Source organism: Autumnicola aciditolerans, assembly GCF_041679265.1.
Classification (GTDB): domain Bacteria; phylum Bacteroidota; class Bacteroidia; order Flavobacteriales; family Flavobacteriaceae; genus Autumnicola.
This window is the reverse complement of the sequence record NZ_JBGFSM010000018.1, coordinates 1-57,671: the sequence shown is the minus strand read 5'-3', so window position 1 is coordinate 57,671 and position 57,671 is coordinate 1. Positions and strand designations below refer to the sequence as shown.

The following is a 57,671-nucleotide window of genomic DNA, read 5'->3' as shown; positions in this document are numbered from 1 at the left end:
TCCTCATCACTTTGTTGCTTAATTGCTTTGCTTTTACCACTCCCTGAAGATCTCCTTTTACCAGGGTGATTTCAGCGCTTTCTATAGCCACATCGGTACCGGTGCCCATGGCTATCCCAATTTCGGCCTGGGCAAGTGCAGGCGCATCGTTTATCCCATCGCCGGCCATCGCTACTTTTTTGCCTTTCTCCTGCAGGCGTTTTACTTCTTCCAGCTTGTCCTGTGGCAGCATTCCTGCTTTAAAACTGCTAAGCTGCATTTCGCCGGCCACTTCCGCAGCCGTATTTTCATTATCGCCGGTAAGCATAACCACTTCAACCCCTTTTTCCATTAATGCTGAAATGGCCTCCCGGCTGGTTTTCTTTATAGCATCGGTAATAGCGATATACCCGGCTACTTCAGAATTTACCGAAAGATAAGAAACTGTTTTTCCCGATCTTTGCTCTTTCAGGACCTGCGCTTCAAGTTCCGTGGAAACAGGAACCTTCAGCTCCTGCATAAGAGCGGCGTTTCCTATTCCTATTTTTTCAGCATTTATTGCTGCAGTAACTCCTTTTCCTGTAACTGCATTAAAATTTGAGACATCATCAAATTTCACATTTTTGCCGCGGGCATAATCTACAGTAGCTTCGGCCAGTGGATGTTCACTCAAAGCATTCACCGATGCTATTTTTTGCAGCACCTCATCTTCAGTAAAATTTCCTGTCGCCACAACTTTTTCTACGGAAGGTTTGCCTTCGGTGATGGTTCCCGTTTTATCAATTATCAGCGTATCGATATCGTCCATTTGTTCCAGGGCACGGGCATTTTTGATTAAAACACCATTTTGAGCGCCCTTTCCCACTCCAACCATTACAGACATTGGCGTGGCAAGACCGAGCGCACAGGGACACGCGATAATCAATACCGCAATCGCATTTATAAAAGCATAAACATAAGACGGCTCCGGCCCATAGATTGCCCAGATGATAAACGTTATTACAGAAACAATTACCACAACCGGCACAAAATATCCCGAAATCCTGTCGGCTAATTTCTGGATTGGTGCCTGGGAACGGCTGGCATCGTTCACCATTTTAATAATTTGGGCCAGTAGGGTTTCATTTCCCACTTTTTCAGCCTTCATGGTAAAACTCTGGTTGCCGTTTATGGTTCCTGAAGTGACCTTCTCGCCTTCAGATTTCTCGACAGGGACCGGTTCCCCGGTGATCATGGATTCATCTATGCTGGTCTGGCCTTTTTCTATTACCCCGTCCACGGCGATTTTATCCCCGGGTTTTACGCGCAAAATATCACCTTCCTGGATATTATCTGCAGCAATCACTTCTTCTTCCCCGTTAACCACTCGAATGGCGGTGTTTGGTGCGAGCTTCAGCAATTCCTTAATGGCCGAATTTGTCCTGCTGTGGGCACGGGCTTCCATTACCTGCCCCAGCAATACCAGGGTTAGGATTACCGTGGCTGCTTCAAAATAAACATGCACGGTGCCCGCTTCGGTTTTAAACTGCTGCGGAAAAAAATCCGGAACCAGCATTCCAAATACACTGAAAAGCCAGGCCACCCCGGCACCTATTCCAATTAAAGTAAACATATTGAGGTTCCAGGAAACAACAGATTTCCATGCGCGTTCAAAGAACATCCAGGTGGCATAAAAAACCACCGGCAGCGAAAGACCAAACTGCAGCCAGTTCCAGTATTTCAGGCTCATCCACTCGTAAAGCGGATTATCAGCCAGCATTTCGGACATTGCAATCAGGAATATCGGGAGCGTAAAAGCCACCGCTATTTTAAATTTTTTCAGCAGTTTTTTATAAGTTTTATCTTCTGCTGAAGAATCCACTTCTTTTGGCACCAGGTCCATCCCGCAAATAGGGCAGCTCCCCGGCCCGTCCTCTTCTATTTCCGGGTGCATGGGGCAGGTATAGCCTCCCCCCCCGCCCCCTCCAAAGGAGGGGGAGTTAAGGCTCATTTCTTCCACCAGGTCCATCCCGCATACGGGGCAATCGCCGGGCTGGTCATAAGTTCTATCACCCTCGCAGTGCATAGGGCAGTAAAAAACACCTGTTCCTTCGCCTTTTTTCTCCTGCTTTTTCGCGGGCTGATGATGCTGATGTTCTTCCCCGGGCAAATGAATCTGATAATTCCCGGCCGCTTCTTTTAGCGCCTGCTGAAATTTGTCAATTTTGATATGCTTTTGCATTGTTATCTCTGCTTCAGCTTTTTCAAGATCCACACTAGCTTTGGTTACGCCTTCTACATTCTTTAAGGCTTCTTCAACATGGGCGCGACAGCCCTTGCAGGTCATTCCCGTAACAGCATATTTGTGTTTCATCCCCGACTCATGTTTTTTCCCTGTCTTTTCTTCAGAATTGGAAACTTCAGAAGAATGCTGATGTTTTTCTGCCGCTTCAGAAGGAAGATGAATCTGGTAATTCCCGCCCGCTTCTTTTAACGCCTGCTGAAATTTTTCAATTTTGATATGCTCGCGCATTTCTATTTCGGCTTCAGCTTTTTCAAGATCAACAGTAGCTTTAGTTACACCTTCCACATTGTTCAAAGCTTCTTCAACATGGGCGCGACAGCCGTTGCAGGTCATTCCCGTAACAGCATATTTGTGTTTCATCGCGGATTCGTGATTATTTCCCGTCTTTTCAGAATTGAATACTTCAGAAGAATGCTGATGTTTTTCTGCCGCTTCAGAAGGAAGATGAATCTGATAATTCCCCCCGGCTTCTTTTAACGCCTGCTGAAATTTGTCAATTTTGATATGCTTTTGCATTTCTATCTCCGCTTCAGCTTTTTCAAGATTAACAGTAGCTTTGGTCACGCCTTCTACATTCTTTAAGGCTTCTTCAACATGGGCGCGACAGCCGTTGCAGGTCATTCCACTTATTTGATAAACATGTTTCATTTCTACAGAATAAACAATTTTAATATTAGTCCTCTTATTAGCCATACATAACAGATGAAGGCGATAATTTTGAGCGTTTTTTCCAACGTCATACTTTTTGGCGCCATTTCCTTATGTCTCATTACATCTTTCCGCTTAAAAAAGCCCAGATAGATAAGAATTCCGGAGATGATCAAAAAGGCGAGATTGAGATAGAAGGTGTAATCCAGCTTAAAGTGATTGGTATCTGCGATATTGGTTTGAGAAGCTTCCGGCAAAATGCTAAGCCAGTCAAAAGAATAATGCAATAGTAAAGAAGCTCCTATTAACGCGGTGAACAACAGGAATAAAATAAAAAGTGACATTTTCCAGCCATAGTATTTGGCATTTATCCGCAGTACGGGAAAAACCACCAGGTCGCTGAAGATAAAGGCCATGATTCCCGCAAAACTGACCCCTTTTCCATACAAAAGCGCCGCCAGCGGAATATTTCCCATAGAACCTATAAAGGTGAGAAAGGCAGCAACCGGGCCTACTATAATATGTTCCATAATAGTCCAGAAGCTGAAATTTGTAGTTTCGGGACCGCTGTTTATAAAGAGGGTTTCAAAAAAAGCATCGGGCACAAAAGCGGCCACTATCCCGGCAATGGTAAAACCAAGGGTCACATCCTTCCACACCATTTTCCATTCCATCCCGTATTGCTTGGAAACTTTCGCCCAACTGGTCTCTGACTTTATTTTTTTCTTCCAGGATTTATCTTCACCTTTTTCCTCATCATCATCTTTAAGGCCTTCCCTGGCCTTTTTTATCATTTTTGAAGGATTAATTATTTTAATAAGCAACCAGCTGATAAGGATAAGTAAAAGTCCGCCAAAGTACTCGCCTACTACAAACTGCCAGCCGAGAAAAATGGAAATGATAATCCCCAGTTCAATCACCAGGTTTGTAGAGGCCAGCAAAAATGCGATGGAAGACACAAAACTCGCCCCTTTTTTAAATAAACTTTTAGTGGAAGCCAGGGCCGCGAAACTGCAGGAGCTGCTTATAAAGCCGAAAAATGTTCCCAAAAGGACTCCTTTAGACTCCTTTCCCCCCATGGTTTCCTGCATTTTTTTCTCGGTGATAAAAACCTGAATACAACTGCTAATAAGATATCCCAAAATAAAAGCCCAAAGCGCCATCCAAAAAAAACCGGCGCTTGTATAGGCTGCATCTGCCCATCTGGTTAAAAAATCCTGCATATTATCAAAAAATTAAAAACCCGGGAAAACCCGGGCTTTTGTTATAGAATTAAAATGTATTTGCCTAGGCTAAAAATTCGGTGCAGGCTTTTTCACATTCCCTGCAGGCTTTCGCACAATCCTGGCAATGTTTGGAATCATGTTTTTCACATTCATCTGCACATTCCCCGCACACCTTTTTACAATATTCCACGAGCCCGGTAACATTTGCCCCATCTATGGCAAGAATTTGAGCCAGGGCAGCGCAGGCTTCAGAACAAACTTTATCTGTACGGATACATGAAACCATTTTTTTTAAATCATCTTCATCAAGGCAGGCGTCTGCACAATAATTACAATGATTTATACAATTTCCCAGCGCATGAATAAGCTTCTCATTTCTCATAATTAATTGTTTTTTTGGTTGAACTTAAAGGTAAAAAGTATCAACAGAAATAACTTTTAAAATTATGGTAAAGACTATTGTTTTTAAGGAAAGTTTATAAAGAATCCAGGGAAATCCGCTTTTTCATCTGTTTCAGCCTGTATTCAGAAGGACTTAATCCCGTATGCTTGCGGAAAGAACTGGAGAGATAAGCGGCACTGGAATACCCGGTTTCATCTGCAATTTCAGCAATATTAAGCTCCCCGTATTCCAGCAATTCCTTTACGCGCTCTATACGAATGCTATTTTGAAAACTGGAAATACTTCTGCCTTCACTTTTACTAAAAAGATTGGTGAGATGGCTGTAATCATAATGAAGCCGGTCACTGAGAATTGCAGAAAGATTGGTATTTGCAAAATCCTTATTGTAAACCTGTTCTATAATTATACTTTTTATCGCATTAACTATTTTTTCATTCTTATCCTGAAGAAGCTCAAAACCGACCTCTTTAAATTCCTGCCGAATTTTATCCACCTCATCCTCTGTGAGATTCTTTTTTAACACAGCCTCTCCCAGTCCAATTTTCAGGAAAGGGATTTCATGCCGTAGCAGGATTTCTTTTACGGTTGCTATGCACCGGGCGCAAACAACATTTTTAATGTAAATGGTTTGATTCTTCAAAGTAAAAGATTGGATTTTAAACTATTGAACAGCCTGGCCGGGAAATTCCCGGCCGGCTGCTTCCTATTCCTAATTTAAGGTTTCTTCAGTTCTGCCACAGTTAAGCATTTTTTCTCCAAAATAGGGATTTCTAATCTCTTTGGTATTGGAATACCAGTACGCTCCTTTACCTTCAAAAGCCATAGGGCAGTACTGCTTATAAATTTCTCCTGAAGTAATTGCGCCCTTTAAAAGCGGCTGTATTGCAGAAGCCAGGTTAGAAAATGCTTCCCGCTGCACATTTATGTCTTCACTCGCCACAATTTTATTGGTCACATTTACCAGCTCTGCCCTGTCTGTATCTTTTTTAATTTCATTAAGCAGTTTTTGAGCAGATTTTTGTGCTTCCTTGGGGTTGGCTGCCACCAGGGCATCCTTTATTCCCGTGTAAGCTTCATAAATACGGCCGGTCACTTTTTCATTAAATTGTGGCACTGCCACAGAATCCTGAACTTCCGTCATACCCGCTTCAGCTTTAGCTTCCTGGTGATGTTCGTTTTGCATTGGCATTCCCTCTTCGGCAGTTTCTTTATTGTCTTTACAGGATGCCAGGCTCATACTTGCTGCTATTGCGGCAAAGAATACCGCATTTCTCATTACTCGTTTCATATTCTTTTCTTTTTAGTTATTTAAATTAATCAATCTTTTTCTATTAATAATACATATTATCTGGAGGATTAAACCTTCACTTCAATTATTAGCCCCAAAGGTCTTTTTAATTTCCCCGCAACTCAGCATAGCCTCCCCAAAATAAGGATTTTTAATATCCTTTATTTCACTAATCCAGTAGGCCCCTTTGTTGTTATTGGCCATTGGGCACCGCTGCAAATACAGCGTCCCTTTAAGGTTGTCCATATTAGAAACAAACGCCAGCACATTTTCTGAAAGTGCCACAAAATGATCCCGCTGATTCTCCAATTTTGTATTTTCTGAAATTCCCTCCAGCATGGTTTCTATCCTTTTTAAATGCGTAACCTCCATATTTCCAATGCCATCTGTCCTTAATTCCTGTACCTGCTGAAGCATTTTATAAGCCTCTGCCTTCGCCTCTTCAACATTAGAGGTTACCAGGTCGTTCTTTAAATCCAGGTAAGCATCTAAAACAGTGGTAAAATCTTCCTGAAAGGTTTCCGGCAGGCGCATTTCCATCTTCATAGGTTTTTCCTTTTCCATCACCGCACCGTTCATCATAGAAGGCTTGCCCTGCAGTTGTGCGGCGGCATCTACGGTAAAAGTTCCGTTTACCACAATCTGTTCGCCAGAATCCAAACCTTCCAGCACTTCATAACTATCGCCTCTTTGAGCTCCCAGCTTTATCTCCCGCATTTCAAAAACAGGTTTTTTAGGATTGGTTTTTACATATACCAGAGAACGCTCCCCCGTCCATAATACTGCCGATCCCGGAATAGTTATATTTTCTGAAGTTGTCCCCTCTTCCATCTCCAGCTTTCCTTTTACAAACATTCCCGGTTTTAAACGCTCATTCTCATTTTCCAGTTCTGCCCTTATCCTGATGGTTCGTGTGGAAGCATTTAACAGCGGATTTACAAATGAAATTTCTGACTCAAACTGCCTGTCTGGAAATGCATTGGTGGTAATGCTAATTTCCTGGCCTTCTTCCAACCCGGAAATTTGATTTTCATAAACATCAAAAACTGCCCACACATTATCTAAATCGGCAATTTTATAAAGCGGCTGCCCCTGGTCTACGTAATCTCCTTCCTGTACCATTTTTTCAGTCACCGTTCCACTCACGGTAGCATAAACCGGGAAATTCTCCTTTACACGGCCGGATTCTTCAATAGCATTAATCTGCTTATCAGACAGTTTCCAAAGCTTCAGTTTATTCCTTACCGCGTTGTAAAGCGAAGGCTGGTTTTCCTTTAATCTTGCGGCGGTTAAAAGCTCCTGCTGGGCAGAAACCAGTTCCGGCGAGTAAATGGTGGCAAGTAACTGCCCGCGCTTTACCTGCTCGCCGGTGGTATTGATATTCAGGTTTTCTATACGCCCGGCGAAATAGGAAGTTTGTACCGCATTTGCCTCTTCATTTATTTCGATTTTCCCAGATAGCGTAAGGCCACCGGCTGCCGCATTTGCTTTCCCCACGCTGGTGGTTTGGATATTTGCAAGCGCCATGGCATTTTTGGTAAGGCTGAATTGCTCCGGAGACAGTCCCGAATCACCAGATGCTGCCGGTATAAGATCCATCCCGCAGATGGGGCAATCCCCCGGCTCTTCCCGCATAATTTGTGGATGCATGGAACAGGTCCACATTTGCGAATCGGTTTCATGATTATGATCCTCAACAGAGACTTCAGTATTGGCAGTTTCCCCGGTTCCTCTTCCGAAGAAAAGATAACCCAGCGCAAGCCCACATAGAAGGATTACAATGTAAATAACAAACTTCTTCATATTATTAAATTTTTATCAGCTTTTTTACAATTACCATCTTCAGCAAATAGAAAAAAGAGCAGAAAAACAGACTCAAAGAATAAACGCAGAAACAGCAATACCATGCAGTCTATTTCTTTTTCTATATTCTTTATTCTTTTTTCATTCTTCCTTTATCTGCTTAAATAATTTACCATTGCCGCCTGCAGGTAATAATTTTTCACGGCCTCTATAAAACCTAGCTGAAATTTTAGCTGCATCTCCTGTATTTCCAGCACATCATTAAAATCCATGGTTCCGGTTTCATAATTTTTGACCAGGATCTCCTCGGCATCATTGGCCTGTTCTATGTTCTTCAAATAAGTGGCAGCGGTAATTTTTGCTGAATTGCGCATATTCACCGCCTCCTTCAGCATTGTTTCCAGTTTAAGCCGCTTATTTTCCTTTTGCGCCATGATTTCCTGCTGCCTTAGTTCATTTTGCCGGGTCACCGATTTGTATTTACTGCTGAAAATTGGAATAGACACCGAAATAATAGGCATCAGGATATCTTTGCCATTATCACTAAAATCCATATCCACGCGTTCGGCAACACTCACGTAATCTACACCCAGGCCAATTTTGGGCAAAGCTTCCTTTTTATTTACTTTTTCAGCCTCGGTAACCGAGCCGTACATTTCTTGAAATTTTAACAATTCCGGGTGTACTTCTGAAATCTTTTCTTCGGAAAAATCCTCCTCCGGTAAAGCCAGGGAATCGGGAATTAAAAGCGGCTGACTATCTTTCCTGTTCAGTAGTTTTTCAAACTGAACATTTTCACTTTCATAATCCTGCTCCAGGGTTTGCGCCTGTTGAGCAAGATCGTTTTGTCGCATTTGGAGCCGGAGCACGTCTACCGCCGAAGCACTTCCCACCTCCAGGGAAGTTAACGCCAGTTCATGATAAGTATCCAGCAGTTCCACATTCTCCTCCAGCACCTGCTGCCTTGCCTGCAAAGCGTAAAGCCGGTAGAAAGATTGTGCCACCGATAAAGCCAGTTTTCGCCTTGCAATGGCAACTTCAGCATATTCTGCATCGGCCATAGCACCCGCATAATTTTTCCTGGCGGTAATGGTGCCAAACCAGGGCAACATCTGCCTTACCGAAAATCGTGCTTTCTGAGGGCCGGTCCTGGTTTCAGGTTCACTTACAAAATACCCCGCGCTGAGTTCTGTATCTGGCAAAGCATCTACTTCTTCAGCTTTCTCTGCCGTTAGCTCATAACGATATTCCAGCGCCCGGAGTTCAGGATTATTCTGCTCCGCCTCCTGGATATAGTTTTGCAGCTGTTGCGCAGTTGCGGAGTGAAGAGTGAAAAGTGAAAAGAGGAAAGCAAAGAGTGAAGAGTGAAAAGTGAAAAGTGAAAAGTGAAGAATCGAATTCTTTACAGACCTTTTTCTCTTGAAATTAATATCCAGACTTATTGTTTCTCTTTTTACCATAACTAATTATTTTTAGGTTTGGCTGTTTTAATTGTACTTACCAACATAGCAACCAGTTCCCGGCATCTGGAATACAAATTTTCAAAACTTTGATTATTTAGGTAATCTGAATCTTTCATTAATTCCATCCAGTAAAGCGTCTCATTTGCTTCCTTCAATGCAATACTCAATTTATGGACAAAATCTTTTTTGCTTTCCGCAAATTCAGCTTCGCGAATTAGAGCTCCTATAGCCGTTCCACTCCGTAAGAATTGTTTACTTATCACAAATTCTTTCTTATCTGAAATCAATATTTTATACCTGCTAATAACAAGCAGAGAAAATGCATAGCTCTTATCTTTTAAAATACTTTTACCCATGAATTTTACTTAAAATTTAAACCTTTAAATATTTCTTTCCACTTTGCACTCTTCACTTTTCACTTTTCACTTTTCACTTTTCACTTTTCACTTTTCACTTTGATTTCCTTTCTCCAGCTAAACAATACCGGAACCACGAATAAAGTAATGAGCGCAATCAACATTCCTCCGAAACCGGGAATAGCCATTGGGATCATAATATCACTACCCCTTCCCGTAGAAGTAAGTACCGGCAGTAAGGCCAGAATAGTGGTTGCCGTGGTCATTAAACAGGGGCGAATCCTTTTTTCCCCGGCCTCTATAACTGAAGCTCGTATTTGAGCTTTGGTCTCGGTAACATTTTTCTCAAAAGTCTGGGTGAGGTATGTGGCCATTACCACGCCATCATCTGTCGCAATTCCAAATAGGGCAATAAAACCAACCCAAACCGCCACACTAAGATTAATGGGATGCATCTGGAAAAGTTCCCGCAGGTTTTCTCCGAAGAAATTAAAATTCAGGAACCAGTCCTGCCCGTAAAACCAGATTAGTAAAAATCCGCCGGAAAAAGCCACCGCAATTCCTGTAAAAACCATTAACGAGGTGGAAACAGATTTAAACTGAAAATACAGAATGAGAAAAATGATAATCAGGGATAAAGGTACAACTACAGACAAGGTTTTTTCTGCCCGCAATTGATTTTCATAAGTTCCGGTAAAACGATAGGTAATTCCTTCGGGCACTGTTAATTCGCCGGCATCTATTTTCTGCTGGATAACCTCCTGGGCATTTTCCACCACGTTTACCTCGGCATAGCCATCGAGTTTATCAAAAAGAACGTATCCAATAAGGAAGGTATCTTCGCTTTTAATAACCTGCGGGCCCTGCTCATAACGTATTTCCACCAGCTCGCTTAGCGGCACGGGCTTACCACCTTCCACCGGCACATAAATATCTTTAATATCTTCAGGATTGGCACGTAATTCCCTTGGATAGCGAACTCTTATCCCATAACGCTCCCGGCCTTCCACGGTTTGAGACAGCTGCATTCCGCCTACAGCCACTTCCAGGATCTGCTGCACATCTTCAATGCTTACACCATACCTCCCCAGCCTGTCCCGCTGGATATCGATAAGTAAATAAGGTTTTCCCACAATTCTGTCTGCAAAAACGGCTTCATCTTTAACCCCTTCTGCCTCTTTTAAAATTGTTTCCAGTTTTAAGCCAAAATTTTCAATGGTTTTAAGGTCAGGGCCCTTTACTTTTATCCCCATGGGAGCACGCATCCCGGTTTGCAGCATCACCAGGCGCGTTTCTATTGGCTGCAGTTTTGGAGCAGAGGTAATTCCCGGTAATTTTGTTACCCGTACAATTTCGTTCCAGATATCATCTGGCGACTCAATTCCCGGCCTCCAGTTTCTAAAATACTCCCCGTCTTCATCTTCTATAAGTTCCCCGGCCGTCACCTCGAGCATAGTGGAGATGTTATCATCTTCTTCGGCTTTTTCAAAAATTTCCTGATCCACATTGTTATTTGGATTCAGTAAAAACGTGCTGTCCTTCAGCATAAATAAACCGTCTTCATTTACTTTATAGCGTTGCCGTTCCCCATTCGCGTTGCGCATATATTCAGATTTATACTGAATAATATTCTCATACATGGAAAGCGGGGCGGGATCCAAAGCAGATTCGGTGCGGCCGGCTTTTCCCACCACCGTTTTAATTTCAGGAATATTGGCCACCGCCATATCCAGTTGCTGCAAAATGCGTTTATTTTCTTCAACCCCCGCGTGTGGCAGTGAAGTAGGCATCAGCAGGAAGGAACCTTCATTTAAGGAAGGCATAAATTCTTTCCCGGTATTTTTCATAATCAAAAACCCGAGAATTACTATTAGTGTGGGAATGGATAAAAAGAGGATTTTATTCCGAAGCGCCCAGCGTAAGATCCTGGTGTAATAATTTCTGAAGAGCATAAAACCGCCCAATATTCCGAAGGTGATAAGACTAACAAAAATCAGGTTCATAAAAATACTGCGGTCAAAGCCCAGCGGGCGCCAGTATTCGGCTAAAAGAAAAACAATAGCTACTGCGGAAATTACCACGTTTATAAGATTTGACCTTTTCGGGCTTATCTTTTTCTTCAGCAGTAAAATTCCGGTGATGCCGAAGGCCACGAGTACCAGCCCTATAAAATATCCAAATATCATAGCGGTTATTCCCAAAACAATCAGCGCAATATTCGCAATAAAACCAATGCTTGTTTTTGCGGTCCTTTTTCTGAAGAAAGCAGCCGCAAAAGGCGGGATGAGGAATAAAGCCACGATTAAAGACGCAGTCAGGGCCATGGTTTTTGTAAAAGCCAGCGGGCGGAATAATTTACCTTCAGCACCAATCATGGTAAAAACAGGGATAAAACTGATGATGGTGGTGAGTACCGCCGTAAGTATGGCCCCGGAAACTTCAGAAGTGGCATTATAAACCACTGTGTTTATGGGCAGTTTATTTCCGTTTTCATCTAAATTTAGCTCATCAAGGTGCCGCAGGATATTTTCAGAAAGGATCACTCCAACATCTACCATGGTTCCAATAGCAATGGCAATTCCCGAAAGCGCCACGATATTGGCGGGAATCCCGAATACCTTCATCGCGATAAAAACCATGAGCACCGCCACCGGCAGCAAACCCGAAATCAATACAGAAGCACGAAGATTATAAACCATTACGATAATTACCAGGATGGTAATAAGAATTTCCATGGTGAGCGCTTCATTTAAAGTGCCCAAAGTTTCCTGTATAAGTTCTGTACGGTCATAAAACGGAACAATGGTCACCTGGGAAGTACGTCCATCTTCCAGTGTTTTAGAGGGAAGTCCGCCGCTAATTTCATCAATTTGCTCTTTCACATTATTGATCACCTCCAGCGGATTCGCGCCATAGCGCGCCACGACCACTCCTCCAACAACCTCGGCTCCTTCCTTATCCAGGATTCCGCGGCGCTGTGCCGGGCCCACACTTACATTAGCAATATCTCCTATGCGCAGCGAAGTAAACTCTTCAGAAGTAATGACCGTATTTTCTATATCTTCAACAGACTCTACGTAGCCGAGACCGCGTACCAGGTACTCCGCACGGTTTATTTCTAAAGTCTGCGCGCCAATATCGCGGTTGCTTTCCTTTACCGCTTTCACCACTTCAGGCAGTCCAATATTGTACTGCCGCATCAGTTCAGGATTTACATCTATTTGATATTCCTGAACATAACCGCCTATGGAAGCTACTTCAGAAACCCCGCTGGCGGAAGAAAGCGCATATTTCACATAATAATCCTGAATGCTCCGCAGTTCCTGTAAATCCCAGCCGCCGGTAACATTTCCATCCTTATCCCTGCCTTCCAGCGTGTACCAGAAAATTTGCCCCAGACCGGTGGCATCTGGCCCTAAGGTGGGATTTACCCCTTCCGGTAATAAGTTGGCGGGAAGGGAATTCAGTTTTTCGAGGATACGGCTACGGCTCCAGTAGAAGTCCACATCTTCTTCAAAAATGATGTAGATACTGGAGAAACCAAACATAGAAGAACTCCTTATGGTTTTTACCCCTGGAATACCCAGTAAAGAAGTGGTTAGCGGATAGGTGATCTGGTCCTCAATATCCTGCGGGGAACGGCCTGCCCATTTGGTAAAAACAATCTGCTGGTTTTCCCCAATATCGGGAATGGCATCTACGGCCACAGGATTGGAGGGCAAAAACCCAAGATCCCATTTAAACGGAGCATTTACCAAGCCCCAGCCCACAAAAAGCACTAAGAGCAGTACGGCTACAAGTTTATTTTCAATTAAAAATTTTATGCCTTTATTAAGCATCTTTGAAATGTTTAAGTAATAGACTCAGATTGATAATCCACAGCGAAATTTGCAAAGAGGCGGCTGCGATTATTTGGGAAATCCGGAAAATTAAGCAGGGACAATTTTGGATGTTTGCATTACGCACCTATGAAAATGCACCTTTTCAGACTACCCAATTTCAGACTACCCAATGGGTTCTAAAACTTAAAATTCAAATAAGGAAAGTCTCGTGGAGAACAGGAAGGTCCTTCACCAGCAAGGGAGGAATATAATCTTTAAATGGTACCACATTTTGTGGCAGGCTTTCGAATAAATTAAGATATGAATAACTGAAAGCCGTGAGGAAAAGCTGCTGTTCAAAATCGAAAGAATGAAAAGAATTCTTCAGTTCATCCTGGCCGTGCACCGCAATTTTCTCATTGCTGCAACAGGAAGTTTTATTAAGCCCCTCTTTGGAAGAAGGCATTTCCATGCCGCAGGTTTTAGCTTTAGACAAAACAGCCTGATCAACTAAAATGCTTCCGCAGAAGTGTTTATCCACAGTAAACGATAAGGTGGAAAACAACACCAGCAGAGCCAGCAGAAAAGATGATATTTGAGTGATTATTTTTTTCACGCTAATGCAAAGATAAAAAATATAAATCATCTGATTTTCAATATTTCTGAAAGGAATTATGATTTTATCGATTCTTAGCTTTTTAGTTTGGTTAAACTTTTACCTCCATTTCGAGATCCATTGAACCCAGCGGATAATAATCAGAATTTATTTACAATTTTTTCGTTTAAAATTCACCCCCTGTTTGTAAATTTATGAATTTCAACTACTTAAAAACAAAAATCATGGAACATGATAAAATTATTGCAGTGGTGGGCGCAACCGGCGCACAGGGAGGATCTTTAGTTCGTGCAATCCTGAATGATCCTGAAGGAGGCTTTAAAGCGAGGGCTATTACCCGCGATGCCGCCTCAGATAAAGCTATCCACCTACAAAGTTTAGGAGCTGAAGTTGTAGAGGCCAATGTAGACGATAAAGAAAGTCTCATTAAGGCTTTTAAAGGAGCATACGGCGTGTACTGCGTCACTTTTTTCTGGGAACATTTTTCTCCGGAAACCGAAATGAAACATGCAAAAAACATGGCAGAAGCTGCGAAAACCGCAGGAGTGAAGCATGTAATCTGGTCTACTCTGGAAGATACGAGAAAATGGGTGCCGCTTGATGACGACAGGATGCCTACCCTGATGGAGAAATATAAAGTGCCCCATTTTGACGGAAAAGGAGAAGCCAATGATTACTTTATTAAGAGCGGGATTCCTTATACCCTATTGCACACCTCGTTTTACTGGGATAATTTTATAAATTTTGGCATGGGGCCTCAGCCGGGAAAAGATAATGAATGGAGCATTACGCTACCCATGGGCGATAAAAAACTTCCAGGGATTGCAGCGGAAGATATTGGGAAGTGCGCGTACCAGTTTTTTAAAGGAGGGGAAAAATATACAAATGCAAGCATTGGCATTGCCGGAGATCACTTAACCGGGGACGAAATTGCAGCAACTTTTACTAAAGTGCTTCAGAAAAAGGTGAATTGTAATAAAGTTTCCCCTGAAATGTTTCGGAGTTTTGATTTTCCGGGCGCAGATGACCTGGGCAATATGTTCCAGTTTAAGGCAGATTTTGAAGATTACTTTTGTGGTGCCCGTAACCTGGAATTCAGCAGGAAATTAAATCCTGAAATGCTTTCTTTTGAAGACTGGCTTATCAAAAACCGGGAAAGTTTTGAAAAGAGTACCGCAGCTTCTGTACAGGAATAATCATTGGGTGCGTCCTGATGCATTTCTAAGGCGATAATAATAAAAAGCGGGAAGTAAAATAAGGATAAAAACGGGATGTATTAAAAAGCGTCGTACATAAAAGAGGGCTAGATAATGCTCGTATTCAATATTCAGCAGAAGAAAAACAAAAGCTGAACCGCCAATGAGCAGAAGAATGCCATAGAGCAGGGAGGCAAATTTCACGATATTTTTATCCCGATAGGCGAGATATAAAATGGCCAGGGAAATTGCAGTATTCAGCAAAAACCGCAGTAAAAGGTTGAAGAGCAATGGCCAGAAATTATATTCTGGAACCTCGTGGTGCAGGTAATCTCTCTGGTAGAATTCGATAAGCGGATCGTAAAAAAGGTCCTTTTCGAACATACGAATCAAAATCAGCAATACTACCAATAACCCTAGCCCAAGCAATCTAAGGTACTTCATGATTTTCTCACTTTAGAATAATTACGCACCCAAATAAGCCATAAAATAAAAACAGTTCCATAAATTATAAGCGGAAACATGATGCTGTGCAAAAATGAGGTGTACTGTGGCAGTTCGTAAAGTCCGATGGCCAAAAGGGCAATTCTCAACACATTCATGGCATAAATTATTACGCTCCCAGCAAAAATATACAATAAGCTCGGGCGGGGTTTACCAAAAAATGACAATATAAAAGCAGTAAACAAAATGATGATACTTATAGAATTACAGCCCTCTACGATCCTGGCCAGATAATAATCGTTTACAAAAAGTTTCATGGAAAGCTCGGTTTTGTGGGGCAATACGGCGCCATCATAACCAAAAGCATCAATAATTGTCTCACTTTGCACTCCTACCAGGTGAGTAATAAAATCAGGAAAATATTTTTCTGACCGGAAAAATTTGAGGTAGGCATTGTAGAACATGGAAAACACGAAATAGCTGCCCAGGAACATACCCATAAACCTAAGCACCGATCCGTATTTCCTGAATAATTTAAGCAAAAAATCTTTCTGTTTTTAACAAATTTATACAAATAGAAAAGCTTGCCGACTATAAAAAATCAAATACTTTTGCAGAAAATATCAACCTTATGCCATTTCAGAAATTAAAACCACAGGTAGAAGCGATTTTAGAGAATAAAAAACTTTCTGTAGAGCACCGCCTTACGCAGGTATGCGAGCTTTTGCAGGAAAATATTCCTTATTACGATTGGGTTGGTTTTTACTTTAAAAACGGCGATAAGGAAGAGCTGAAACTGCATTCTTTTGCAGGCGAACCCACAGACCACACCATTATTCCTTTCGGCAAAGGCATTTGCGGGCAGGTTGCGGTTTCCAATAAGAATTTTGTGGTGCCAGATGTAAAGGCACAAAACAATTATATTGCCTGCAGCATTCATGTAAAGGCTGAAATTGTGGTGCCCTTATTCCTGAATGGTGAAAATATTGGCCAGATTGATATAGATTCCCATACCGAAGACCCATTTTCTCATGAAGATGAAGTCTTTTTGGAATGGGTAAATAAAAAGGTAGCTGACATTTTAGAGGGACGAAGTTAGACTTACGAGGTTAGAGGTTAGAGGTTAGAGGTTAGAGGTTAGAGGTTAGAGGTTAGAGGTTAGAAAGTAAAAAATAGAAAGTGAATCTGGAATAGCTATGAATTAACTCATTATCAATTTTTTGAGATGCTCAGCAGAATTTTCTCCTTTTAAATAAATAATCACCACTTCCCTTTAGCCCGTAAAGTACATTTTCCGGCTGGTCGCTATATATCTTTTCATGAGAAACTTTTCCCATAGAAAGGAAATTTACCAGTTGCAATACCACATTTCTATTAAAATTCCCGCCCAGCGCAAAATTCCCTCCATCATTATTAACAAATATGTAGAGTGGACGAAAACGGGAAGTTAACTTTTCTTCTTCAGCTTCCTCATTTTCAATTTTCGTGTTTTTATCAGAAAAACCAGTATAACAAATGCCGGGCGCAGGATAATGAACGGCAGTATCTGCCATAATACGTTTTTCCAGCAAATCCAGTTTTTGGCCAGGATCCTCTTCAGCATTAAGATCTTCGAGCCAGGCCTTATTCTCTTGGGAAGTTAAGATAAGAGGTTTCTCCTGGGCAAAGGAGAAGTTGCCAAAAACAGAGAAAAAAAGAAAACGAGGGTGTTGAATTTTCTCTTCATATCTATATGATTAAAAAAGAACCAGGAATCAAAAATTAGATACTTATTCCCTTTTCTGTACTTCATACTTCAAACCTCGAACCTCGTACTTCGAAGTTACATTCCCGTTCTTATTGCCTCTACAGGATCTAATTTTGAAGCGGAAATTGCCGGGATTATTCCGGAAATAAGGCCAATTATAGCAGAAACCACTGTACCTATAAAGATATTAAGCGGAGATAGCACGAATTCAAAATCGCCTGTGAATTGGGAAGCGATAAGGGAGACGATCCATACAAAGAACAAACCAATTAAACCTCCAATAACCGAAAGGATGATTGCTTCAAACAAGAATTGGGACAAGATGAATTTGTTCTTAGCTCCCAGGGATTTTTGAATCCCAATTAAACTTGTTCTTTCTTTTACACTTACAAACATAATATTGGCAATTCCAAAGCCCCCGACCAGCAGGGAGAATCCGCTAATAATAAGGCCAATTAAATTCAACTGTCCGGTAATAGTGTCTATAAAATCGGCAAATCCCTGCACCCGGTTCACAAAGAAGGTATTTACCTCTTCCGGTTTTAATCCACGGTAGCTACGAAGCTGCTGCTCTACCATCGCCACAAATTCATCATTATCTGTTCCTGCTTCCGGTTTTAAAATAATCTGGCCAAAAATATTTTCGTTGTTATCCCCAAAAATGCGTCTGGTAAAATTCACCGGCACCATTACCTGGCCATCCCGGGAATTCCCCATTAAGCCGGAGCCTTGTTTTTCTAAAACCCCAATTACCGTGAGCCGGTGCCCGTACATACGCACCTGTTTCCCCAGGGGATTGGAATTTCCGAAGAGATTTTGGGCTATCTCATAGCCAAGCACCAATACGGCCGCCCCACTGGCAGATTCGGCTTCAGAATAAAACCTGCCTTCAGCAATTTCAAATTGCTCAATATCATAAAACCCGTTAGTTACCGCCACCACACCAACACCGGTACTGGTGATATCCTGGTATTTTATAGAAGCCTGCGGCACCCCCTGGGCGAAAGTACCGGCCGCAACATCAGGCAGACTTCTCATTAAATACTGGTATTCATCATAAGATACATGCGGAAATTGTTGCCGCTTCCACTGCGGAATATCACTGGGGCCAAAAGAATATTTCATGATAATCAGGGTGCTGTTGTCCAGGGCGTTAAGACTTCCTTTCACTTCACGTTGCAGGGAATCTACGGCAGCAAGTACAGCTATAATTGAAAAAATACCAATAGTAACACCTAACAACGACAAAAATGTACGAAGCTTGTTATTGCGTAAAGCGTTCCATGCAAAAATGAAACTTTCCTTAAGGATACGTAAATAAATCAGCATAGTGAAGATAGCCGGTTTTACAGGATTTAAAGATAAGACGCAGGCGGCAATTATTCGTTACAAAATTAATTGATAAATAAGAACACCAGCCTTTAATTTTTTTAGGTGATTTACTTACTTTTGCCACCTCAACAAACACAACGCAATGAGCAACTTAAAACAAGCTAAATCTGCTTTAATTTCCGTTTTCAGCAAAGAAGGTTTAGCGCCTATCGCTAAAAAGCTTGATGAACTGGGAATTAGCATTTATTCTACCGGAGGAACAGAAAAGTTTATCAAAGACCTGGGAATAAATGTGATCCCGGTAGAAGACGTTACTTCCTACCCCTCTATTTTGGGCGGAAGGGTAAAAACGCTTCATCCTAAAGTTTTTGGTGGCATACTTAACCGGCAGGATAATGAAAGTGATGTGAGCGAGCTGGAAAAATTTGAAATTCCTCAAATAGACATTGTGATTGTGGATCTATACCCTTTTGAAAAAACCGTGGCTTCGGGCGCTTCAGAAGAAGATATTATAGAAAAAATAGACATTGGCGGGATATCTCTAATTCGTGCCGCGGCCAAGAATTTTAAAGATGTGGTATGTGTTTCTTCCGTAGAAAATTATAAGGAATTAGAAAACCTGCTGAAAGAGAAAAACGGCGAAACCAGCCTTGCCGACAGAAAACGATTTGCCGCCAAAGCTTTTAATGTTTCTTCCCATTACGACACCGCAATTTTTAATTATTTTAACCAGGAAACTGGTATTCCTGCTTATAAAGAAAGCATTGGCACCGGAAAGCAATTGCGTTACGGCGAAAATCCGCATCAAAAAGGGATGTTCTATGGAGATTTTGACGCGATCTTTGACAAATTACACGGCAAGGAACTGTCATATAACAACCTTTTAGATGTAGATGCTGCAGTGAACCTGATGGGAGAATTTAAAAACGACGCGCCTACTTTTGCTATCCTGAAGCATAATAATGCCTGCGGAATTGCCCAGAGGGAAACCATTCACCAGGCTTATGTTGATGCTTTGGCCGGAGACCCGGTTTCAGCTTTTGGTGGCATCCTTATCAGCAATGTGGAAATTGATAAGCCTACTGCTGAAGAAATCCACAAATTATTCTGCGAAGTGGTAATTGCCCCTTCTTTTTCTGCCGAAGCGGAAGAAATCCTTAAAGGAAAGAAAAACAGGATTTTACTTGTTCAGAAGGAGACAGAATTGCCAAAAACCCAGGTGAGGACCTGTCTCAACGGAGTTTTGGTTCAGGACAAGGATCTAAAGACCGATGCCGTTGAAGATTTAAAGTACGTTACAGATAATAAACCTACAGAAGAAGAGTTATTGGACATGATGTTTGCATCCAAAATTTGCAAACACACCAAATCAAACACCATAGTGCTAGCCAAAAACAAGCAGCTTTGCGCCAGCGGAACCGGGCAGACTTCCCGGGTAGATGCTTTAAGGCAAAGTATAGAAAAAGCTCATGCCTTTAATTTTGACCTTAAAGGTGCGGTTATGGCCAGCGATGCTTTTTTCCCATTCCCGGACTGTGTGGAAATTGCCGGAAATGCGGGAATATCGGCAGTGGTACAGCCGGGCGGTTCTATAAAAGACCAGGAAAGCATAGACTATTGCAGTAGAAATAATATTGCCATGGTGCTTACGGGAACGCGCCATTTTAAACATTAATTTTAGTACATTTACCAAACCTCAACACAGATTATTATATGGGATTTTTCGACTTTCTCATTGAAGAAATAGCAATAGATTTAGGAACCGCAAATACACTTATTATTCATAATGATAAGGTGGTAGTGGACAGCCCTTCCATAGTGGCAAGGGACAGGACTTCCGGAAAAATTACGGCGGTAGGGAAAGAAGCTGCGATGATGCAGGGAAAAACTCATGAGAACATTAAAACCATTCGCCCTCTTAAAGATGGGGTGATCGCAGATTTTGATGCCAGTGAGAAAATGCTCACCATGTTCATTAAAGAAATTCCCGCGCTTAAAAAGAAGATGTTCACTCCTGCCCTTAGAATGGTAATCTGTATTCCATCAGGGATTACCGAAGTGGAAATGCGTGCGGTAAAAGAAAGCGCCGAGCGTGTAAATGGAAAAGAGGTATATCTTATTCACGAGCCTATGGCCGCTGCTATTGGTATTGGTGTTGATATCATGCAGCCTAAAGGAAATATGATCGTGGATATAGGTGGTGGTACTACAGAAATTGCGGTGATTGCCCTTGGAGGTATTGTTTGCGATAAATCTATAAAAGTCGCCGGAGACGTTTTTACCAACGATATTGTTTATTATATGCGCACGCAGCACAACCTCTATGTTGGAGAGCGTACTGCGGAAAAAATTAAGATCCAGATAGGAGCTGCCACTGAAGACCTGGAAGTTCCACCGGAAGAAATGAGCGTACAGGGTCGGGATCTTTTAACCGGAAAACCCAAACAGGTTAATATTTCCTACAGAGAGGTGGCCAAAGCACTGGATAAATCCATTCTCCGTATTGAAGACGCGGTAATGGAAACCCTTTCACAAACCCCTCCGGAACTGGCTGCCGATATATATAATACCGGGATTTACCTTGCCGGGGGTGGTTCCATGCTTAGAGGGCTGGACAAACGTTTGTCACAAAAAACAGATTTACCGGTGTATATCGCAGAAGATCCACTAAGAGCTGTGGTAAGAGGCACTGGAATTACACTGAAGACATTAAACCGATACAAAGGGATATTGATAAAGTAGGGAAATAGCGTGGTATGCAGCAAATATTTAATTTTCTTATTAGGAATAAGAATAACATCCTATTCTTGTTACTGCTGGCGCTGTCTATATTTTTTACCATCCAAACCCACTCTTTTCACAAGAGCAGGTTTATAAGTTCAGCCAATTTTGTAACTGGCGGAATATATAACTGGGCCAATAATTTCCAGACTTATCTTCACCTGGATGAATATAATAACCGGTTGCTGGAAGAGAACAACCAACTCCGGAATATGCTCACCAACCTTAATGTGAAGGACACAGCAGTGGTTAAAAACCACCTGGACTCTACATCCTTCAGCGGTGACTACTATTTTAGATCGGCTACTGTAATTAACAACAATTACTCCAAGATAGACAATTACCTAACTATTAACAAAGGGGAAGTTGATGGCATAGCGCCCGAATTTGGTGTGGTAACCAGCAAGGGGATTATTGGAATTGTAGACCGGGTAAATGATCATTTTTCCCGGGTGATCTCCATTTTAAACAGCCGTTCTAAAATTAATGCCCAGTTGAGCAAAACCAATCATTTTGGAAGCCTTGTCTGGAACGGCAAAGACCCAAATGTAGTGCAGCTTGTAGACGTGCCCAGGCAGGCGCCGCTGGAAAAAGGAGACACCATAATTACCGGAGGCAGATCTTTAATTTTTCCAAAAGGATTGCCCATTGGGAGTGTAAAAGATTTTAGCCTGGACCCTACCCAAAGTTATTACACCATAAATATTGACCTCTTTAATGACATGACCAATATTGGCTACGTGTACATTATTGAGAACGTAAACCGGGAAGAGATTGAATCCCTTGAAGACATTGATGAGTAGCAGTATTTTCTCAAATATCGCCCGTTTTATAGGATTGATTTTCCTTCAGGTACTGGTATTGAACAACATCAATTTCCTGGGGTACATTAACCCTTACCTGTATTTTCTCTTTATTTTGCTTTATCCGTTCAACTCTAACAGGAGCCTGTTTTTACTACTGGCGTTCCTGCTTGGCATAAGTATTGATCTTTTTGAAGACAGCGGCGGGATTCATGCCACGGCCTGCCTGGTCACTGCTTTTATAAGGCCACAGTTTTTAAGATTTTCCTTCGGGATAAGTTACGATCATCAAACCTTAAGGCTTTCAGCTACTCCATTTGGGGCACGGCTGAGTTATATATTTTTAATGGTAATGGTGCATCATTTTATACTTTTTTCTTTGGAAATGTTTAGCTTTAGTCATATACTTTTAATTCTGAAAAAAACAATCTTTTCAGGCATTTTCACCATAATTTTGGTTTTTCTGAGCCTTTCACTATTCAGTAAAAAATACAGATGAGAAGAGTACTCCTTTATATCTTAATTCTTACCACCGGAATTGCATTTCTGGGACGTCTTTTTTACCTGCAGGTCATCGATACTTCCTTTGCAGTAAGATCCCAAAACAACGCGATTAAAGTAGTATATGATTATCCGCAGCGAGGATACATTTACGACCGCAATGGCAATCTCATGGTTTCCAACCAGCCTTCTTATGATGTGATGGTGATCCCCAGGAACCTAAAGCCGTTTGACACCCTGGAATTCTGTAAAATCCTTAGTCTTACTCCCAAAGAACTTGGAAAAAAACTGGACAAGGCAAAGATTTATTCTCCAATGTTACCTTCAGTGGTAATTCCGCAGCTTACAAAAAGCGAGTACGCCATACTTCAGGAGAAAATGAGAAAGTATGAAGGATTTTATATTCAGAAGAGATCTCTAAGAGACTATCAGGTAGACCACAGCGCGAATGTGCTGGGATATATTGCTGAAGTGAACCAGCATATCGTGAATTCTAATCCCTACTATATTTCCGGAGACCTTATTGGCCGTGCCGGGGTAGAAAGTTATTATGAGGATACCCTGCGGGGTGTAAAGGGGGTTAAATATATTCAAAAAGACAGGTTTAACCGGGATATTGGACCCTACAAAGACGGCATTTATGACACGCTTCCCGAGAAAGGCAAAGATATAAGCATCACCATAGATGCGGCCCTCCAGGCATATGGCACAAAACTTATGCAGGGGAAAAGAGGCGGAATTGTGGCCATTGAGCCCGAAAGCGGAGAAATTCTTTCTCTTATTACCGCCCCAACTTATGATCCTGCGAAACTTGTGGGCAGGCAAAGATCTGCAAATTTCACCGAATTATACTACGACACCATTGCAAAGCCACTTTATGACCGCGGGCTTCTGGCCGAATATCCTCCCGGTTCTCCTTTTAAGACGCTTAATGCACTTATTGGCCTTCAGGAAGGAGTAGTAGATACCAATGATGCCTTTAGCTGCCACCAGGGCTACAGTTATGGCCGAGGGAGAAAACTGGGATGCCACTCGCATGCAAGTCCGCTAGACATGATCCCAGGCATAGCGCAGTCCTGTAATTCATATTTTGCTCAGGTATACCGTAAGATTATTGAAAAATATCCTACGCCCCAGGAAGGCATAGACGCCTGGAATGCACATCTCAAAAGTTTTGGACTAGGAGATTATTTAGGATCAGACTTAAGTACGGGAAGACCTGGTAAAATCCCCAATTCCGGATATTACAACCAGATCTACGACTATCCCACCTATAAATGGTATGCTACGGCAACTCTTTCTAATGCCATTGGACAGGGAGAGGTTTTAATGACCCCGGTGCAGCTGGCTAATATGGCTGCTACCATTGGTAACCGCGGCTGGTATTATACGCCTCATATTCTCAAAAAAGTAGAAGGAAAAGACATTGATATCGAAAAGTTTACCACAAAGAATTTTACTACTATAGATGCCAAAAATTTTGACCCTGTTGTAGAAGGAATGCACCAGGTGTACAAAAACGGTACAGCCTCCAGCTTGCAAATCCCGGGAATTGAGATTGCAGGGAAAACAGGTACGGCAGAAAATTTCACTAAAGTTCATGGTAAAAGGGCACAGCTTACAGACCATTCCATATTTGTGGCCTTTGCCCCTGTAGATCATCCAAAAATTGCTATTGCCGTGTTTGTGGAGAACGGTTATTGGGGTAGCCGGTATGCAGGTAGAATTGCAAGCCTTATGATTGAGAAATATCTTAAAGGCAATATTACCAGAACAGATTTAGAGGAGTGGGTTTTAAACCATAGCCTTGAAGAAGAGTACAAAAAACCGCTGCAGGATGAACCTTTTTTAATAAATGATGGCAAGAAGTACGGCTGGCTTTGATTGGCTAACAATTTTTATATACGTAATACTGGTTTTTTTTGGTTGGGCAAATATTTACTCGGCATCACTGGGTGATAATACAACTTCCTACTTTGACCTCAGCCAGGTTTATGGAAAACAGGGATTATGGATCATTCTCAGCTTTTTGATCATTATAATTGTACTTTCCATTGAAGCAAAATTTTACCAGCGTTTTTCTAGTGTTATTTATATTATTTCACTGCTTTCCCTTGCGGGGCTTTATGTCTTCGGAAAAACCATTTCCGGGGCTACCTCCTGGTATTCCTTTGGAGGACTTAGCATACAGCCTTCGGAATTTGCAAAAATGGCCACAGCACTTGCCCTTGCCAAGTATTTAAGTGACATACAAACCAATATTAGCCAGCTTAGCCATCAGTTTAAGTCTTTTATTATTATTGCCCTGCCCGCACTTCTTATTGTACCCCAGCCAGATCCTGGAAGCGCCCTGGTTTACGCGGCATTCTTTTTTCCGCTTTACAGGGAAGGGCTTTCCGCACTTTACCTCATAATTGGCTTTTCCGGCATAGCAGTATTTATCTTAACCTTACTTTTGGGGCCCGTGTGGGTAAGCGTGGGCGCTGTAGTGCTTGGCCTGGTGCTCATATTTATGAAAAAAAGAAGACGCCCAAACAGATTTATTATTATCAGTCTTATGGCCATTGCCATTGGCTTATCCTTTTCTGTAAATTATATATTTGAAAATATTTTTGAACAGCGCCACCGGGACAGATTTAATATTGTTCTGGGAAAGGAAGTGGATTCCCGCGGAATTGGCTATAACACCAATCAAAGCGAAATAGCCATTGGCAGTGGCGGCTGGTTTGGAAAAGGCTGGACAGAAGGAACTCAGACCAAAGGCCATTTTGTACCGGAACAGCATACAGATTACATTTTTAGCACAGTTGGTGAGGAATGGGGCTTTATAGGAAGCGCAGCGGTGGTCATTCTTTTTGTAATGCTGCTTTTAAGGCTTATTGTACTGGCAGAAAGGCAAAAGACACAATTTAACCGCATCTATGGCTACAGCGTTATTGGGATTATGTTTATCCACTTCCTGGTAAATATAGGAATGGTTATAGGCGTTTTTCCTACCGTTGGTATTCCCCTTCCGTTCTTTAGTTATGGTGGCTCAGGATTATGGGGATTTACCGTATTGCTCTTTATCTTTATTAAACTGGATTCTGAAAGAATGTCTTTCTAATGTTTACCTGATCCTTTAATTTATAAAGTAGAGGTTATAATATTCATCTTCCTTCCACACACGTTAACAGCAGGCTGAATAATGCTCCAAATAAAGTTGTTGCGATAAAAATTTTCCTGGAATTATAAATTTTACTTATAAAATTCCAGTTGTATAAGTAAATATATGCAGGAAAAAGAAAAATAGTATCTCCTAAATATTCTTCTACCTGAAAAGCGGAATTTAGATGAATAGTAAAATACCGGGTGAGGACCAGTAGAATAATTCCGAAAATAAATAAAGAATTTGCCCGTGCAACTCCCTTTTTTAACCGATTCCTGCAGTTATCCCTCCCCCTACCGCTCATCCATATATAGGCAGTAAAGCAAAATCCCAGGCTTACGGCAAGTGTTGAGAAAAAGAATAATTCGATAAAATTCAATTTCAAATAGTTATTCCAAATTCCCGCTTCCAATGCACTTTTATATATAGAAATTTTAGAGAAAATCCGGAATAAATAATTTAGAACAACTGAATATCCCATCCCAATAATTACTCCTGAATAAAATTGAAATGAGGTAATTTGCTTTACTGAAAATTCAGGTTTTATTTTTTTAAAGGTCCGGCCTAATTCCACTGAAAAATATCCTGTCTTCAATTTTATAATATCTTAACCACACTGCTCCACAATTAAAAGCAGCGCTGCCACAAGTAGTATTATTACAGGATAAACTATCTTCCTTTTCATACTTCAATTTAAAAAAATAGCGCCCTGAGAAATTCAGGACGCTGATTATATTAAAAGACACAACTTTATTAATCTTTAATATTAGCATATTTAGACTTGGACTTATTAATGTTATTCATCTTCATGTCTGCAAGCACATTAATAGCTTCTTCCATATACACATCGCTGCTTAGGCTCTTGTGCCATCTGTCTCTCTTCTCTTTTAAAGTAGAATCTGTTGAAAATTCTTTTTCTTCATAAGGCAGAGAAATAAAAGAAAGATGAGTATCGTAATCTTTTAAAGAATCAAATCTTTTCGCCCGCTCGGTTTGCTCTTCCACGTTAGCAGAATACTCATCATAATTTAAAGAATAGTCATTATCCTCACTCTGATTTTTGATCCATTGCGCATTTTCCTCTATTAATTTAAGCTGGGGATTCTCACGCATACGTTCCTTACTATTGGCTATGGCTTCATCAAAATCTACATATCCGTCCCAAACATTATATTTGGCGGGGTCTATCTTATCCCATGGCAACGGATTTTCCTGGTCTTTCTCACCTATATCCACAAAGCTGTACCTGTCTGGCACCACTACGTCACTCTTTACTCCTTCCAGCTGTGTGGAACCTCCACTAACCCTGTAAAACTTTTGGGTAGTAAGTTTAAGTGCTCCAAGATCTCCATACTCATTGTTTCTAAGCCAGCGGTTAAGGTCTATTACATTTTGAACCGTACCCTTACCATAAGTTTGCTTGCTGCCAATAATAATCGCTCTTTTATAATCCTGCATGGCGGCCGCCAGAATTTCTGATGCAGAAGCAGAAAGTTCATTTACCAATATTACCAGCGGACCATCCCAAAGCACTTCAGGATCTTCGTCTTTCAAAACTTCTTTCCTTTGTCCGTTAGATTTTACCTGTACCACAGGACCCTCCTCAATAAACAATCCTGCAATGTCTACAACGGTTTTAAGGGAACCTCCGCCGTTATTTCTAAGGTCCAGAACAAGCCCCTGCATATTTTGTTCTTTAAGACGTATAATATCTTCTTTTATATCTGAAGCCGCATTCCGGTTTTCATAATCTTCCATATCAAAATAGAATTTTGGCAGGTTGATAATTCCATATTTCTTTCCGTCTTTTTCTACCATAGAGGTTTTAGCATAGGTTTCTTCAATTTCAACCACATCGCGGGTGATGGTAACCTCTTCAATGTTTCCCATTAGCTTTTTACGAACGGTAAGCGTCACCTGCGTACCTTTTGGGCCTTTTATGAGGTCTACCGCATCATTAAGGCGCATTCCCACGATACTTACTGCATTCTCTTCATCTTCCTGCTTAACTTTCAAGATCTCATCCCCTTCATCCAGTTCTTCACTTCTCCATGCAGGACCGCCGGAGATCACTTCAGTAATCGTGATATTATCACTCTTCTTTTGAAGCCTCGCTCCTATTCCTTCCAGTTTTCCAGACATGGCAATATCGAATCGGTCTTTGTCCTGTGGTGCAAAATAAAAAGTATGTGGATCAAATTCTTCAACTATGGAATTAATGTACACAGAGAAATAATCGTCTCTTTCAAGATCATCAGTAAAATCATAATATTCATTCAATGTTCCCATGGTAATATCACGGGCCTCTTCTTCAAGCTCGGTATCCAATTTAGTTTCATAATCCGGATCGTTCTCTTTTTTGGCTCTTTCCTCGTCTTTTAAATCCCGGTAAGTAACAAGGGTGGAAAATTTAAGCTGCTTTCTCCACCGCTCCTTCATTTCTTCTTTGGAAGATACGTAATCCAGATCATCATAATCTGTATTAATATGTTCCTTTTCGCTAAAATCGAAAGGTTCGGCAAGTATCTCTTTATACAATGCCCTGGTCTCTTCCATTCTCTTATTTAATGTAGTGTAGGCAAGGTCAAAAAAATCTATTTCTTTATTCTTGATCTGGTCGTCTATCTGATCTTTAAAGGCACTGAATTTTTCCACATCTGCAGCATATAAAAAGCGCTTGGAAGGGTCCAGTGATTCGAGAAAATCTTTATAAACATTAGCTGAAAATTCGTCATTAATGTCCTTGGCATCATAATGTCCCTGGTTAAGGACATAGGTAATAAGATCTATTAAGAGTTTATCTTTATTTGGATCTTCAAATTTTTTGGTCGTAAAACTACATGCTGAAGCAGCCATCACCATCAGCATTATTAGTATTTTAAAATTTCTTTTCATAAACTGCATAAGTTTCATCATTATTCTTCTCCCAAATACATTAAAAATTGTGCCAAGCTTGGAAAGGCCAGCTATTTTTTGTTAAAGCACTAAGATAAGCTTTCCTTTGGAAATTACTATTTTAGCACACGTAAAAATATTTGCTATGCCCAAAGAAAAACCACTTATCCTAATCACTAATGATGATGGCATCACAGCACCCGGTATTAGGGCGTTATTGGAGGTAATGAAGGAACTTGGAGATGTTGTTATTGTGGCTCCGGACAGCCCTCAAAGTGGTATGGGGCATGCCATTACCATAAGCGACACCCTCTTTTGTGAACCGGTAACCATTAAGAAGAATTATAAACACAAGGAATACAGCTGCTCCGGCACCCCTGCTGATTGCGTTAAAATTGCCACACAGGAAATTTTACATCGCAAGCCCGATCTTTGTGTTAGCGGCATAAACCATGGCTCCAACTCTTCTATAAACGTAATTTACTCCGGCACCATGAGCGCGGCAGTAGAAGCGGGAATAGAAGGAATACCCGCAATAGGTTTTTCCCTGCTGGATTATTCCCTTACCGCAAATTTTGAGCCTTCGAAAAAATACGTCAAGAAAATAACCCAGGATGTTTTAAAACACGGACTTCCAAAAGGAGTGGTGCTTAACGTAAACCTACCAAAGTTGCCGGCCTCTAAAATTAAAGGCATAAAAATATGCCGACAGGCACAAGCACACTGGGAGGAAGAGTTTGACAAAAGAACCAATCCACAGGGCAGGGACTACTTTTGGCTTACAGGAAAATTTGTAAATAAAGACGAGGGGGAAGATACAGATGAGTGGGCCCTGAAAAATGGCTACGTTTCGGTGGTGCCGGTACAGTTCGATCTTACCGCTCATCAGTTTATAAGAGAACTAAACAGCTGGAACCTTAATGAATAAACAGGACGTATTTACAGGTTTTTTAGTGGGAATTGCAGCCAATATTTCCGGCCTCTTCCTGTACGTTACTCTATTTTCAGAATTAAATATAGACGATACGCTACAGGACGCAATGAGTAATAACTACCTCGGAAAAATTATTGCACTGGGAGCCATCCTTAATTTCCTGCCTTTCTTCCTTTTTCTGAAGAAAAAACAAAATGCGCATGCCCGGGGAGTTTTAATGGCGAGTATTTTAGCCGCCATTGCAATTGGCATCTCTAAAATTTTAAATTAAAAACCAAAACTTCTACCATTTGAAGTATTACATTATCGCAGGCGAAGCTTCAGGAGACCTTCACGCCTCCAACCTGATGAAGGCATTGAAGAAGACCGATGAAAATGCCCAATTTCGATACTGGGGTGGCGATCTCATGCAGCAACAGGGAGGCAAGCTGGTAAAGCACTACCGCGACCTTGCCTTTATGGGCTTTATTGAAGTGCTTTTTAACCTGCGCACCATCTTAAGGAATATCTCATTTTGTAAAAAAGACATTCTATCGTACAGGCCAGATGTGCTCATCTTTATAGATTATCCCGGCTTTAACCTGCGCATCGCAAAATGGGCGAAAAAAGAAGGTCTTCCCACACATTTCTATATTTCCCCTCAAATTTGGGCCTGGAAAGAAAACAGGATCACCGCTATTAAGCGTGATATAGATAAAATGTATGTTATTCTTCCTTTTGAAAAAGGATTTTATGAGGAAAAACATCAATTCCCGGTACATTTCGTAGGGCATCCGCTTATTGATGCCATTGCTGAAAAAAGGCAAATCCCTACCGAAGATTTTAAAGAAGCATTCCATCTTGATGAAAGGCCCATAATTGCGCTTTTACCGGGGAGCCGGAAACAGGAAATTTCAAAAATGCTGGAAGTAATGTTAAGTGTTGTGGAGGATTATAAAGATTACCAATTTGTAATTGCCGGGGCTCCAAGCCAGGAAAGGGAATTTTACCAGCAATTCATTAAAAAAAGCAATGTACACCTGGTCATGAACCGCACATACGACTTGCTAAGCCATGCCACTGCCGCTTTGGTGACTTCCGGCACCGCAACTTTGGAAACCGCACTTTTTAAGATTCCGGAAGTAGTATGTTACAAAGGCAGTTTTATCTCCTACCATATCGCCAAACGCATCATCAACCTGGATTATATTTCCCTGGTAAACCTTATTATGGAACGGGAGGTGGTAACTGAACTTATCCAAAACGATTTTAATAAGAAGAAGCTTATTATTGAACTGGATAAAATTCTTGATGAAAAACAGCGGGAAAAAATGTTTCGGGATTATTATCTTTTGGAACAAAAATTAGGCGGCACCGGTGCCAGCCAGAAAACGGCCGAACTTATATATAACAGCATCCATGAACAGAAAAACTGAAGCCCGTTTTTTCCTATTTCAGGATTTTAACCTGAATTCTCCTATTGAGCGAAACTTGCTTAAAATATGCGGTTTAATTCTTTTTGCCATGCTCCTTACTTCCTGCGGCAGCTCCAGGTCCCGGGTTTCGAACCATAGGAAAATGGTCTCTTCAGAAAAAAAGTTTAAAACAAATCCCGCGCTTAAACCTGAAGATAAAAGGGTATATAAGGTGATTTCCAACGCCAAAGAATTTGAAGGCACGAGATACAAATATGGCGGCACTACAAAAAGAGGAATGGATTGCTCCGGGCTCATTTATGTAGCTTACCTCGAAGAGGATATTCCCCTGCCCCGTACTTCCCGCGCCATGTCTTTGCAGGGTAAAAGGCTATACCTGGAGGAAGTAACCGCGGGCGATTTGCTGTTTTTCCAGACCAGTAAGAATAAAAAAGTGATCAACCATGTTGGGCTGGTAATAGAGGTCCTGCCGGGTGAAATTCTTTTTATTCACTCCACTACCTCCCGGGGTGTGATAATTTCTTCCTTATCAGAAACTTACTGGCACAATAATTTTGTGATGGCGCGGCGGGTGATTTGATTTTTTCCTATCTTCAGCTGTAAATGCTACGGCCATAAAATTTCTTAATTTCATTTTAATCAAGCTGTGCCTTTTCTTCACAGTGGGAATCGTTGCCGGTTTTTACCTGTCGCTGCAAAAGGAGACTTTGATAATTATTGCTGTTTCGGGATTTCTGCTTTTCCTCTTTTCTTATTTGAGGGCCAGAAAAAACCTGTTCCAGGATGCCTTCTTCGGAATTGTTGCCTGTATTTTCTTTTCTATCGTGGGAATTGGAACCGTTTTTATTCATTCTCCTGAAAATCAACCTACTCATTATCTTAATATTGCTGAAGCCGGAAATTCCCCGGAATTTCTTGAGATAAAAATAGAAGAAGAATTAAAACCCGCACTTTATACTGAAAAATATATCGCCCAGGTAACCGCCGCCTATAATGCTTCTTTTCAAAATTTCTCCAAAAGCATTCATGGAAAGCTGCTCCTGAACATTCAGAAAGATTCGGCTACAAGATGGAAAATAGGCCAGCATCTTATCGTCCCAAACCGCCTTTCTTCATTTGAGCAACCGCTTAATCCATACCTGTTCAACTACGGGAATTACATGGAGCAACTTGGTGTCTCCAGGCAGTTAAATCTTTCCGCGGAAGAAATTTTACCACTCAAAACACAAGAACGCGGCTTAAAAAGCTTTGCTGCAGGGTTACGGGAAAAATGCATTCAAAACCTCCAACAACATTCTTTTTCCCCTGAAGAACTGGCCGTAATCCAGGCACTAATTCTTGGAAACCGGCGCGATATTTCAGCCGAAACCTATAAAAGCTACGCGGCATCTGGGGCAGTGCATATTCTTGCCGTTTCGGGATTGCATGTAGGCATCCTTCTCTTGATTCTTAACTGGCTTTTACGGCCCTTGGAAAGGCTGCCCAAAAATGGCAAATTTTTGAAGCTTCTTTTTGTTTTAACTGCACTCTGGAGTTACGCTTTTGTTGCAGGCCTCTCCCCTTCTGTTATAAGAGCGGTGAGCATGTTTTCTTTCCTGGCTGTAGGAATGCATATTAACAGGAGGACCAGCACCATGAACACCCTTTTCATGTCGCTACTGGTGTTGCTTCTAATCAATCCATTCTACCTCCTGCAGGCGGGATTCCAGCTAAGTTACCTTGCGGTTTTTGCCATTATCGCCATTCAGCCTAAATTGTACATTTTGATTAAAGCTGATAACCGGCTAATTGATTATTTCTGGAAAATATTAAGCGTGAGTATTGCAGCTCAAATTGGGGTACTGCCTTTAAGCCTTTATTATTTTCACCAGTTCCCGGGCCTGTTCTTCATAACCAACCTCGTTATCCTTCCTTTTTTGGGAATTATCCTGGCGGGCGGAATTCTTATTACGGCACTGGCACTTTTCCATATTTTACCTGAGGTCCTTGCCAACATTTACGCAAATTGCATTGCCCTATTAAATGGATTTGTGGAAGTGATCGCAGGAAAAGAATCATTTCTTTTTAGCGATATCTATTTTGATGAATCTATGGCTATAGCCGCTTATCTTCTGATAATTGCCGGCATCGCCTTGTTGTACAATCAAGGTTTCAGAAACCTGGTGATATTTCTATTAGGAATTGTTATTTTTCAAGCCTTGCTTATTTATGAAAGGGCAGAAAAAAAAGGTTCAGAAATGATTGTTTTTCAAAAAAACAGGACTACGCTGTTGGGCTTTAAAAATAAGGATAAGCTTCAAATTTACTGCTCTGATTCCCTTTTTGCCGGGAAAGAAGCATTTTTAAAAGAATACCTGCTAAACAAAAGAATTAAGGATGTGGACTTTAATAATCTTAAAAACCTCTATGCCGTAAATAATAAAAAGTTGTTGGTAATAGACAGTGCAGGAGTATATGATGTAACAAATTTAAAACCTGAAATGATCTTGTTGAGCAGTTCTCCAAAAATCAACCTGGACAGGCTTATTCATCAATTAAATCCAGAGATTATTATTGCCGATGGCAGTAACTTTAAATCTTATGTAAAGCGTTGGCAAAGGAGCGCCGAAAATAAAAAAATCCCTTTTCACTATACTAGCGAAAAGGGAGCTTTTCAGCTAAAAGTTCCCACAGAGAAAGCTTTCAGCAATTAACACTTAATTTTTAAATTCCCCGACGAAGTTTTCACGGTATTCAGAAAAAGCTGCCTGGCTGGTAAGCTTTTTATGATCGTCATTAGCAAACATTTTCAAAAATATTTCCAGTTGTTCCGGTGTCCTGTAGCCAACAATCGGGGCGATAAGGTTTCCATCTTCAGCAAAAAAAACAATGGTAGGATATCCTGAAATTCTCATGGCACTGGCAAATTCGTGAGTGCCATTCCTGCCGGTACGGGAGGCGTCATAATTAGGATTGGTAAAAGTCATATCCTTATATTCAATTTTTTCAGGCCCTTCCGCATTAAATTTTACCGCGTAAAAATGTTCATTTACATATTTTACCACATCTTTATTTGCAAAAGTATTCCTGTCCAGCAACTTACAAGGGCCGCACCAGGTGGTGTAGGCATCCATAAAGATCTTCTTCGGGTGTTTTTTTTGCGCCTTAAGTGCTTCGTTCATCGTCATCCACTTAATTTCCTGCGCCTGCAACACTCCTGCAGAAAGCATTATTAAAAAAACAACTATCCTAAACTTCATAAAAATTTTTCCTGTCTAAAATCAAAAAGTATTCCTAAAACAATAACGCTGTGAAGGGGTTCTTTATTATGTTACTTAATGCCATGCATAAGCCTCTTTAAGAGTGGATTGAGCAAAGCCACTAATAATCCCCCTGCAACAGGCACAATGGTGAAAATTAAAAAGAAGGTGGAAAGGTCATATTCCTGTGTTACCTCTTCAATCATGCCTCCAAGGGAGCCGGCAAGTTTATTGCCAATGGCAATGGCCAGGTACCACATCCCGAACATGAAAGCAATCATACGTGCAGGCACCAGTTTACTCACATAAGAAAGCCCAAGCGGAGAAAGGCAAAGTTCTCCCAGCGTATGTAAGAGATAAGCCAGGATAAGCCAGATCATGCTTACTTTGGCACCTTCGGCAACTCCACTGGATCCCCATGCCAGAAGTCCGAATCCCAACCCTAGTAAAACCAGGCCGAAACAATACTTAAAGGCAGCGGAAGGATTGTATTTGCTTTCCCACCATCTCGAAAAGAAGGAAGCAAACACAATGATGAAAAATGAGTTTAAAATACTGAACCAGGAAACGGTTATTTCAGTAGTCTCTGCGGTAAATTCCCTTACCAGCATCCAAATAACCAGTCCCCAGATCCCAGCGAAACAGACTCCTAAAACTATATTGGATCCCGGAATTCTTGCAAATGTCTGCTTCCACAGTAAATACAGTACCCAGGTAATAATTGCCAGGGGCACTACCGTTAAAATGGCATTTACCACATTAAAAATGCTGGCAGCACTTCCTTCCAGTACCCTGTTTACATTATCACGGGCAAAAATGATAAGGGAAGAAGCCCCCTGCTCAAAAGCCATAAAAAAGAATACGGTAAAAAAGGCAAATATGATCACCGCTATCAAACGGTCCCTTACAATTTTGGTGTACCTGGAAATACGGGAAATCACCAGGATTAAAAAAAGTGCCAGGCCTATTAAGGCCATTCCCAGGGGTCCGGAAAAAGGCTCCCCCCTAAAATCAAAAGGCATGACTACGGGAAAAAGGTTAATATCGGCTATACGGGAAAGTGGATCGTCAATAAGATAAATAAAACCAATTAATGAGGAAGCCACTACAAGAATTTTATCTAAGAGAGTAAAAGGATTGGTTTTATGGGAAACTCCTTTACTTTCTTCTTCCTGCTTATGTTTTTCTTCCAGTTCTTTATCTGGCACTCCGCCAACTTTTCCAAAAAGCGGTTTGGAAAGCCAAAACTGAAGCGTTCCCAATAACATAAAAATCCCTGCAAGGCCAAAGCCCCAGCTCCAGCCAATTTTTTCGGCTAAATAGCCGCACAACATCATTCCAAAAAATGCGCCGGCATTTACGCCCATATAAAAAATGGTATAAGCTCCATCCTTTTTATCGGCCTTGCCTTCGTACATTTCAGAAATAATAGAAGTGATATTCGGCTTAAAGAAACCTGTTCCTATCACCAGCAGTGCCAGCCCAAAGTAGAGTGAGAATTCGGTTTCCAAAGCCATAGAAGCATGGCCAAGGGTCATAATTCCCGCCCCTATAATTACCGCCCGGCGATAACCTGTAAATTTATCGGCTATGAGGCCGCCTAAAATTGGGGTTAAATAAAGCAAGCCGGCATAGGTCCCAAATAGCGCCCCGGCATTTTCAGCCGACCAGCCCCAGCCTGGATTATCTACGCCCACAATGGCCATGGTGAGAAAATTCACCAGGAGCACCCGCATTCCGTAGAAAGAGAATCGCTCCCACATTTCAGTAAAAAAGAGAACAAAAAGCCCAGCGGGATGCCCCAGCACTTTGCTCTTAAAAAAATCTTCGTTAGCGTTTACGGTGTTTGTCATCGCCATTATTTTTTATTTCTTCATCCCCAAGTTCAAATTTCTCCTGCTGCGGTAAATCCCCCTCATGATCTTCCACGCCGTGGGTAAGCCTTTTCAATGGTTTAAGCAGTAAGATTACCAAAAGACCAAAAATAAAAGTGAAGATGGTAATTCCCCAGAAGGTTTTGTATTCCATATCGGTTTGCACTTCTTCAATCACAAAATTACCGCTGTAACCACTATTGTCTTCTGCCTGTTTAAAATCGATAAGCACGTGGTAAGGATCCTGGGCGGTTACCTTTTCTTCCTGAAGAACTTCCACCACTTCATTGCTCCTTTCTTCATTTTTAAACTGAATATATTCCAACACCGGTTCATCAGATTGCAATTCCAAAACATGCAGTTCCCCGTTTTCCTGATACACTCTCCCGCTTAACCTAAAGTCGCCATGGGTAGCAACTACCGAATCATTTACCTGAAGGTTTTGAGACATCTCGGCATCACTGGCCACGAGGTTCACCACCATAGGCTCTCCCTGTGAAAATTCCCCAATAACCCCGGCTACTTTATTCCCCAAACCGGTGGCAGCAAAGTAAACTCCCATCATAAGGGAAGCATATTTTACCGGCGCCAGCTTGGTGATAAAAGAAAGTGCCACAGGAGAAGAACACAATTCCCCGATGGTATGAAGCAAATAAGCCAGAACCAGCCAGTACATGGCAGATTTATGCTCATAAGGAATGTAATTGCTTGCTGCCATGGCCATAAAAATAAAGCCAAGCCCCATGATGATTACCCCTGTTGCCATTTTAAAAATGGAAGAAGCTTCCTTATGCTTTAATTTTCGCCTTGCCCAGAAGTTGGCCACAATCACCCCAAAGATGATAATAAAAAGTGCATTTAACGACTGAAACCAGGTTGCGGGAACTTCATTCCCAATTAACGGAAGGTTAAAAGGAATGGTCCTGTCTGTTTTATCAAGGGCGTATATGTTCATTAACCCTCCGGCCTGTTCAAAGGCTCCCCAAAATACCACTACCAGTAAAAAAGAAAGGATCATTACCAGGTAACGGTCTTTCATTACCTGCGAGGTAAGATCTTTGTAAACCATCAGCATTAAGGCGGTTACAAGCGTAAGAAAAATATAAAGCAGCCCGTATGGCAAAGATTCAAAGAACAGGTAATAAAGCGATCCCAGCATCAAAACGGAAGTGATTACCAGTTGCAACGGAGACTTCAGCAGTTCTTTAAACATTCCGCCAAGGGAGGCGCCTTCATCCCGTTCTGCGCGGGAAAGCAGGTTACCCACATTCCGCAGGTATTTTTGCCCCCACAGGTACACCACAAGTCCAAGGGCCATGGCTATACCGGCAAGCCCAAAGCCCCAGTGCCAGCCAATTTCTTCCCCAACATATCCTACAATAAGGCTGGAAAGAAAAGCACCCAGGTTAATCCCAATGTAAAAAATGGTAAATCCCTTGTCACGGCGAATATCACCTTCTTTATAAAGGCCACCCACCATAGTTGAAATATTAGGTTTTAGCATTCCTACCCCGGCTATAATAAGCGCGAGCCCCAGATAAAATGCCCACATTTCTTCAACTGCCAGTATGCCGTGGCCTGCCACCAGCACTATCCCTCCTATGAGTACTGTCTTCTTCTGGCCCAAAAGTTTATCGGCTATAATCCCTCCGGGTATGGAAGCTACATAAACCAGCATGGTGTACCAGCCGTAAAGGGCGATTGCTTCCCCGCCTGTCCAGCCTAGTCCCGCATTTCCGCCGGTGGTGGCGCTTACCAGGTAAAGCACCAGGATCGCCCTCATCCCGTAATAGGAAAAACGTTCCCACATTTCAGTAAAAAAGAGTATGTAGAGTCCTACCGGATGTCCAAATAATTCCTTTTGCGGTGCCGGGGTTGCTGAATTTGCCATTAACTAAGTGTGAATTTAATTTATCGTATTTTGATTTTCTTCTTTCATGCCTTCTTCCTTAAGGTTCTCCCTTAAGAAATTCGTCATCATGGTATAGAGGTGAAGCCGAGTATTCCCGCCGTAAATGCCGTGGTCTTTATCTGGATAAATTGCCCACTGGAATTGTTTGTTCGCCTGTACCAAAGCTTCCACCATCCTCATGGTATTTTGCAGGTGCACATTATCGTCTCCTCCCCCGTGAACCAGCAAAAAGTCTCCCTTGAGTTTTTCAACATGGTTAATAGGAGAATTATTATCGTAACCTGAAGCATTTTCCTGCGGGGTGGTCATATACCTTTCAGTATAGATACTATCATAAAATCTCCAGCTGGTTACCGGCGCCACGGCAATTGCCATAGCAAAAGTATCATTACCCTGGAGGATACAGTTGGAAGCCATAAAGCCACCATAACTCCAGCCCCAGATACCAATCCGGTTTTTATCGATATAACTTCTTTCTCCAAGTTCTTGCGCTGCGGAAATCTGATCTTCAACCTCGTATTTTCCCAATTCCAGTTGGGTAACTTTTTTGAAGTCGGCGCCTCTAAAGCCTGTTCCCCTTCCATCTACACAGGCAATTATAAAGCCTTCATCTGCCAGAAGCTGGTACCAGTAATCGTTGGTATTAAAATAAGTATTAGAGACGGACTGCGAGCCGGGACCGGAATACTGAAACATCAGCAATGGATATTCCTTATTTTCATCGAAATTTTGCGGCTTAATCATCCACATATTGAGATCGTTTCCATTAACTTCTATGGTAGAGATTTCTTTCGGGGAAAAATTATAAGGCGCTTCTTTTTCAAGCAATTCTGAATTATCTTTTATTTCCCTAAGCAGTTTCCCATCTTTTGCACGATGCAGGGTAAATACGTAAGGTGTGGAAGTATTGGTAAAAGAATTAATAAAATAGGTATAATCGGCACTGAAATCGGCGCTGTTGGTTCCGGTTTTATCAGTTAATTTCATTTTATCTTTTCCATTGGGTTTAATGGAATAAACCGTCCTGTTCACGCTGCCGTCTTCTGTGCTCTGGTAGTAAATGCGGTTATTCTTCTTATCAAAACCATAATAATCTGTCACCTCCCAGTCTCCTGAAGTAACCTGGTTGATCAGCTTTCCGCTTTCATCATAATGATAAATATGATTATAGCCGTCTTTTTCACTGGTCCAGATAAAGCTGTTGTCTTCTAAAAAGGTAAGATTATCGGTTATATCAATGTAAGCTTCATCCTGCTCATTTAATACTACTTTTTTAGAATTATCGCTGGCATCCACAAAAATTAGATCCAGATCGTTTTGGTGGCGGTTAATCACCTGTACGCTAAGCAGCATTGGTTTTTGTGTCCATTTTATCCGCGGAATATAAAAATCTTCATAGTCTCCCAGTTCTACTTTTTCACTTTCTGCGGAAGCAAGGTCATACATGTGCAGGGACACTTTGGAATTTTCCTCTCCTGCTTTGGGATATTTAAAAGTATATTCTGAAGGATATAAACTCTGCCCAAAAATATCCATGGAAAATTCAGGCACGTTAGATTCGTTAAACTTCAGGTAAGCGAGTTTTTCTCCTGTGGGGTTCCACTGGAAAGCTCTTACAAAAGCAAATTCTTCTTCATAAACCCAATCGGTAATTCCGTTTATGGTTTCATTTTTCTTACCATCAAAGGTGATTTGTTTTTCCTCTCCTGAGGCAATATCATAAACATAAATGTTATTTTCAAAAATATAAGCTACTTTGGAAGCATCGGGAGAAAATGTTGGCTCCTGGACCAGCCTGTCGGTAAGTTTGGTAAGGCTTTTATCCTTAAAGTCGTAGATGTAATAAATTCCTTTGCTGGATCGGCGGTATATTTTTTCAAGATTGGTAGAAAGCAACAACTTATTTTCTTCAGGGCTTAATTCAAAACCCTGGAAAGAAGAAATCTCTTTAAGGCTATTACTGTTAAGCATGGTCCTTACCTTTTCGCCGGTGGTATATTTGTAAACATCAAGAGTGGTAAGGCCACTATTTCGGTCACGGTTTAGAACAAGATATTCTTTACCATTTTGCAGGGATTGAAGGGACTGCAAACGCTCCTGCCGGAAAGTACCATCCCATATTTCTTCAAGAGTGATTTGCTTTTCCTGGGCGTAAATCATTGAGGTTGTAAACACTAGAAATGCAACAACCATTTTAGAGAACTTCATAAATTTTCAAAAAATTTTATTGACCGCCAAGTTTACTAAATTTTCAGCAAAAAAAGTAGCGGACTGGTGTTAAATACTAATGATTTGTTAAAGAAAAAATCAAGCCAAAGCTGGGTTTAACCTATATAATTATCTTCTTTTATTCATCTGGAATTACAATTGTATCTTTGCCTTACCTAAAAATTTAAAAAATGAGCCAACCTGTAGCAGGTTTTTCAAAGCTGAACAAAGAGGAAAAAATCGACTGGTTAAAGCGCCATTACCTTCAAAATAATACGGAAGCTGTAAAAATCCTGAAACAATACTGGAACGAAGATGCAAAACTGCAGCAACTGCATGATGAATTTACCGAGAACACCATTTCCAATTTTTACCTGCCTTTTGGCATAGCGCCAAACTTCAATATTAACGGCAAATTGCTGGCTATCCCCATGGCAATAGAAGAAAGCTCTGTAATTGCCGCAACAAGTAAAGCTGCAAAATTCTGGGGAAGCCGCGGTGGTTTTAAGGCTGAAGTGCTTAATACTAAAAAAATAGGGCAGGTGCATTTTATCTATTCCGGGGAAAAAGAAAAACTGCAGCGATATTTTAAAGAAGTAAAACCAAAGTTATTCAAGTCAGTCAAAGAAATTACCGCTAATATGGAAAAGCGCGGTGGCGGCGTTTTAGAGATTGAACTTCGGGATAAAACCGCCTCGTTGGAAAACTATTATCAGCTACATTGTAATTTCGAGACAAAAGATTCCATGGGGGCGAATTTTATAAATTCCTGCCTGGAAAAATTTGCGCATGTTTTTAAAGAGGAAGCTGAAAAGTGCCCTGATTTTACTTCTGAAGAACAAAATATTGAAATTCTGATGAGCATTCTTTCCAACTATGTGCCGGAATGTATTGTGAGAGCTGAAGTGAGTTGCCCTGTGGAACAACTTTCTGAAGAAAGCGGAATGACCGGGGAAGAATTTGCCAGTAAATTTAAAAGAGCTATCCGTATAGCCGAAATTGAAAAATACCGGGCGGTCACCCACAACAAAGGAATTATGAACGGAATAGACGCCGTGGTGCTGGCTACGGGCAATGATTTTAGGGCGGTGGAAGCTGGGATACATGCCTATGCCTCAAAAGACGGAAGTTACACCAGCCTTACTCATGCCTCTGTGGAAGCCGGTATTTTTAAATTCTGGATGGAAATTCCGTTGGCTTTAGGTACTGTGGGAGGCCTCACCAGCCTTCATCCAATGGTAAAACTAGCCCTGGAAATGTTGCAGAAACCTTCTGCCAAAGAACTTATGGAAATTGTAGCCGTGGCAGGACTGGCCCAAAATTTTGGCGCCGTGCGGTCCTTAATCACCACGGGAATCCAGCAGGGACATATGAAAATGCACCTTATGAACATTTTAAACCAGCAGGAAGCGACTCCGGAAGAAAAGAAAATGATAACCGATTACTTTAAAAACCATACCGTTTCCCACAACAGCGTGATTAATCAACTGGAAAAACTAAGACAGCAATGAAGCAATTCTACAGTAACGGGAAATTACTAATAACCGGGGAATACGCGGTGCTTAATGGCGCAAAGGCCTTAACCTTACCCACAAAGTTCGGGCAGGAACTAGTAGCTTGGGAACAAAGAAAGGGCACTATAAAATGGAAGAGCTTAGACAAAAGTGAAAACACCTGGTATTCCGGTGAATTTGAATTAAGGGAAGGAGAGATTAAATGTATTTCTGAAAATGTTAATTCTGAAGTTACCAAGCGCCTTGTCCAGATTTTCCAGGCTGCTCTTCAATTAAATCCCGAAATCCTCAAAGCTTCTGGTTATGAGATTCAAACAAAACTGAATTTTGACAGAAACTGGGGCCTGGGCACTTCATCTACCTTAATCAACAATATTGCGAAGTGGTTTAACATAGATGCTTACCAACTCCTGGAAAAGACCTTTGGTGGCAGCGGCTTTGATATTGCCGCGGCACAAAATGATTTTCCCGTCACTTACCAGATTGGGGAAAATGAAAGACAGGTTTTAAAAGCACATTTTGAACCTGAATTTAAAGACGAAATATTCTTTGTTTACCTTAACCGGAAACAGAACAGCCGGCAGGCTATTGCACATTTCAGGAACCAGCCACAGGAGAATATGAATGTTCTTGTTGAGAAAATCTCCAATCTTACGCTGCAATTTATAGGTTGTACAGAAATTTCAGAATTTGAAATGCTCATGGAAATCCATGAAACCTTAATTTCAAAAGCCATACGGCTTCCAAAGATTAGCACGGAGCTTTTTCCTGATTATCCTCGAAAAATTAAGAGCCTGGGCGGCTGGGGCGGCGATTTTATTATGGCTACCGGAGGAGAAGAAGAGAAAAATTATTTTAGGAGCAAAGGCTATTCTACAATTATCACTTATGAAGATATGGTTCTTTAGCAGCTAAAAGTTCAGCAAAGAAATAGGAGAAACAATTTAATTATCTTCAGATAAGTAAAAACTAAAAAGCTTTTGCCGGCAATTTTCCATTTCATTCTCAACCCTAAATATCGGTAACAAAAAAAGCCTCCATCGGGAGGCTTTTTACATTATAAATATTACCTACTAATAAAACTTAGCCCGGTTATCTTCAATTTCGGCCTTATTTTTTAAGGCTTCAAAAACTCTCGAACCTGCAGTTTGCCTGCGGCGGGCTGTTTCCTGACGCGCCACAGCATTGTAGCTGTTTAAAGCAGGAGCTTCTGTTCTATTTGTCACTTTAAATACATAAACCCCTTTTTCACCGGCAACAGGTTTACTTAATTCTCCTGTCTCAAGTCCAAAAGCAGCGCCAACCACCTCTGGTTCTCTTCCCGCACCGGCTAAAGTTGGGCTGGCAAGGTTTACCGCACTTGCATTTTGAACCACCACATTTTGATTCTGGGCGATTTCCTGCAAAGAACTGGCATTTATTCTTTCTTTTATAATTTCAGCCTTTTTGCGTTTTGTGAGAATAGGGATTACACGGGAAGAAGCTTCTTCAACACTGGTTAATCCTGCATCATTCTTAGCGGTAACCTGAGCGACCACATAGCCATTGGGAGTATCAAAACGTTTTACATCCCCGGCATTCACATCTTCCTGGAATGCCCACTGAATTACATTACGTTGGGCTCCTACTCCGGGGAGACTTTCATCAAGGGCTTTAACGCTTCTCGCTGTTCTAACTTCATAATTACTGCTTTTTGCCTGTTCAGCAAAATTGTCTCCTGCAGCAATCTGGAATTTGGTCACTTCGTTAAAAAGATCGTTCCTGGACCTTTCGGAAGCTTCAATTTCTTTGGCAACAGTGGCTATTTTTACTGCTTTCTCTTCCTCTGTTTGTTCATCTATGGAAATTACATGGTAGCCCACTTCGGTTTCTACAACCCCAATATCACCCTGCTCATTTTCGAATACATAATCCTCAAAAGCAGGAATCATCATTCCCGGAGAGAAATATCCAAGATCTCCACCTTCTTCCTTATTGGAACGGTCTGAAGAAAACTGCGAAGCAAGATCTGCAAACTCAGATTTATCTTTTCGTACCACTCCAGCAATGCTATCTGCCAAAGCCTGTGCTTCTTCTTTAGTTCTGGTAACTTCAGGGTCTATTTGGGTGCCCTGGTAGGTGATTAGAATGTGGCTTGCCTTTACAGAGTCCGGCATCTGCTTTGTCTCCAGCAATTTTGTAGCCTTCCAGTAACCATTTTCTTCATAAGGACCAAAAACTTCTCCTTCTGAAAGGTTATAAATTTCATCTGCAACTCCTTTTGGAAGGTCCTTTTTAAAGACAAAACGATCAGTATAGGGTATATCTGAATACTGGTCTACAAATTCTTCCACATCATCTGTATTCCTGAAACCGGCAACGGTATCATTAGATTTTGAAGCAGAATTGAATTCTACCCTGTTATCCAGCAATTCTGAAATTGCCTGTTTTGCTTCTGACCTGTCTTCGGAAGAAGCCTTTTCTTCAAAAAACACGTACTGCAGGTTAACAGATTTCTCTGTTTCAAACTGCGCCGAATGATTTTTGATATAGTCTTTAATTTCAGATTTGCTCACCTCTACTTCTTCATCTGGCACTGAAGAATAAGGGATTTGTACAAACTGAAGGTCAATATTGTCATTTTGCATCCTGTAAGCCTGTTCAGCTTCAGTAAGTGTGGCACCCACCCCGGCGCTAATCATATTAAGATACAAGCTCTGGCGTGCGGTGGCCGCCATACTTTGTGTATACTGTTCCCACTGTGCATAAGCCTGGGGAGAGGTTGCTTTTAGATTGGCAACGTATTCCCTTAACCTGTTCTCATCAAAAACACCGGCTTCATTCACAAAATTTGGGTTATTAGACATCTGCGCCCGGATCATCTGGGTAATCTGGTCTTCCTCTGCCCTAAGGCCAATCTCCTCCAGCTGGTCTTCAATAATAATTTGCCTAAGCTGCTGGTCCCAAACACGGTTAGCAGCCTGCGTGGTACTAATACTCCCACCGCTGTTACGCTGTAGGGCTTCCACCTGCCTGGCAAATTCTTCTCTGCTCACTTCTTCCCCATTTACAGATGCGATTACGTTTTGTGATTTTTGGGAAGACAAGCCCCCGTTACGGATCACATCTGCCAACACAAAAGAAAATAGTGCCAGTGCAATGATCACAATCAGAAAAACAGAGCGCTGTCTGATTTTATTTAATACTGCCATTTTTAATTGTTATTTATCAAAATATAGTGGGCGAAAATAGTGTTTTTAGGCTAATAATAAAACTAATAATTAGCAAAATATTAACTCCAAATTTGGTTAATCGGCTGGCTTAATTTTTACTTCTACCAATTCAATTTTAGTATTGGATACTTCCAGAATACGAAATTCGAATTTTTCTATTTGCAACACCTCCCCTTGTTGGGGGATCTCCTCTGTATGATGTACAATAAAGCCCCCAAGGGTTTCATAATTTTCGCCTTCAGGAATATCCAGCCTGTAAGTTTCATTTACATAATCTACTTCTGTACGTGCTGAAAATTTGTAATGATTCTCACCTAGTTTTTCTTCAATTAAAATAGCGGAATCATGCTCATCTTCAATTTCTCCAAAAAGCTCCTCCACAATATCCTCTACCGTCATCATCCCGCTGGTGCCGCCGTATTCATCTATAACCACCGCGATACTTTTTCGCTTTTTTATGAGAATATTCAGCACATCTTTAACCCACATGGTCTCCGGCACAAAAACCACCGGCAACAAAATAGATTTAATAGAGGACGGTTTCTTAAAGAGCTCAAAGGAGTGAACATAACCAATAATATCGTCTATGGTTTCATTGTACACTAAAATCTTGGACAGCCCGGTTTCAGTAAACTTATTAATCAGGTCTTTCGGGTCTTCTTTTTGGTCTACACCAATAATTTCGGTACGCGGGATCATGACTTCCCTGGCTTTTATATCTGAAAATTCCAGGGCATTCTGAAAAATCTGAATTTCAGAATCTACTTCTTCATCTTCTTCCACCGTTTCCATTTGTTCACTGATAAAATTTCCCAGTTCTACTTTGCTGAAGGCGAGCTGTACCTCATCTCCTTCGGTTTTAAAAAAGCGCTTCAGCACAAGATCGGAAACCCAGATCACGAAAGAAGAGATAAAACTGAACAAGACATAGAAGAAATACGCCGGCACCGCAAAAAACTTCAGCATGGTATTGGCATAGATCTGGAAAAAAACTTTAGGCAGAAATTCTGCCGTTAGCAAAATGATAAGGGTAGAAATAAGGGTTTGGGTAAAAAGGCTAAGGTCTACAATGATATAATTAAGGAAGCTGCCCTCTGTTGTAGCGATGCCTAGCAGCCAGTTCATAAGCAAATCCCCCATGAAAAAACTATAGATTACCAGCGCAATATTATTACCCACCAGCATGGTTGCGATAAACTTAGATGGTTTTTTAGTGAGTCGCTTTAACACTTTGGCCAAAAAATCATTCTGGCGCTTTTCAATTTCAATATAGATCTTATTAGAGGAAACATAGGCAATTTCCATTCCCGAGAAAAACGCAGAGAGCACAAGAGAAAACACAATAATTATGATTTCTGAATCCATAGGAATTATTATTCGTTACGGTCCTTATACTTGTGCCTGAAGTGTCTTTTAAAAAAGAACATAAAAACAGCAATACAAACAAAGAACAGAAATATATAGGCACGACTGCGCTCTATATTCCAGATCCTTACAGCTTCAAAAATAAAGAAAGCCGCAAATACCAGGTAGGCATATTCAAAAAATTTGAAAAATTTACTCATCCTCTTCTTCTGTTTCATCTAAAATCTGCACCCCAATATTTGTCCTGGACCTGAAATTACCGAAATTCTGATTAGAATCAAAACCCTGGCCGCGGTTCACCCCGCCATCCGGAAATTTTATAGTATTTGGACGGTCTGTAAAGACCCAGCTTTTGTTCTGGTCCCAGTAAAGCTGGTTGGCTTCAAGTTGAGTGCTGTCACTGGTTACAATTACCACATTGCCGCGCAAATCTATAAGGCCGGTTTCATCGTAGATGATCCCGTAATCTGAGGTGATGGTGTTTTTTTTATTGTTTTCGTCAAAAAATTCCACTTCCAGCCCGTCCGGAAATTCCCTGAACGGGAAATTTTTGTTGGTATAATCAAACATCTTAGGACTCCGCAGAATGGCTACCAGCCTGCCGGAATCTGTAAATTTAAGGTTAAGGCCTTCAGCAACCGCCTGGGGAGAATCCCCCTGCAGGTCCATTTCCCTCACTTCATTTAAATTGCCCTGGCATGAAAAAAGCATTGTCACGCCTATGAGCGTGACAATGCCTGAAATGATGTGGTTATATTTTAATCTCATATTACGTTTGAGGGATACGAACGGTCTCACCAATCCAGCATCCTATTTGAATAGCCTCGCCCGCACTTCTTCCAGACTGGAATACATCAGACTTTTGAGGAGCCCTACCACGGTAACTTGCGGCAGCCTGGTTGGCATTACTGGAGATAGAAGGATCTACCCTACCTGCCCTGGCAGCATAATCTGCAGCCAGCCAGTAAACTGCTCTTTTGGTAAAGGCATCTTCTCCACAGTTATTGGCACTCTGAGCAATCATGTTGGCAATCTGAAGGTAAGCCGTTCCCATAGATGGTTTGGCTTCCAGGGCCTTTCTATAGAAGTTTCTTGCTTGTCCAAAACTACCTCTTTCTTTATAATTACTTGCAATTCTATAATATATCTTAGCCTTATCGCTTGGGTTCTCTTCCAGCTCGGCTGCTTCGTTATAATATTCCAAAGCTTTTGCACGGTCCCCGTCAGCTTCAGCTAACTGCCCTAAAGAGTAAGCAGAGCTTGCAGAAGGTTTTAACTGGTGTAAAGCTTCAGATACCTGGAAAAACAATGGATCCTCAGTACAATCTTTAGCTGAAAGCCTTGCGTTGGCGTTCTGTAACCAGTTAACATCTGTTTTCTTTTCTTCGAAATCTTTTTTGTAAAGCGGAATCAGGTTATCACAATCTGCTCTTGCCCCCAATTTGGCATTTAAGGCATTTTTTACAGCATTATAATTCCCAAGGTTGATCTCTGCATATTTTATTTTGGTTTTCTCTTTTGAAGTTAAATCATCCCCGGCTTCCTGCTTCTCTAAAAGAGGGGCAAGTTCTTCAGCAGCGTCATTTTCTTCCTCTTCAATTTTGGCCATTACCTTATCGTAAATATCGAATACGTCCTGAAGTTCTCTCTCTCCTGCGTCCTGCATTTCCACCATAAGGTCAAAATAAGCATACAGGCCTTTTGCGCTGGTGAAGTTTTCCCTATCTTCAGTGAACGCTTTATCAAAGGCGTTATAAAGCTCTTCTTTAGAACCTAATTCATTATCATATTTTAGCTGAGCAATGTCGCCGTACACTTTACCTTTACTGGTTTTTTCAGGATAAAGTTCAAGGCGTTTTTCCCAAACGCTAATCAATTCATTTATATACTGCTTCTTTTGAGCATCGGCAGAAGCTTTTTTAATTTTATCTTCAAGTACTCTTTCCAAATACTGGTAAGTGGCCAAACTATAATCAGGACATTTATCCATTACATTTTTAAGAGGCTCGTATGCCGCGTCGTAATTTTTTGCTTTTGCATCATCATAAGCCAAAGCCGCCATAGTTGGACAATCGTTAGATTGTGCACTTAAAGCACCCGACCCTAATAATGCACCGGTTATTAATGCTATAAATCTCGCTTTCATTTTACTTGTTTATATTGGTTAATTAAATTTTCTTCTTTCGAACCACTTATCATTTAAAGACAATCCTACAGATATCTTAAAATAATCTTCCTGTATTAATCCCGAAGCCGTTGTACCGCGCTGTCCATACTCAACTCCGAGGTTTAAATTAGAGAATTGTGCTCCTACAGGTAGGCCTACTCCAAAAGATATGCCAAACTCATTTATGCCTTCTCCGTTGAGGTTAAGACCGGTTTCCTCATACCGAAATCCCCCACGGTAAACTACCCGGCTAAAATAGCTGGTAAAGGAGTTATACCGCGGGATAAAATAACCTCCTAACCTATACTGTGCCGCATCGGTATATACCGCATCATCAGTAACCGAATTAAACAGAAAAGAACTCCTTCCAATATTATTATATTCTGCTCCCACAAACCATTTCCTGGGCATTCCTATTCCAGCCCCAAGGGTAAGTTGTTCAGGAAGTGAGAAATTAGTGTCTTCAACATCCAATTCGCGGGATTCCACAATTGCTTCTCCAGTGGCAATAAAAGCAACAGTAGAAAGCTCCCTGAAATTCTCTGAGGTAAGCTCTACTTCAGGCGCATAAGTACCCGCCACATGTAGCTGCAACTTATCTGTTAGCATTGCCTGATAATCCAACCCAAAGTTAAAACTAAATCCCAGAATATCCGAACGGCTAATGTCCCTTGTTCCAAACTGTATGCCTTCACGGCTTACCGTTCTCCTGTTCTGGAAATTTCCGAAGTTATAATTAGCATCAACTCCTACGCTAAAGTTTTTGTTGATCTCGTAGCCTGCAGAAAGAAAAACCTTATTCATCCCCCCACGGCCATTTAACCTGCTGGCAACATCTTCATTTATATCCAGGATGCGATACCCTACTGCGGTGTATGGCACAAGCCCCAGTCCAAAACCAAGTTTATTGCTTACAGGAATTCCCAGTCCCAAATAATCAAGAGAAGAGATCTTTGCGTTATCCTGTTCCTCACTGGTTTGTAATTTAGTTCGTTGGTGGCTTGCCCCTATGGAATAAGTGGTAAGCCTTAGCCTTCCATAAGAAGCAGGATTACGTAAATTCAAGTGGATGCTGTCTGAAAAGATACTCAACCCTCCCATGGACCTGTTTTCTACTGTCCCCTTAAAATTTGTAAGTCCAATCCCGTAATATGAATATGGAGAAGAGATGTTTTCCTGTGCAGCCGCAAAAGCGGAAGAGAGAATAGCGACGATTACTATAAATCGTTTGATCATTGATTTTTATTAAATTCTAAAATGTAGTTTAGTCCTTCCAAGAGAAAATTTGAGTTCGCAAATATGCCATTTTTTAACCTCTTAGACAAAAATTGCTGATCTCCACCCGTAAAAATTACTGTTAAATCTTCATATTTTGACTTATAGGCAGTTATCGTGCCGTCAATCTCTGCAGCCATTCCATTAATAACACCAGAGAGGATGCTGCTTTTAGTAGAATCCCCAATCATTTTCAAGTCTTCCTCTGGAGATATTAACGGTAAATTTGCAGTAAACTTGTGCAAGGCTTTAAATCTCATCTGCAAACCGGGAGAAATGGCACCGCCAAGATATTCTTCTCCCTTATTTTTAAAGTCGAAGGTCACACAGGTACCTGCATCAATAACCAGGACGTTTTTCTGCGGAAAAGCAGCCACAGCCGCCGCCATTAAAGCAATGCGGTCTTTGCCCAAAGTAAGCGGGGTGGAATAAAGGTTTTTGAAAGGCAAAGGCAAATTTGGCGTAAGCTGAAGAAAATTGAAATTTTTCTGAAGTAAATTCACCTCATCCTCCACCTCTTTTACCACGCTGGAAAGTATGGCAAAACCTGTTTGAGGATAATTTTCTTTTATTTCTGAAATTTTTTCTGAAAAATCTTTGAGCTGAAATGAAGATTTAAACAGAACCTCAGCACCTTGAAAAACAGCTGCTTTCACTGAAGTATTCCCTATATCTACTACTAAATTCATGCTTTAAAAACTGAGGTGGCTAAAATACAAAAGCATTTTTTTAAAATTTCTTTTGCCAGTTACTAAAAATGAAATTATATTTGCCACCGCTTTCAAAAGCAACTGGTGCCTTAGCTCAGTTGGTAGAGCAAAGGACTGAAAATCCTTGTGTCCCTGGTTCGATTCCTGGAGGCACCACCCAGGAAACCCGTAACGATGTTGCGGGTTTTTTTGTTGCTCTTAATTTCTCCCCAACTTTTGTTCTTGATCCCTAAAACTCTAGACCTATCAGGTTTGAAAACCTGGCAGGTCTTTTTCTCCTCTTGAACAAGCATAAACTAATAATACTTCCGCCTTAACCAAAACGCTACCTTCACCAGCAGGATAAGCGCAGGAACTTCTATTAACGGCCCCACTACCCCGGCAAAAGCCTGGCCGGAATTGAGTCCAAAAACAGCAATGGCCACCGCAATGGCCAGTTCAAAATTATTACCGGCGGCAGTAAAAGAGATCGCGGCATTTTTGTCATAATCTGCGCCCATGGCTCTACTAATAAAAAAGCCAATCAGGAACATTACGGTAAAATAGATCAATAATGGCACCGCAATTACCAGGACATTATAAGGAATTCCTACAATTAATTCGCCTTTTAAGGAAAACATTACAATAATGGTGAAGAGCAGGGCAATAAGAGTTACCGGCGAAATTGCGGGAAGAAATTTATCTTCATACCATTTTTTGCTTTTTATCCTAACCAGCAGGAATCTGCTTAAAATACCAGCCAGAAAAGGAATTCCCAGATAGATAGCCACACTTTCTGCAATTGTAGCTATAGAAATGTTCACTATTGCTCCTTCAAAGCCAAACAGCGGGGGCAATACGGTTATAAACAACCAGGCATAAAAACTATATCCAAATACCTGAAAGATGCTATTAAGTGCCACCAGGGCCGCTCCATATTCACTGCTACCTTCGGCAAGGTCGTTCCATACCAGCACCATAGCGATACAACGGGCAAGGCCAATTAGAATAAGCCCAACCAGATAATCCGGATAATCCTGAAGGAAAATCATTGCAAGCGCAAACATTAAAACAGGGCCAATAATCCAGTTAAGGAGCAGGGAAATAGAAAGGATCTTTATATTTTGAAAAACTTTTGGCAGCAGCCGGTAATCTACTTTTGCCAGTGGCGGATACATCATAAGGATGAGCCCAACCGCAATTGGCCAGTTTGTCGTTCCGCTACTATATGAATTTACCTGAGCGGGGACTGAAGGAAAAAAGTAGCCGAGACCAACGCCAACAGCCATTGCTATAAAAATCCATAAGGTAAGATATGAATTAAGAAAATTTAATTTTTTAGCTCCTGCAGGCATTTATGTGGTTTTAAGCGATAAGGAATAAAAAACATACTTCATCTCTGTGGCAATTTGTTCGCTCCTTTCATCATATTTTTGATCCTGTTCAGGTAAACCATCAAATTCTTTGGGGTCTTCATATTTTATAGGAATTCGCTTCTCGGCGCCCGGAATAAAAGGACAGGTTTCATCTGCATGCGAACAGGTCATAACAGCCGCGAAATTTTTCTGCGGGTTGGCATTGTCATCATACTTTTTGGAAAACATTTTTAAAGGCGCTAATTCTTCCGCATACTTAACCAAATAAACGGGATTCCCCTCGCCTTCCGCAGAAACTCTAAAACCTGCTCTCTTTATGGCCTCCACGGCATTTTCATGAAAAGCGGTAACTTCTACACCACCCGAAAAAGCAGCAACAGGAATGTTGTAAAACTGCCCCATTGCCTGCGCCCATATTTGCGCAAACTGGCTTCTCCTTGAGTTGTGCGTACAGATAAAATTTAACTGCGCAACCTCATTTTTATCAATTTTCTGCTGAAGATATTCCACAAGAGGTTCTAGAACTTTTTTACGTTCTTCTGAAATTGTTGAAATCCCGATAGCTTCAATTTTTTTCTTAAGCTTTTCTAAAATCTTATTTTTTGTCTTCATTCCTGGCATATTAACAGCAACCTGAATTTGGCTTACATGATGATGATTGCAATTCACTCATTTTCAGCTTTGGCTTGTTTTGCACGCCGCATTCATCTTTTGCAAGGCAATCGGTTTGTTTATTCAGCAATAAAAAATTCCTGCCATCAAAACCGAGATCGAATTTTGCTATAGTACCCTGCTGGTATTCCACTTCAATTTCCAGATCTGGCAGTTCCAGTACTTTTTCTGAAAGTTCAATTATGGAGATCAGCTTTTCCGGATGCAGCCGGTGATTAAAATCGTTTGCCTCCCATAATTGAAAACTGGCTTTTTCTTCACTTCTTATTGTTCCGCCACAATCGATAAACTTCTTGCTGATTTTCCCAATCTCGGTTACATGAAAATGCGCCGGCACCAGATTCCCATCCGGAAGTTGAAACGCTATTTTTTCGAGGTCCTTTAAATACTCTTTAATTTCTGATATTTTCATGGTTAGGATTTTATTGTTATATCGCAATAAAACGATGATTAAATTTAATTTTTTTTAGCAGCATTCCCCGGAAGCGGAAACATCCTGATCCAGAAACGCTGTAAAAAGCTGCCTAATTTCGCCCCACCTGGCTTCATTTATACAGTAACACACCCGCGTACCTTCAATATTTCCTTTTATAAGGCCCAGGTTTTTAAGCTCTTTGAGGTGCTGTGAAATTGTGGGCTGCGCCAGGCCAACTACTTCCACAAGGTCACCACAAATACAATTATTTGTTTTAATGAGGTGCTGAAGAATAGCTATCCTGGCGGGATGGCCAAGTACCCTTGAAACCATCGCCAGCTCATTTTGGTATTCTGTAAATATCTCAGACTTCGTAACGCCCATATCCTTTTGTTATATTGCAATATTACGATTATTTGTGAGATTATAGCAACCTTGAACATAAAAAAAGCCACTCCTTTAAGAATGGCTTTAAATTTATTTGCTATTGTAATTTAGGAAACCGCCTTCAGCTTATTAATAGTGGATTTGTTTAGCTTTTCTTCAGCATATTCGGCATCTACCACCAATTTATTCTCATTACCTTCCGGCATTTCAAACATGGCATCGGTTAAAATCGCTTCACACAGGGAACGCAGTCCCCTGGCCCCAAGTTTATATTCCACGGCTTTTTCAACAATATAATCCAGTGCCTCTTCTGTCATTTCAAACTCAATATCATCCATTTCAAAAAGCTTTTTATACTGCTTGATAATGGCGTTTTTAGGCTCGGTAAGGATGGCACGCAGGGTGTCCTTATCCAGCGGGTTCATATACGTTAATGCCGGAAGACGGCCGATAATTTCAGGAATAAGCCCAAAATCTTTTAAATCCTTCGGAATAATATATTTCAACAAATTGGTGCGTTCTATGGCATCTTCCCCTTTGGAAGCGCTAAAACCTACGGCCTGCATATTTAGCCTTTTGCTGATATTCCTTTCGATCCCGTCAAAAGCACCTCCGGCGATAAAAAGAATATTTTCAGTGTCTACTTCAATAAACTTCTGGTCCGGATGCTTTCTTCCTCCTTTAGGCGGAACGTTAACGGTAGTTCCCTCCAGTAACTTCAGCAAAGCCTGCTGAACTCCTTCCCCGGATACATCGCGGGTAATGGAAGGATTGTCGCTCTTGCGGGCAATTTTATCAATTTCATCAATAAAAACAATGCCGCGTTGCGCTTTTTCCAAATTATAATCTGCCGCCTGAAGCAGGCGGGTAAGTATACCTTCCACATCTTCTCCCACATAGCCGGCTTCAGTTAATACCGTAGCATCTACTATGGCAAGTGGCACATTAAGCATCCTGGCGATAGTTTTGGCAATAAGGGTTTTACCGGTACCGGTTTCCCCGACCATAATGATGTTACTTTTCTGGATCTCTACATCATCATCAGAATTTGGTTGCAACAATCTTTTATAGTGATTATACACGGCAACAGACATCACTTTTTTGGTAGCTTCCTGTCCAATCACATATTCATCCAGAAAGGCCTTGATCACTTTAGGTTTGCTCAGCATTAAATCTGAAGAAAGTTCTTTGGCTTCTCCCTGCCGGGATTCTTCCAAAACAATGCCATGAGCCTGTTCTATACACCTGTCACATATATGCGCATCCAGCCCGGCGATAAGTAAACTCGTTTCCGGTTTCTTCCTCCCACAAAATGAACATTCTAAATCCTCTTTACCCATTTTCTTGGTTTTCGTGTTATTGTTTCAGATTTTCTCTCTTATAATATAAAAAAGGAATCCTGAAATCCAATTTATCCTTCTCTTTGTAAGATTTCGTCAATCATTCCATACTCTTTAGCCTTATCGGCTTTCATCCAGTAATCACGGTCACTGTCCTCATGGACCTTATCATAAGACTGGCCTGTATGTTTAGAGATAATTTTATAAAGTTCCTCCTTTAAAAGTAGGATTTCACGCGCAGTAATTTCTATATCACTGGCCTGTCCCTGTGCCCCACCTAATGGCTGGTGTATCATCACGCGGGAATGTGGCAAACCGCTACGTTTTCCTTTTTCCCCGGCACATAAAAGTACCGCCCCCATTGAGGCCGCCATTCCTGTACAAATTGTGGCAACATCTGGCTTAATAAACTGCATCGTATCGTAAATTCCCAGGCCTGCATACACACTTCCTCCGGGGGAATTAATATAAATCTGGATGTCTTTAGAAGAGTCTGTGCTCTCTAAAAAGAGCAGCTGAGCCTGGATAATGTTGGCGATCTGGTCACTAATGGCAGTACCCATAAAAATGATACGATCCATCATTAAGCGTGAAAAAACATCCATAGCCACTGCATTCATCTGGCGTTCTTCAATAATATTAGGAGTCATTCCCATTGGCGGGGTTACCGCGCTCACCAGTTGATCATAGTACATACTGTTTATCCCATGATGTTTGGTGGCATATTTTTCAAATTCTTTTCCGTAATCCATCAATTTTATTTTTTATGCTTTCAATAAAGAAATCTATTTAAAAATATCAGCCAATAAAACCTTAAAAATAAAAGTTCAATTGGCCTCAGTTTTACCTGATTTTTACAGGTTCATTTTTATTAAAAAAGGCGTTATACCAAATGGTTTAACGCCTTAAAGATAAGTATAAATTATAAAAAAGGCCTACTCATAAATTTCTTTCACGAATTCTTCATAAGTGACTTCTTTTTCATTGAACTTCATATTTTCTTTATAAAATTCAAGAAGTTTTTCATTCATCAATTGTTCAGATAAGCGCTTGGCTTCATCCTGGTTGGAAAGAATCCTCGCAGCAATATCGTCCAGTTCTTTTTCTGAAGGATCCATTTGCCCAAACTGCGCCATTTGCGCTTTGATTTTATCTGTAGCAAAAGCTTTAAGGTCTTCAAAATTGATCTCCAGGTTATTATCCTTCATAATCTTTCCTTCAATCAACTGGTAGCGAAGCCCTTTTTCGCTCTTCTCATATTCTTCAGCCGCTTCCTCCTCAGTCATTGGCTCTTCTCCCACTGTTTGGATCCATTTCTGAAGAAATTCCTTTGGAAGATCAAATTCTGTATTTTCAATCAGCTTCTCAGTAACATCATTCATCAATTGCTGATCGCTTTGCTGCTGAAATTGCTTTGCAGCATCTTCTTTGATCTTTTCCTTTAGCTCTGTCACTGTTTTTACCTGATCCTTACCAAAAAGTTTATCAAATAATTCCTGGTCAAGGTCTGCCAGCTCCTGATGGTTTACTTCAGTTACGGTAAATTGAACTTCAATATCAAGATCGTGGGCTTTATCATGTTCAATTTTAAGATGTTTTATCAGATCGTGATCGTCTTCAAAAAGGTCTTTGGTTTTTAAGCTGATGATATCACCGGCTTTGGCACCAATAAATTTGTCAAGATTCTCTTTTCCTTTTACTTTTTCCAACTCTACAGAAGTATTATTATCTATACCTTCTTCTTCGTTTTTAAAAGTCCCGGCAACAATATCACCTTCTTCAGCAGTCTCTTTGGAAACCAGTTTCCCATATTGCTTTTGCATGTTTTTGATCTGGTTTTCCACCATCTCGTCATCTGCAACAATTTTGTAATGCGTTACCGGCTCTTTAAGATCCATATTGACTTCAAAGTCTGGAGAAAGTCCTAATTCGAATTCAAAAGTGTAATTTTCTTTATCCCAGTCAAAATTTTCCTGCTCTTTAGGCAGCGGATTTCCCAGCACATCAAGTTTTTCTTCGGTAAGGTATTTATTAAGGGCGTCCTGCAACAATTTATTTACCTCGTCTACCAACACGGCTTTCCCATATTGCTTTTTTACCATTCCCATAGGTACATGGCCTTTTCGGAAACCGGGGATATTGGCATTTTTACGGTAGTCTTTTAAAATTTTATCTACTTTACCCTGATAATCGTCTTTAGCGATATCTACTTTTACTACCGCGTTTAATTCATCAATATTTTCTCTGGTAATATTCATCTTGACTTATTATAAAAATTGGAGTGCAAAATTACACTTTTTTCGGAAGCCCGCAAAGTTTCAAATTACTGAATTTCAGCAAGCTTCTAATCTGAACTTAAAATGGAATACAACAAGGATTGGAAAAGGGACAATAACAAACTGAAAATGATCGCCATCAGCAATCCATCTACCGCAAACCCGGAAACAAAACCATCGGCCAGCAGGATAATTACCGCATTAATAATGAGCAGGAAAAGCCCAAGAGTGAGAATGGTTACCGGCAATGTAAACAGGATTAATAATGGTTTCACAATAAGATTAAGCAAAGCCAGGACCAGCGCAACAATAATGGCAGTAACATAATTGTCTACCGCCACCCCGGGAAGGATTTCAGCTAAAACAAGAACGGCAACTGCAGAAAGCAGGATGCGAAGTATAAATTTCATAATATCAACAAGCATTGGTTACCTCACAAAATTGCAAAAAAAAGAAGCTGTCTCATTAATTTGAGGCAGCTTTTTTCATTTTATGGTTCAAAACTATTGATTATCTGGAGGTTTTTTATTATTTTTAAGTACTGATAATCAGATAAATGAGCTATAAATTTAAGGTCTATAACCAACAGTAAAACTGGCTTTTTCCTCCTTCCATTGAAGAATTAATTCCACAAGACCATCCGGTGAGGATCGTCAATGGAGTGATT

General features: G+C 41.0%; 49 protein-coding genes and 1 tRNA gene (1 of these 50 running past the window's edge). 16 read left to right on the top strand and 34 right to left on the bottom strand.

The window, feature by feature from the left end; all coding sequences use genetic code 11:
* From AB8M93_RS16570 to AB8M93_RS16525, 10 genes are all read right to left on the bottom strand, one after another.
* A protein-coding gene (locus tag AB8M93_RS16570; RefSeq protein WP_373059736.1) for a heavy metal translocating P-type ATPase crosses the window boundary here: on the bottom strand, nt 1–2,956 show its 5' portion. The gene continues 182 nt to the left of window position 1, outside the view; the window shows 2,956 of its 3,138 coding nt (coding positions 1–2,956); it begins with the start codon at nt 2,954–2,956; the stop codon falls past the left edge of the window.
* Nucleotides 2,914–4,134, bottom strand: a complete 1,221-nt coding sequence (locus AB8M93_RS16565; protein WP_373059734.1) for a permease — start codon at nt 4,132–4,134, stop codon at nt 2,914–2,916. The genes AB8M93_RS16570 and AB8M93_RS16565 overlap by 43 nt, the downstream gene beginning before the upstream one ends.
* A 64-nt stretch (nt 4,135–4,198) precedes the next feature.
* Nucleotides 4,199–4,519, bottom strand: a complete 321-nt coding sequence (locus tag AB8M93_RS16560; RefSeq protein WP_373059732.1) for a four-helix bundle copper-binding protein — start codon at nt 4,517–4,519, stop codon at nt 4,199–4,201.
* 94 nt (nt 4,520–4,613) lie between these two features.
* Nucleotides 4,614–5,180 (bottom strand): helix-turn-helix domain-containing protein, encoded by a 567-nt coding sequence (locus AB8M93_RS16555; RefSeq protein WP_373059730.1) that lies wholly within the window; start codon nt 5,178–5,180, stop codon nt 4,614–4,616.
* A 69-nt stretch (nt 5,181–5,249) separates the two neighbouring features.
* On the bottom strand, nt 5,250–5,828 hold the full coding sequence (locus AB8M93_RS16550; RefSeq protein ID WP_373059728.1) for a DUF3347 domain-containing protein: 579 nt from the start codon (nt 5,826–5,828) through the stop codon (nt 5,250–5,252).
* Nucleotides 5,829–5,909: 81 nt separating this feature from the next.
* Nucleotides 5,910–7,631 (bottom strand): efflux RND transporter periplasmic adaptor subunit, encoded by a 1,722-nt coding sequence (locus AB8M93_RS16545; protein ID WP_373059726.1) that lies wholly within the window; start codon nt 7,629–7,631, stop codon nt 5,910–5,912.
* A 152-nt stretch (nt 7,632–7,783) separates the two neighbouring features.
* Nucleotides 7,784–9,091, bottom strand: coding sequence for a TolC family protein (locus tag AB8M93_RS16540; RefSeq protein WP_373059724.1), 1,308 nt, complete (start codon nt 9,089–9,091; stop codon nt 7,784–7,786).
* Between the two features lie 2 nt (nt 9,092–9,093).
* Nucleotides 9,094–9,450 carry a four helix bundle protein gene (locus AB8M93_RS16535; protein ID WP_373059722.1) on the bottom strand — a complete coding sequence of 119 codons (357 nt, stop codon included), beginning with the start codon at nt 9,448–9,450 and terminating at the stop codon, nt 9,094–9,096.
* Nucleotides 9,451–9,530: 80 nt separating this feature from the next.
* Entirely contained in the window at nt 9,531–13,289 is a 3,759-nt protein-coding gene (locus AB8M93_RS16530; protein WP_373059720.1) for an efflux RND transporter permease subunit, read from the bottom strand.
* Nucleotides 13,290–13,482: 193 nt separating this feature from the next.
* A complete protein-coding gene (locus tag AB8M93_RS16525; protein ID WP_489671764.1) occupies nt 13,483–13,887 on the bottom strand; it encodes an HYC_CC_PP family protein in 405 nt (134 codons plus the stop codon).
* Nucleotides 13,888–14,111: 224 nt separating this feature from the next.
* On the opposite strand from AB8M93_RS16525, the gene AB8M93_RS16520 reads away from it, so the two are divergent.
* Nucleotides 14,112–15,083 (top strand): NmrA/HSCARG family protein, encoded by a 972-nt coding sequence (locus AB8M93_RS16520; RefSeq protein ID WP_373059716.1) that lies wholly within the window; start codon nt 14,112–14,114, stop codon nt 15,081–15,083.
* Here AB8M93_RS16520 and AB8M93_RS16515 read toward each other — a convergent pair whose 3' ends face one another.
* Both AB8M93_RS16515 and xrtF read right to left on the bottom strand, forming a co-directional pair.
* A complete protein-coding gene (locus AB8M93_RS16515; RefSeq protein ID WP_373059714.1) occupies nt 15,084–15,527 on the bottom strand; it encodes an exosortase F system-associated membrane protein in 444 nt (147 codons plus the stop codon).
* Nucleotides 15,524–16,069 (bottom strand): exosortase family protein XrtF, encoded by a 546-nt coding sequence (gene xrtF / locus AB8M93_RS16510; RefSeq protein WP_373059712.1) that lies wholly within the window; start codon nt 16,067–16,069, stop codon nt 15,524–15,526. The genes AB8M93_RS16515 and xrtF overlap by 4 nt, the downstream gene beginning before the upstream one ends.
* Nucleotides 16,070–16,158: 89 nt before the next feature.
* Between xrtF and AB8M93_RS16505 the strand changes: the two genes are divergently transcribed.
* The gene (locus AB8M93_RS16505; RefSeq protein WP_373059710.1) at nt 16,159–16,626 is read left to right on the top strand and encodes a GAF domain-containing protein; all 468 of its coding nucleotides are present in this window, start codon (nt 16,159–16,161) and stop codon (nt 16,624–16,626) included.
* Nucleotides 16,627–16,756: 130 nt separating this feature from the next.
* Here AB8M93_RS16505 and AB8M93_RS16500 read toward each other — a convergent pair whose 3' ends face one another.
* Both AB8M93_RS16500 and AB8M93_RS16495 read right to left on the bottom strand, forming a co-directional pair.
* The gene (locus tag AB8M93_RS16500; protein ID WP_373059708.1) at nt 16,757–17,080 is read right to left on the bottom strand and encodes a hypothetical protein; all 324 of its coding nucleotides are present in this window, start codon (nt 17,078–17,080) and stop codon (nt 16,757–16,759) included.
* A gap of 269 nt (nt 17,081–17,349) precedes the next feature.
* Nucleotides 17,350–18,603 carry an ABC transporter permease gene (locus tag AB8M93_RS16495; RefSeq protein WP_373059706.1) on the bottom strand — a complete coding sequence of 418 codons (1,254 nt, stop codon included), beginning with the start codon at nt 18,601–18,603 and terminating at the stop codon, nt 17,350–17,352.
* Nucleotides 18,604–18,748: 145 nt separating this feature from the next.
* On the opposite strand from AB8M93_RS16495, the gene purH reads away from it, so the two are divergent.
* The 6 genes from purH to rodA are packed head-to-tail and all read left to right on the top strand — an operon-like array spanning nt 18,749 to nt 25,797.
* Nucleotides 18,749–20,281: a bifunctional phosphoribosylaminoimidazolecarboxamide formyltransferase/IMP cyclohydrolase gene (purH, locus tag AB8M93_RS16490; RefSeq protein ID WP_373059704.1), complete on the top strand. Its 1,533-nt coding sequence runs from the start codon at nt 18,749–18,751 to the stop codon at nt 20,279–20,281.
* Between the two features lie 38 nt (nt 20,282–20,319).
* The gene (locus AB8M93_RS16485) at nt 20,320–21,348 is read left to right on the top strand and encodes a rod shape-determining protein (protein WP_373059702.1); all 1,029 of its coding nucleotides are present in this window, start codon (nt 20,320–20,322) and stop codon (nt 21,346–21,348) included.
* Nucleotides 21,349–21,362: 14 nt separating this feature from the next.
* Nucleotides 21,363–22,190 (top strand): rod shape-determining protein MreC, encoded by an 828-nt coding sequence (mreC, locus tag AB8M93_RS16480; protein ID WP_373059700.1) that lies wholly within the window; start codon nt 21,363–21,365, stop codon nt 22,188–22,190.
* Entirely contained in the window at nt 22,183–22,689 is a 507-nt protein-coding gene (locus AB8M93_RS16475; RefSeq protein ID WP_373059698.1) for a rod shape-determining protein MreD, read from the top strand. Before mreC ends, AB8M93_RS16475 begins: the two co-directional genes overlap by 8 nt.
* Nucleotides 22,686–24,575, top strand: coding sequence for a penicillin-binding protein 2 (gene mrdA / locus AB8M93_RS16470; RefSeq protein ID WP_373059696.1), 1,890 nt, complete (start codon nt 22,686–22,688; stop codon nt 24,573–24,575). The genes AB8M93_RS16475 and mrdA overlap by 4 nt, the downstream gene beginning before the upstream one ends.
* The gene (gene rodA, locus AB8M93_RS16465; protein ID WP_373059760.1) at nt 24,550–25,797 is read left to right on the top strand and encodes a rod shape-determining protein RodA; all 1,248 of its coding nucleotides are present in this window, start codon (nt 24,550–24,552) and stop codon (nt 25,795–25,797) included. Before mrdA ends, rodA begins: the two co-directional genes overlap by 26 nt.
* A gap of 795 nt (nt 25,798–26,592) precedes the next feature.
* Here rodA and AB8M93_RS16460 read toward each other — a convergent pair.
* Nucleotides 26,593–28,734, bottom strand: a complete 2,142-nt coding sequence (locus AB8M93_RS16460; protein WP_373059694.1) for a carboxy terminal-processing peptidase — start codon at nt 28,732–28,734, stop codon at nt 26,593–26,595.
* Between the two features lie 145 nt (nt 28,735–28,879).
* On the opposite strand from AB8M93_RS16460, the gene surE reads away from it, so the two are divergent.
* The 5 genes from surE to AB8M93_RS16435 all read left to right on the top strand — a co-directional run bounded on the left by surE (nt 28,880) and on the right by AB8M93_RS16435 (nt 33,776).
* A complete protein-coding gene (gene surE, locus AB8M93_RS16455) occupies nt 28,880–29,662 on the top strand; it encodes a 5'/3'-nucleotidase SurE (RefSeq protein WP_373059692.1) in 783 nt (260 codons plus the stop codon).
* Nucleotides 29,655–29,939 (top strand): hypothetical protein, encoded by a 285-nt coding sequence (locus tag AB8M93_RS16450; RefSeq protein ID WP_373059690.1) that lies wholly within the window; start codon nt 29,655–29,657, stop codon nt 29,937–29,939. The genes surE and AB8M93_RS16450 overlap by 8 nt, the downstream gene beginning before the upstream one ends.
* A gap of 19 nt (nt 29,940–29,958) precedes the next feature.
* Nucleotides 29,959–31,083, top strand: coding sequence for a lipid-A-disaccharide synthase (gene lpxB / locus AB8M93_RS16445; RefSeq protein ID WP_373059688.1), 1,125 nt, complete (start codon nt 29,959–29,961; stop codon nt 31,081–31,083).
* Nucleotides 31,067–31,663: a C40 family peptidase gene (locus AB8M93_RS16440; protein ID WP_373059686.1), complete on the top strand. Its 597-nt coding sequence runs from the start codon at nt 31,067–31,069 to the stop codon at nt 31,661–31,663. Before lpxB ends, AB8M93_RS16440 begins: the two co-directional genes overlap by 17 nt.
* A gap of 127 nt (nt 31,664–31,790) precedes the next feature.
* Nucleotides 31,791–33,776 (top strand): ComEC/Rec2 family competence protein, encoded by a 1,986-nt coding sequence (locus tag AB8M93_RS16435; RefSeq protein WP_373059684.1) that lies wholly within the window; start codon nt 31,791–31,793, stop codon nt 33,774–33,776.
* Nucleotides 33,777–33,779: 3 nt separating this feature from the next.
* On the opposite strand, the gene AB8M93_RS16430 is transcribed toward AB8M93_RS16435, so the two are convergent.
* From AB8M93_RS16430 to AB8M93_RS16415, 4 genes are all read right to left on the bottom strand, one after another.
* On the bottom strand, nt 33,780–34,322 hold the full coding sequence (locus tag AB8M93_RS16430; protein ID WP_373059682.1) for a thioredoxin family protein: 543 nt from the start codon (nt 34,320–34,322) through the stop codon (nt 33,780–33,782).
* A 71-nt stretch (nt 34,323–34,393) separates the two neighbouring features.
* Nucleotides 34,394–36,175, bottom strand: a complete 1,782-nt coding sequence (locus AB8M93_RS16425; RefSeq protein WP_373059680.1) for a peptide MFS transporter — start codon at nt 36,173–36,175, stop codon at nt 34,394–34,396.
* Nucleotides 36,153–38,087, bottom strand: a complete 1,935-nt coding sequence (locus tag AB8M93_RS16420) for a peptide MFS transporter (protein WP_373059678.1) — start codon at nt 38,085–38,087, stop codon at nt 36,153–36,155. The genes AB8M93_RS16425 and AB8M93_RS16420 overlap by 23 nt, the downstream gene beginning before the upstream one ends.
* Before the next feature lie 15 nt (nt 38,088–38,102).
* On the bottom strand, nt 38,103–40,316 hold the full coding sequence (locus AB8M93_RS16415; RefSeq protein ID WP_373059676.1) for a S9 family peptidase: 2,214 nt from the start codon (nt 40,314–40,316) through the stop codon (nt 38,103–38,105).
* A gap of 191 nt (nt 40,317–40,507) precedes the next feature.
* On the opposite strand from AB8M93_RS16415, the gene AB8M93_RS16410 reads away from it, so the two are divergent.
* Nucleotides 40,508–41,827 (top strand): hydroxymethylglutaryl-CoA reductase, degradative, encoded by a 1,320-nt coding sequence (locus tag AB8M93_RS16410; protein ID WP_373059674.1) that lies wholly within the window; start codon nt 40,508–40,510, stop codon nt 41,825–41,827.
* Nucleotides 41,824–42,738 (top strand): GYDIA family GHMP kinase, encoded by a 915-nt coding sequence (locus AB8M93_RS16405; protein WP_373059672.1) that lies wholly within the window; start codon nt 41,824–41,826, stop codon nt 42,736–42,738. Before AB8M93_RS16410 ends, AB8M93_RS16405 begins: the two co-directional genes overlap by 4 nt.
* Nucleotides 42,739–42,903: 165 nt before the next feature.
* On the opposite strand, the gene AB8M93_RS16400 is transcribed toward AB8M93_RS16405, so the two are convergent.
* The 7 genes from AB8M93_RS16400 to AB8M93_RS16370 form a co-directional block, all read right to left on the bottom strand.
* On the bottom strand, nt 42,904–45,021 hold the full coding sequence (locus AB8M93_RS16400) for a peptidylprolyl isomerase (RefSeq protein WP_373059670.1): 2,118 nt from the start codon (nt 45,019–45,021) through the stop codon (nt 42,904–42,906).
* Nucleotides 45,022–45,117: 96 nt separating this feature from the next.
* A complete protein-coding gene (locus tag AB8M93_RS16395) occupies nt 45,118–46,407 on the bottom strand; it encodes a hemolysin family protein (RefSeq protein WP_373059668.1) in 1,290 nt (429 codons plus the stop codon).
* Nucleotides 46,408–46,415: 8 nt separating this feature from the next.
* A complete protein-coding gene (locus AB8M93_RS16390; protein ID WP_373059666.1) occupies nt 46,416–46,607 on the bottom strand; it encodes a hypothetical protein in 192 nt (63 codons plus the stop codon).
* Nucleotides 46,600–47,175 (bottom strand): LPS export ABC transporter periplasmic protein LptC, encoded by a 576-nt coding sequence (lptC, locus tag AB8M93_RS16385; protein ID WP_373059664.1) that lies wholly within the window; start codon nt 47,173–47,175, stop codon nt 46,600–46,602. The genes AB8M93_RS16390 and lptC overlap by 8 nt, the downstream gene beginning before the upstream one ends.
* 1 nt (nt 47,176) lies before the next feature.
* Nucleotides 47,177–48,553, bottom strand: a complete 1,377-nt coding sequence (locus AB8M93_RS16380; RefSeq protein WP_373059662.1) for a tetratricopeptide repeat protein — start codon at nt 48,551–48,553, stop codon at nt 47,177–47,179.
* 18 nt (nt 48,554–48,571) lie between these two features.
* On the bottom strand, nt 48,572–49,810 hold the full coding sequence (gene bamG / locus AB8M93_RS16375; RefSeq protein WP_373059660.1) for a BamG family beta-barrel-assembly machinery protein: 1,239 nt from the start codon (nt 49,808–49,810) through the stop codon (nt 48,572–48,574).
* Nucleotides 49,807–50,538 carry a type III pantothenate kinase gene (locus AB8M93_RS16370; RefSeq protein ID WP_373059658.1) on the bottom strand — a complete coding sequence of 244 codons (732 nt, stop codon included), beginning with the start codon at nt 50,536–50,538 and terminating at the stop codon, nt 49,807–49,809. The genes bamG and AB8M93_RS16370 overlap by 4 nt, the downstream gene beginning before the upstream one ends.
* A gap of 104 nt (nt 50,539–50,642) precedes the next feature.
* Between AB8M93_RS16370 and AB8M93_RS16365 the strand changes: the two genes are divergently transcribed.
* Nucleotides 50,643–50,715: transfer RNA gene (locus tag AB8M93_RS16365), tRNA-Phe, on the top strand.
* A 140-nt stretch (nt 50,716–50,855) separates the two neighbouring features.
* On the opposite strand, the gene arsB is transcribed toward AB8M93_RS16365, so the two are convergent.
* The 8 genes from arsB to AB8M93_RS16325 all read right to left on the bottom strand — a co-directional run bounded on the left by arsB (nt 50,856) and on the right by AB8M93_RS16325 (nt 57,414).
* Nucleotides 50,856–51,893, bottom strand: coding sequence for an ACR3 family arsenite efflux transporter (arsB, locus tag AB8M93_RS16360; protein ID WP_373059656.1), 1,038 nt, complete (start codon nt 51,891–51,893; stop codon nt 50,856–50,858).
* Nucleotides 51,894–52,526: a low molecular weight phosphatase family protein gene (locus AB8M93_RS16355; protein ID WP_373059654.1), complete on the bottom strand. Its 633-nt coding sequence runs from the start codon at nt 52,524–52,526 to the stop codon at nt 51,894–51,896.
* Nucleotides 52,527–52,536: 10 nt separating this feature from the next.
* Entirely contained in the window at nt 52,537–52,998 is a 462-nt protein-coding gene (locus AB8M93_RS16350; protein WP_373059652.1) for a DUF6428 family protein, read from the bottom strand.
* Nucleotides 52,999–53,052: 54 nt separating this feature from the next.
* Complete coding sequence (locus AB8M93_RS16345) at nt 53,053–53,385, bottom strand: ArsR/SmtB family transcription factor (RefSeq protein ID WP_373059650.1); 333 nt, start codon at nt 53,383–53,385, stop codon at nt 53,053–53,055.
* Nucleotides 53,386–53,495: 110 nt separating this feature from the next.
* On the bottom strand, nt 53,496–54,728 hold the full coding sequence (gene clpX, locus AB8M93_RS16340; RefSeq protein ID WP_373059648.1) for an ATP-dependent Clp protease ATP-binding subunit ClpX: 1,233 nt from the start codon (nt 54,726–54,728) through the stop codon (nt 53,496–53,498).
* Between the two features lie 71 nt (nt 54,729–54,799).
* Nucleotides 54,800–55,480 carry an ATP-dependent Clp endopeptidase proteolytic subunit ClpP gene (gene clpP / locus AB8M93_RS16335; protein ID WP_373059646.1) on the bottom strand — a complete coding sequence of 227 codons (681 nt, stop codon included), beginning with the start codon at nt 55,478–55,480 and terminating at the stop codon, nt 54,800–54,802.
* A 183-nt stretch (nt 55,481–55,663) separates the two neighbouring features.
* Entirely contained in the window at nt 55,664–56,986 is a 1,323-nt protein-coding gene (gene tig / locus AB8M93_RS16330) for a trigger factor (protein ID WP_373059644.1), read from the bottom strand.
* An 86-nt stretch (nt 56,987–57,072) separates the two neighbouring features.
* Complete coding sequence (locus AB8M93_RS16325; RefSeq protein WP_373059642.1) at nt 57,073–57,414, bottom strand: phage holin family protein; 342 nt, start codon at nt 57,412–57,414, stop codon at nt 57,073–57,075.
* Nucleotides 57,415–57,671 lie beyond the last annotated feature (257 nt).

Coding starts and splice junctions, on each gene's coding strand:
- AB8M93_RS16405 (WP_373059672.1), top strand. CDS start 41,824: ATGAAGCAATTCTACAGTAACGGGAAATTACTAATAACCGGGGAATAC.
- AB8M93_RS16350 (WP_373059652.1), bottom strand. CDS start 52,998: ATGAAAATATCAGAAATTAAAGAGTATTTAAAGGACCTCGAAAAAATA.
- AB8M93_RS16400 (WP_373059670.1), bottom strand. CDS start 45,021: ATGGCAGTATTAAATAAAATCAGACAGCGCTCTGTTTTTCTGATTGTG.
- AB8M93_RS16535 (WP_373059722.1), bottom strand. CDS start 9,450: ATGGGTAAAAGTATTTTAAAAGATAAGAGCTATGCATTTTCTCTGCTT.
- AB8M93_RS16425 (WP_373059680.1), bottom strand. CDS start 36,175: ATGACAAACACCGTAAACGCTAACGAAGATTTTTTTAAGAGCAAAGTG.
- AB8M93_RS16390 (WP_373059666.1), bottom strand. CDS start 46,607: ATGAGTAAATTTTTCAAATTTTTTGAATATGCCTACCTGGTATTTGCG.
- rodA (WP_373059760.1), top strand. CDS start 24,550: ATGGCAAGAAGTACGGCTGGCTTTGATTGGCTAACAATTTTTATATAC.
- AB8M93_RS16520 (WP_373059716.1), top strand. CDS start 14,112: ATGGAACATGATAAAATTATTGCAGTGGTGGGCGCAACCGGCGCACAG.
- AB8M93_RS16440 (WP_373059686.1), top strand. CDS start 31,067: ATGAACAGAAAAACTGAAGCCCGTTTTTTCCTATTTCAGGATTTTAAC.
- AB8M93_RS16560 (WP_373059732.1), bottom strand. CDS start 4,519: ATGAGAAATGAGAAGCTTATTCATGCGCTGGGAAATTGTATAAATCAT.
- AB8M93_RS16450 (WP_373059690.1), top strand. CDS start 29,655: ATGAATAAACAGGACGTATTTACAGGTTTTTTAGTGGGAATTGCAGCC.
- surE (WP_373059692.1), top strand. CDS start 28,880: ATGCCCAAAGAAAAACCACTTATCCTAATCACTAATGATGATGGCATC.
- AB8M93_RS16415 (WP_373059676.1), bottom strand. CDS start 40,316: ATGAAGTTCTCTAAAATGGTTGTTGCATTTCTAGTGTTTACAACCTCA.
- AB8M93_RS16530 (WP_373059720.1), bottom strand. CDS start 13,289: ATGCTTAATAAAGGCATAAAATTTTTAATTGAAAATAAACTTGTAGCC.
- AB8M93_RS16370 (WP_373059658.1), bottom strand. CDS start 50,538: ATGAATTTAGTAGTAGATATAGGGAATACTTCAGTGAAAGCAGCTGTT.
- AB8M93_RS16475 (WP_373059698.1), top strand. CDS start 22,183: ATGAGTAGCAGTATTTTCTCAAATATCGCCCGTTTTATAGGATTGATT.
- AB8M93_RS16485 (WP_373059702.1), top strand. CDS start 20,320: ATGGGATTTTTCGACTTTCTCATTGAAGAAATAGCAATAGATTTAGGA.
- AB8M93_RS16515 (WP_373059714.1), bottom strand. CDS start 15,527: ATGAAGTACCTTAGATTGCTTGGGCTAGGGTTATTGGTAGTATTGCTG.
- bamG (WP_373059660.1), bottom strand. CDS start 49,810: ATGATCAAACGATTTATAGTAATCGTCGCTATTCTCTCTTCCGCTTTT.
- AB8M93_RS16345 (WP_373059650.1), bottom strand. CDS start 53,385: ATGGGCGTTACGAAGTCTGAGATATTTACAGAATACCAAAATGAGCTG.
- AB8M93_RS16355 (WP_373059654.1), bottom strand. CDS start 52,526: ATGAAGACAAAAAATAAGATTTTAGAAAAGCTTAAGAAAAAAATTGAA.
- lptC (WP_373059664.1), bottom strand. CDS start 47,175: ATGAGATTAAAATATAACCACATCATTTCAGGCATTGTCACGCTCATA.
- clpX (WP_373059648.1), bottom strand. CDS start 54,728: ATGGGTAAAGAGGATTTAGAATGTTCATTTTGTGGGAGGAAGAAACCG.
- arsB (WP_373059656.1), bottom strand. CDS start 51,893: ATGCCTGCAGGAGCTAAAAAATTAAATTTTCTTAATTCATATCTTACC.
- AB8M93_RS16395 (WP_373059668.1), bottom strand. CDS start 46,407: ATGGATTCAGAAATCATAATTATTGTGTTTTCTCTTGTGCTCTCTGCG.
- AB8M93_RS16540 (WP_373059724.1), bottom strand. CDS start 9,091: ATGGTAAAAAGAGAAACAATAAGTCTGGATATTAATTTCAAGAGAAAA.
- AB8M93_RS16410 (WP_373059674.1), top strand. CDS start 40,508: ATGAGCCAACCTGTAGCAGGTTTTTCAAAGCTGAACAAAGAGGAAAAA.
- AB8M93_RS16380 (WP_373059662.1), bottom strand. CDS start 48,553: ATGAAAGCGAGATTTATAGCATTAATAACCGGTGCATTATTAGGGTCG.
- AB8M93_RS16545 (WP_373059726.1), bottom strand. CDS start 7,631: ATGAAGAAGTTTGTTATTTACATTGTAATCCTTCTATGTGGGCTTGCG.
- AB8M93_RS16430 (WP_373059682.1), bottom strand. CDS start 34,322: ATGAAGTTTAGGATAGTTGTTTTTTTAATAATGCTTTCTGCAGGAGTG.
- mrdA (WP_373059696.1), top strand. CDS start 22,686: ATGAGAAGAGTACTCCTTTATATCTTAATTCTTACCACCGGAATTGCA.
- AB8M93_RS16500 (WP_373059708.1), bottom strand. CDS start 17,080: ATGGCAGATACTGCCGTTCATTATCCTGCGCCCGGCATTTGTTATACT.
- clpP (WP_373059646.1), bottom strand. CDS start 55,480: ATGGATTACGGAAAAGAATTTGAAAAATATGCCACCAAACATCATGGG.
- purH (WP_373059704.1), top strand. CDS start 18,749: ATGAGCAACTTAAAACAAGCTAAATCTGCTTTAATTTCCGTTTTCAGC.
- AB8M93_RS16420 (WP_373059678.1), bottom strand. CDS start 38,087: ATGGCAAATTCAGCAACCCCGGCACCGCAAAAGGAATTATTTGGACAT.
- AB8M93_RS16565 (WP_373059734.1), bottom strand. CDS start 4,134: ATGCAGGATTTTTTAACCAGATGGGCAGATGCAGCCTATACAAGCGCC.
- AB8M93_RS16550 (WP_373059728.1), bottom strand. CDS start 5,828: ATGAAACGAGTAATGAGAAATGCGGTATTCTTTGCCGCAATAGCAGCA.
- AB8M93_RS16460 (WP_373059694.1), bottom strand. CDS start 28,734: ATGAAAAGAAATTTTAAAATACTAATAATGCTGATGGTGATGGCTGCT.
- AB8M93_RS16325 (WP_373059642.1), bottom strand. CDS start 57,414: ATGAAATTTATACTTCGCATCCTGCTTTCTGCAGTTGCCGTTCTTGTT.
- mreC (WP_373059700.1), top strand. CDS start 21,363: ATGCAGCAAATATTTAATTTTCTTATTAGGAATAAGAATAACATCCTA.
- AB8M93_RS16495 (WP_373059706.1), bottom strand. CDS start 18,603: ATGCTGATTTATTTACGTATCCTTAAGGAAAGTTTCATTTTTGCATGG.
- tig (WP_373059644.1), bottom strand. CDS start 56,986: ATGAATATTACCAGAGAAAATATTGATGAATTAAACGCGGTAGTAAAA.
- AB8M93_RS16505 (WP_373059710.1), top strand. CDS start 16,159: ATGCCATTTCAGAAATTAAAACCACAGGTAGAAGCGATTTTAGAGAAT.